General features: G+C 70.7%; 54 protein-coding genes, 1 pseudogene and 1 riboswitch (1 of these 56 running past the window's edge). Of the genes and pseudogenes, 36 read left to right on the forward strand and 19 right to left on the reverse strand.

The genetic code is table 11. The features are described 5' to 3' along the window. The 3 genes and pseudogenes from AB0E85_RS26515 to AB0E85_RS26525 all read left to right on the forward strand — a co-directional run. Positions 1-329, forward strand: a pseudogene (locus AB0E85_RS26515) (ABC transporter); the annotation flags it as partial. Then, complete coding sequence (locus AB0E85_RS26520; protein WP_361931891.1) at positions 326-1,117, forward strand: ABC transporter permease; 792 nt, start codon at positions 326-328, stop codon at positions 1,115-1,117. The pseudogene AB0E85_RS26515 and the gene AB0E85_RS26520, both read left to right, overlap by 4 nt. Before the next feature lie 234 nt (positions 1,118-1,351). After that, on the forward strand, positions 1,352-1,957 hold the full coding sequence (locus AB0E85_RS26525) for a TetR/AcrR family transcriptional regulator (protein ID WP_361931894.1): 606 nt from the start codon (positions 1,352-1,354) through the stop codon (positions 1,955-1,957). Between the two features lie 7 nt (positions 1,958-1,964). Here the strand turns inward: AB0E85_RS26525 and AB0E85_RS26530 are convergent, their stop codons facing one another. From AB0E85_RS26530 to AB0E85_RS26545, 4 genes are all read right to left on the reverse strand, one after another. Continuing rightward, positions 1,965-2,288 (reverse strand): multidrug efflux SMR transporter, encoded by a 324-nt coding sequence (locus AB0E85_RS26530; RefSeq protein ID WP_361931897.1) that lies wholly within the window; start codon positions 2,286-2,288, stop codon positions 1,965-1,967. A 138-nt stretch (positions 2,289-2,426) separates the two neighbouring features. Continuing rightward, a complete protein-coding gene (gene rsgA, locus AB0E85_RS26535) occupies positions 2,427-3,437 on the reverse strand; it encodes a ribosome small subunit-dependent GTPase A (RefSeq protein ID WP_361931900.1) in 1,011 nt (336 codons plus the stop codon). A 17-nt stretch (positions 3,438-3,454) separates the two neighbouring features. Then, positions 3,455-4,771: a 3-phosphoshikimate 1-carboxyvinyltransferase gene (gene aroA, locus AB0E85_RS26540; protein WP_361931903.1), complete on the reverse strand. Its 1,317-nt coding sequence runs from the start codon at positions 4,769-4,771 to the stop codon at positions 3,455-3,457. A gap of 155 nt (positions 4,772-4,926) precedes the next feature. Next, the gene (locus AB0E85_RS26545) at positions 4,927-5,649 is read right to left on the reverse strand and encodes a M50 family metallopeptidase (RefSeq protein WP_361931906.1); all 723 of its coding nucleotides are present in this window, start codon (positions 5,647-5,649) and stop codon (positions 4,927-4,929) included. A gap of 103 nt (positions 5,650-5,752) precedes the next feature. On the opposite strand from AB0E85_RS26545, the gene AB0E85_RS26550 reads away from it, so the two are divergent. The 10 genes from AB0E85_RS26550 to AB0E85_RS26595 all read left to right on the forward strand — a co-directional run bounded on the left by AB0E85_RS26550 (position 5,753) and on the right by AB0E85_RS26595 (position 15,889). Next, positions 5,753-6,568: an SOS response-associated peptidase gene (locus tag AB0E85_RS26550; protein WP_361931909.1), complete on the forward strand. Its 816-nt coding sequence runs from the start codon at positions 5,753-5,755 to the stop codon at positions 6,566-6,568. A gap of 10 nt (positions 6,569-6,578) precedes the next feature. Continuing rightward, positions 6,579-7,226 (forward strand): alpha/beta family hydrolase, encoded by a 648-nt coding sequence (locus AB0E85_RS26555; protein WP_361932041.1) that lies wholly within the window; start codon positions 6,579-6,581, stop codon positions 7,224-7,226. Between the two features lie 310 nt (positions 7,227-7,536). Further along, entirely contained in the window at positions 7,537-8,223 is a 687-nt protein-coding gene (sigR, locus tag AB0E85_RS26560; protein WP_361932044.1) for an RNA polymerase sigma factor SigR, read from the forward strand. Then, positions 8,220-8,531: a mycothiol system anti-sigma-R factor gene (rsrA, locus tag AB0E85_RS26565; protein WP_031132298.1), complete on the forward strand. Its 312-nt coding sequence runs from the start codon at positions 8,220-8,222 to the stop codon at positions 8,529-8,531. Before sigR ends, rsrA begins: the two co-directional genes overlap by 4 nt. Positions 8,532-8,684: 153 nt before the next feature. Further along, the gene (locus AB0E85_RS26570) at positions 8,685-10,022 is read left to right on the forward strand and encodes an HD-GYP domain-containing protein (protein ID WP_361931912.1); all 1,338 of its coding nucleotides are present in this window, start codon (positions 8,685-8,687) and stop codon (positions 10,020-10,022) included. Next, positions 10,019-11,266 (forward strand): HD domain-containing protein, encoded by a 1,248-nt coding sequence (locus AB0E85_RS26575; RefSeq protein ID WP_361931915.1) that lies wholly within the window; start codon positions 10,019-10,021, stop codon positions 11,264-11,266. The genes AB0E85_RS26570 and AB0E85_RS26575 overlap by 4 nt, the downstream gene beginning before the upstream one ends. Positions 11,267-11,383: 117 nt before the next feature. Continuing rightward, entirely contained in the window at positions 11,384-12,364 is a 981-nt protein-coding gene (locus AB0E85_RS26580) for a tetratricopeptide repeat domain-containing protein (protein ID WP_033314438.1), read from the forward strand. A gap of 126 nt (positions 12,365-12,490) precedes the next feature. Then, positions 12,491-13,141, forward strand: a complete 651-nt coding sequence (gene def, locus AB0E85_RS26585; RefSeq protein ID WP_361931918.1) for a peptide deformylase — start codon at positions 12,491-12,493, stop codon at positions 13,139-13,141. 295 nt (positions 13,142-13,436) lie between these two features. After that, positions 13,437-14,522, forward strand: a complete 1,086-nt coding sequence (gene cyc1, locus AB0E85_RS26590; RefSeq protein ID WP_361931921.1) for an epi-isozizaene synthase — start codon at positions 13,437-13,439, stop codon at positions 14,520-14,522. Continuing rightward, positions 14,519-15,889 carry a cytochrome P450 gene (locus AB0E85_RS26595; RefSeq protein ID WP_361931924.1) on the forward strand — a complete coding sequence of 457 codons (1,371 nt, stop codon included), beginning with the start codon at positions 14,519-14,521 and terminating at the stop codon, positions 15,887-15,889. Before cyc1 ends, AB0E85_RS26595 begins: the two co-directional genes overlap by 4 nt. Positions 15,890-15,910: 21 nt before the next feature. On the opposite strand, the gene AB0E85_RS26600 is transcribed toward AB0E85_RS26595, so the two are convergent. Then, entirely contained in the window at positions 15,911-16,873 is a 963-nt protein-coding gene (locus tag AB0E85_RS26600; RefSeq protein WP_361931927.1) for a helix-turn-helix domain-containing protein, read from the reverse strand. 93 nt (positions 16,874-16,966) lie between these two features. On the opposite strand from AB0E85_RS26600, the gene AB0E85_RS26605 reads away from it, so the two are divergent. Beyond that, on the forward strand, positions 16,967-17,209 hold the full coding sequence (locus AB0E85_RS26605; protein ID WP_361301806.1) for a hypothetical protein: 243 nt from the start codon (positions 16,967-16,969) through the stop codon (positions 17,207-17,209). Here the strand turns inward: AB0E85_RS26605 and AB0E85_RS26610 are convergent. From AB0E85_RS26610 to AB0E85_RS26630, 5 genes are all read right to left on the reverse strand, one after another. Further along, the gene (locus tag AB0E85_RS26610; RefSeq protein ID WP_361117981.1) at positions 17,122-18,129 is read right to left on the reverse strand and encodes a ribonucleotide-diphosphate reductase subunit beta; all 1,008 of its coding nucleotides are present in this window, start codon (positions 18,127-18,129) and stop codon (positions 17,122-17,124) included. The genes AB0E85_RS26605 and AB0E85_RS26610 overlap by 88 nt on opposite strands. After that, on the reverse strand, positions 18,129-20,486 hold the full coding sequence (locus AB0E85_RS26615) for a ribonucleoside-diphosphate reductase subunit alpha (protein WP_361931932.1): 2,358 nt from the start codon (positions 20,484-20,486) through the stop codon (positions 18,129-18,131). The genes AB0E85_RS26610 and AB0E85_RS26615 overlap by 1 nt, the downstream gene beginning before the upstream one ends. A gap of 123 nt (positions 20,487-20,609) precedes the next feature. After that, a riboswitch (cobalamin riboswitch) is annotated at positions 20,610-20,773 on the reverse strand. Between the two features lie 108 nt (positions 20,774-20,881). Beyond that, positions 20,882-22,510: a monocarboxylate uptake permease MctP gene (gene mctP / locus AB0E85_RS26620; protein ID WP_361931935.1), complete on the reverse strand. Its 1,629-nt coding sequence runs from the start codon at positions 22,508-22,510 to the stop codon at positions 20,882-20,884. After that, a complete protein-coding gene (locus AB0E85_RS26625; protein ID WP_107455520.1) occupies positions 22,507-22,773 on the reverse strand; it encodes a DUF3311 domain-containing protein in 267 nt (88 codons plus the stop codon). Before AB0E85_RS26625 ends, mctP begins: the two co-directional genes overlap by 4 nt. Before the next feature lie 143 nt (positions 22,774-22,916). Further along, positions 22,917-23,681: a GntR family transcriptional regulator gene (locus tag AB0E85_RS26630; protein ID WP_033313567.1), complete on the reverse strand. Its 765-nt coding sequence runs from the start codon at positions 23,679-23,681 to the stop codon at positions 22,917-22,919. 312 nt (positions 23,682-23,993) lie between these two features. On the opposite strand from AB0E85_RS26630, the gene AB0E85_RS26635 reads away from it, so the two are divergent. The 6 genes from AB0E85_RS26635 (at position 23,994) to AB0E85_RS26660 (ending at position 29,579) form a co-directional block, all read left to right on the forward strand. Continuing rightward, on the forward strand, positions 23,994-25,274 hold the full coding sequence (locus AB0E85_RS26635) for an extracellular solute-binding protein (protein ID WP_361931939.1): 1,281 nt from the start codon (positions 23,994-23,996) through the stop codon (positions 25,272-25,274). A gap of 71 nt (positions 25,275-25,345) precedes the next feature. Beyond that, a complete protein-coding gene (locus tag AB0E85_RS26640; protein ID WP_361931942.1) occupies positions 25,346-26,335 on the forward strand; it encodes a sugar ABC transporter permease in 990 nt (329 codons plus the stop codon). Beyond that, positions 26,332-27,174, forward strand: a complete 843-nt coding sequence (locus AB0E85_RS26645; protein ID WP_361931945.1) for a carbohydrate ABC transporter permease — start codon at positions 26,332-26,334, stop codon at positions 27,172-27,174. Before AB0E85_RS26640 ends, AB0E85_RS26645 begins: the two co-directional genes overlap by 4 nt. 9 nt (positions 27,175-27,183) lie before the next feature. After that, complete coding sequence (locus tag AB0E85_RS26650) at positions 27,184-28,722, forward strand: glycoside hydrolase family 3 protein (RefSeq protein ID WP_361931948.1); 1,539 nt, start codon at positions 27,184-27,186, stop codon at positions 28,720-28,722. A 66-nt stretch (positions 28,723-28,788) separates the two neighbouring features. Next, complete coding sequence (locus tag AB0E85_RS26655) at positions 28,789-29,037, forward strand: helix-turn-helix transcriptional regulator (RefSeq protein ID WP_062929004.1); 249 nt, start codon at positions 28,789-28,791, stop codon at positions 29,035-29,037. Next, the gene (locus tag AB0E85_RS26660; protein ID WP_361931952.1) at positions 29,034-29,579 is read left to right on the forward strand and encodes a hypothetical protein; all 546 of its coding nucleotides are present in this window, start codon (positions 29,034-29,036) and stop codon (positions 29,577-29,579) included. Before AB0E85_RS26655 ends, AB0E85_RS26660 begins: the two co-directional genes overlap by 4 nt. A 59-nt stretch (positions 29,580-29,638) precedes the next feature. Here the strand turns inward: AB0E85_RS26660 and nagB are convergent, their stop codons facing one another. Continuing rightward, complete coding sequence (nagB, locus tag AB0E85_RS26665) at positions 29,639-30,424, reverse strand: glucosamine-6-phosphate deaminase (protein ID WP_361931955.1); 786 nt, start codon at positions 30,422-30,424, stop codon at positions 29,639-29,641. A gap of 459 nt (positions 30,425-30,883) precedes the next feature. Between nagB and AB0E85_RS26670 the strand changes: the two genes are divergently transcribed. Then, positions 30,884-31,957, forward strand: coding sequence for an SIS domain-containing protein (locus tag AB0E85_RS26670; protein WP_361931958.1), 1,074 nt, complete (start codon positions 30,884-30,886; stop codon positions 31,955-31,957). Positions 31,958-32,214: 257 nt separating this feature from the next. Here the strand turns inward: AB0E85_RS26670 and AB0E85_RS26675 are convergent, their stop codons facing one another. Next, on the reverse strand, positions 32,215-32,967 hold the full coding sequence (locus AB0E85_RS26675; RefSeq protein WP_361931961.1) for an SDR family oxidoreductase: 753 nt from the start codon (positions 32,965-32,967) through the stop codon (positions 32,215-32,217). 97 nt (positions 32,968-33,064) lie between these two features. Between AB0E85_RS26675 and AB0E85_RS26680 the strand changes: the two genes are divergently transcribed. Then, a complete protein-coding gene (locus AB0E85_RS26680) occupies positions 33,065-33,754 on the forward strand; it encodes a TetR/AcrR family transcriptional regulator (protein ID WP_361931964.1) in 690 nt (229 codons plus the stop codon). A gap of 352 nt (positions 33,755-34,106) precedes the next feature. After that, a complete protein-coding gene (locus AB0E85_RS26685) occupies positions 34,107-35,573 on the forward strand; it encodes a PAS domain-containing sensor histidine kinase (protein WP_361932047.1) in 1,467 nt (488 codons plus the stop codon). A gap of 209 nt (positions 35,574-35,782) precedes the next feature. Here the strand turns inward: AB0E85_RS26685 and AB0E85_RS26690 are convergent, their stop codons facing one another. Further along, positions 35,783-36,040: a WhiB family transcriptional regulator gene (locus AB0E85_RS26690; RefSeq protein ID WP_003992873.1), complete on the reverse strand. Its 258-nt coding sequence runs from the start codon at positions 36,038-36,040 to the stop codon at positions 35,783-35,785. Between the two features lie 315 nt (positions 36,041-36,355). Next, entirely contained in the window at positions 36,356-37,324 is a 969-nt protein-coding gene (locus tag AB0E85_RS26695; RefSeq protein WP_107455509.1) for a diacylglycerol kinase family protein, read from the reverse strand. A 116-nt stretch (positions 37,325-37,440) separates the two neighbouring features. On the opposite strand from AB0E85_RS26695, the gene AB0E85_RS26700 reads away from it, so the two are divergent. Further along, positions 37,441-37,890, forward strand: coding sequence for a hypothetical protein (locus AB0E85_RS26700; protein ID WP_361931969.1), 450 nt, complete (start codon positions 37,441-37,443; stop codon positions 37,888-37,890). Position 37,891: 1 nt separating this feature from the next. Here the strand turns inward: AB0E85_RS26700 and AB0E85_RS26705 are convergent, their stop codons facing one another. From AB0E85_RS26705 to AB0E85_RS26715, 3 genes are all read right to left on the reverse strand, one after another. After that, on the reverse strand, positions 37,892-39,028 hold the full coding sequence (locus AB0E85_RS26705) for an RNA polymerase sigma factor SigF (RefSeq protein WP_361931972.1): 1,137 nt from the start codon (positions 39,026-39,028) through the stop codon (positions 37,892-37,894). Between the two features lie 17 nt (positions 39,029-39,045). Next, positions 39,046-39,459: a hypothetical protein gene (locus AB0E85_RS26710; RefSeq protein ID WP_003992877.1), complete on the reverse strand. Its 414-nt coding sequence runs from the start codon at positions 39,457-39,459 to the stop codon at positions 39,046-39,048. A 260-nt stretch (positions 39,460-39,719) separates the two neighbouring features. After that, on the reverse strand, positions 39,720-39,980 hold the full coding sequence (locus tag AB0E85_RS26715; protein WP_053672413.1) for a UBP-type zinc finger domain-containing protein: 261 nt from the start codon (positions 39,978-39,980) through the stop codon (positions 39,720-39,722). A 62-nt stretch (positions 39,981-40,042) separates the two neighbouring features. Here AB0E85_RS26715 and AB0E85_RS26720 point away from each other — a divergent pair, with 62 nt between their 5' ends. Continuing rightward, complete coding sequence (locus AB0E85_RS26720) at positions 40,043-41,641, forward strand: Na+/H+ antiporter (RefSeq protein ID WP_361931977.1); 1,599 nt, start codon at positions 40,043-40,045, stop codon at positions 41,639-41,641. Positions 41,642-41,695: 54 nt separating this feature from the next. On the opposite strand, the gene AB0E85_RS26725 is transcribed toward AB0E85_RS26720, so the two are convergent. Next, entirely contained in the window at positions 41,696-42,604 is a 909-nt protein-coding gene (locus tag AB0E85_RS26725; protein WP_361931980.1) for a pyridoxal-phosphate dependent enzyme, read from the reverse strand. A gap of 259 nt (positions 42,605-42,863) precedes the next feature. On the opposite strand from AB0E85_RS26725, the gene AB0E85_RS26730 reads away from it, so the two are divergent. The 7 genes from AB0E85_RS26730 to AB0E85_RS26760 all read left to right on the forward strand — a co-directional run bounded on the left by AB0E85_RS26730 (position 42,864) and on the right by AB0E85_RS26760 (position 49,178). Then, positions 42,864-44,270, forward strand: coding sequence for a family 2B encapsulin nanocompartment shell protein (locus AB0E85_RS26730; RefSeq protein ID WP_361931983.1), 1,407 nt, complete (start codon positions 42,864-42,866; stop codon positions 44,268-44,270). 111 nt (positions 44,271-44,381) lie between these two features. Continuing rightward, a complete protein-coding gene (locus AB0E85_RS26735; protein ID WP_361931986.1) occupies positions 44,382-45,551 on the forward strand; it encodes a family 2 encapsulin nanocompartment cargo protein polyprenyl transferase in 1,170 nt (389 codons plus the stop codon). Between the two features lie 322 nt (positions 45,552-45,873). Beyond that, positions 45,874-46,494, forward strand: coding sequence for a GNAT family N-acetyltransferase (locus AB0E85_RS26740; RefSeq protein WP_361931989.1), 621 nt, complete (start codon positions 45,874-45,876; stop codon positions 46,492-46,494). A gap of 410 nt (positions 46,495-46,904) precedes the next feature. After that, positions 46,905-47,180, forward strand: coding sequence for a hypothetical protein (locus AB0E85_RS26745; protein ID WP_361932049.1), 276 nt, complete (start codon positions 46,905-46,907; stop codon positions 47,178-47,180). Between the two features lie 84 nt (positions 47,181-47,264). Beyond that, on the forward strand, positions 47,265-47,678 hold the full coding sequence (locus AB0E85_RS26750) for a YciI family protein (protein ID WP_107455498.1): 414 nt from the start codon (positions 47,265-47,267) through the stop codon (positions 47,676-47,678). A 29-nt stretch (positions 47,679-47,707) separates the two neighbouring features. Next, on the forward strand, positions 47,708-48,928 hold the full coding sequence (locus AB0E85_RS26755; RefSeq protein ID WP_361931992.1) for a sigma-70 family RNA polymerase sigma factor: 1,221 nt from the start codon (positions 47,708-47,710) through the stop codon (positions 48,926-48,928). A 10-nt stretch (positions 48,929-48,938) separates the two neighbouring features. Further along, on the forward strand, positions 48,939-49,178 hold the full coding sequence (locus AB0E85_RS26760; protein ID WP_361931995.1) for a hypothetical protein: 240 nt from the start codon (positions 48,939-48,941) through the stop codon (positions 49,176-49,178). A 603-nt stretch (positions 49,179-49,781) separates the two neighbouring features. On the opposite strand, the gene AB0E85_RS26765 is transcribed toward AB0E85_RS26760, so the two are convergent. After that, on the reverse strand, positions 49,782-50,513 hold the full coding sequence (locus AB0E85_RS26765) for a VOC family protein (protein WP_361931998.1): 732 nt from the start codon (positions 50,511-50,513) through the stop codon (positions 49,782-49,784). Between the two features lie 104 nt (positions 50,514-50,617). On the opposite strand from AB0E85_RS26765, the gene AB0E85_RS26770 reads away from it, so the two are divergent. The 4 genes from AB0E85_RS26770 to AB0E85_RS26785 form a co-directional block, all read left to right on the forward strand. Next, positions 50,618-51,772 carry an inorganic phosphate transporter gene (locus AB0E85_RS26770; protein ID WP_361932001.1) on the forward strand — a complete coding sequence of 385 codons (1,155 nt, stop codon included), beginning with the start codon at positions 50,618-50,620 and terminating at the stop codon, positions 51,770-51,772. An 18-nt stretch (positions 51,773-51,790) separates the two neighbouring features. Then, positions 51,791-52,024 carry a hypothetical protein gene (locus AB0E85_RS26775; protein ID WP_033313544.1) on the forward strand — a complete coding sequence of 78 codons (234 nt, stop codon included), beginning with the start codon at positions 51,791-51,793 and terminating at the stop codon, positions 52,022-52,024. 410 nt (positions 52,025-52,434) lie between these two features. Next, the gene (locus AB0E85_RS26780; RefSeq protein ID WP_361932004.1) at positions 52,435-52,959 is read left to right on the forward strand and encodes a hypothetical protein; all 525 of its coding nucleotides are present in this window, start codon (positions 52,435-52,437) and stop codon (positions 52,957-52,959) included. A gap of 148 nt (positions 52,960-53,107) precedes the next feature. Further along, on the forward strand, positions 53,108-55,778 hold the 5' portion of the coding sequence (locus tag AB0E85_RS26785) for an RHS repeat-associated core domain-containing protein (RefSeq protein WP_361932007.1). Its footprint extends 671 nt past the window's final position; 2,671 of the gene's 3,342 nt are visible here — the first part of the coding sequence; the start codon lies at positions 53,108-53,110; its stop codon lies beyond the right edge, outside the window.

Here is a 55,778-nt window from a genome sequence, read left to right on the forward strand (position 1 = left end):
ACGACGGCACCATCGCCGCCGAAGGCAGCGCCGACGAACTGAAGCGGCTCATCCCCGGCGGACACGTCCGGCTCCGCTTCACCGACCCGGCCGCCCACCGGCACGCCGCCGCCACCCTGCGCGGAGTCACCCCGGACGACGAAGCCCTCGCCCTGCGGATCCCCAGCGACGGCAGCCAGCGCGAACTGCGCTCCATCCTCGACCGGCTCGACGCCGCCGGTATCGAAGCCGACGAACTCACCGTCCACACGCCCGACCTCGACGACGTGTTCTTCGCCCTGACCGGCCCGGCCGCCGTCACCGACCAGCCCAAGGAGACCACCCGATGAGTTCCCTCGGCCTCGCCCTGCGCGACTCCTCCACCATGCTGCGCCGCAACCTCCTGCACGCCCGGCGCTACCCGTCCCTCACCCTGAACCTGCTGCTCACCCCGATCATGCTGTTGCTGCTGTTCGTCTACATCTTCGGCGACACCATGAGCGCCGGCATCGGGGGCGGCGGCCCGGACCGGTCCGCGTACATCGCCTTCGTCGTGCCGGGCCTGCTGCTGATGACCATCGGCAGCACCACGATCGGCACCGCGGTCTCCGTCTCCAACGACATGACCGAGGGCATCATCGCCCGCTTCCGCACCATGGCGATCCACCGCGGGTCGGTGCTCGTCGGGCACGTCATCGGCAGCGTGCTCCAGGCGGTCATCAGCGTGGTGCTCGTCGGCGCCGTCGGCGTCGCCATCGGCTTCCGCTCCTCCGGCGCCGGCGTCCTGGAGTGGCTCGCGGCCTTCGGGCTGCTCGTGCTCTTCGCCACCGCGCTCACCTGGATCGCGGTCGGCATGGGCCTGGTCAGCCCGAACGCCGAGGCCGCCGGCAACAACGCGATGCCCCTGATCCTGCTGCCCCTGCTGTCCAGCACCTTCGTCCCGCTCGACGCGATGCCGGGCTGGTTCCGGCCGATCGCCGAGTACCAGCCGTTCACCCCGGCCATCGAGACCCTGCGCGGCCTGCTCCTCGGCACCGGGATCGGCCACAACGGCTGGCTCGCCCTCGCCTGGTGCCTCGGCCTCGCGGTGCTCGGCTACTTCTGGTCGACCTCGAAGTTCAACGGCGACCCGAGGTAACCGCCGTGGCCACGCGGGGCACCTCCCGCGAACGCCCCACCCCAGGGCGGCGTACACCGGCATCCCGCCGGAGTGCGCCGCCTGTTCGTCTGCCCGGGGCGCCCCCCGGCACCGGGCCGACACACCGCGCGACGAGGCCGAAACGCGCCCCCGCGCGCACTCGCGAACCCTTGACAGTGCTTCCCCGCGCGTCAAACCTGGGCGCAGAGCCGCTCGCCCCAAGGGGAGGCGAAGATGCCTGCAGCGCGCGAATCCTTACTGGACGCCGCCTACACGGCGCTGGTGCGCCGGCCGTGGTCCGCCGTGCGGATGGTCGACGTGGCCGCGGCGGCCGGTGTGTCCCGCCAGACGCTGTACAACGAGTTCGGCAGCAAGGACGGCCTGGCCAGGGCGCTCGTGAGGCGGGAGGCCGACGGATATCTCGCCGGGGTCGACCGCGCTCTCGCCGGGTACAGCGACCCCCGCGACCGGCTCACCGCCACCGCCGAGTGGATCGCCTCGGCGGCCCGGGACAACGCCCTCGTCCGCGCCATGCTCACCGGCTGCTGGAGTGAGCGGCTGCCCGCCCCGGCCCTGACGGCCGTGCCGTCCACCTCCGCCGTACCGGCCCAGCGCCGCGCCGACGGGCCCCTTCCCTCACCCGGCGATTTCGTCGCCCTCGTCCGGGACCGGGCCGTCACCTTCCTGGCCGCGCCCGGCACACCCAAGTCCGACACCGCCGACCTGGCCCGCTCCTGCGAACTCGCCGTCCGGCTCGCCCTGTCGTGCGTGGCCGCGCCGCCCGGCGAGGGTGGCGTCGCCGGCCTGGTCCGCGGCGCCCTTCAGGGACAGGCGGACTGACAGGACGTCAGTGCGCCGACCCCGACAACTGCAACCCGACCACGCCGATGATGACGAGACTGATCGACACGATCTTCAGCGTCGACACCAGGTCCCCCAGGAACACCATGCCGTAGATCGCCGTCCCCGCCGCTCCGATGCCGGTCCACACCGCGTACGCGGGACCCACGTCGAGCCGTCTCAGCGCCAGGGTCAGCAGGCCGAAGCTGCCGAGGGCGAAGACGCAGAACGCGATCGTCGGCCAGAGCCGGCTGAAGCCGTGGGACAGCTTCAGACACACCGCGAAGCCGGTCTCGAGCAACCCGGCCACGATGACCAGCAGCCACGCCATGAGTCGTCCTCCCGTATCCCACGTTCAGTGACCGCTCAGTCAGTTTCGTCGCGCTCGTCAGGCTTTGGCCAGGATTGCAGCCGGCTTGCGTGCGATTATGCACTTACCGTCCGTGCACCGGCACAAACAACGCGGAGGTCAGTCGCCTTCCTTGCGCTCGCGCGTGGCCAGCAGCCGGCGCAGCGAGTACAGCCGCGCGGGATCCGCGTGTCCCTCGGCCACCCAGGCGTCCAGCGCGCAGTCCGGCTCGTCGTGACTGCACGCCCGCGGGCAGCCCTCGGTGCCCCGCTCCAGGTCGGGGAAGGCGTGGATGACCCGGGACGGGTCGACGTGGTTGAGTCCGAAGGACCGCACGCCCGGAGTGTCGATGACCCAGCCGTCGCTGTCCGACAGCGGCAGCGCCAGCGCAGAGGTGGTGGTGTGCCGGCCGCGGCCCGTCACCGCGTTCACATGCCCGGTCGAACGCCGCCGCTCCTGCGGCACCAGTGCGTTGACCAGGGTCGTCTTGCCGACACCGGAGTGCCCGACGAAGGCGGTGATCTTGCCGTCGAGCTGCTCGCGCACCCGGGCGACGGCGACCCCGCTCTCCAGTTCCGCGCGGCTGGTGACGACATAGGGGATGTCGAGGTCGCCGTACAGCTCCAGCAGCTTCTCCGGTGGGGCGAGGTCCGACTTGGTCAGCACGAGCAGCGGGTCCAGGCCACCGTCGTAGGCCGCGACCAGGCAGCGGTCGATCAGCCGGGGGCGGGGTTCGGGGTCGGCGAGGGCGGTGACGACGGCCAGCTGGTCGGCGTTGGCGACGACCACCCGCTCGAACGGATCGTCGTCGTCCGCCGTGCGCCGCAGGACCGAGGTCCGCTCCTCGATGCGCACGATCCTCGCGAGTGTGTCCTTCTTGCCCGTCAGGTCGCCCACGAGGGCCACGCGGTCGCCGACCACCGCCGCCTTGCGGCCCAGCTCGCGGGCCTTCATGGCCATGACCACACGGTCCTCGACGAGGCAGGTCAGGCGGCCCCGGTCGACGGTGAGGACGAGGCCCTCGGCGGCGTCCTCGTGCTTGGGCCGGATGTTCGTCCGGGGCCGGGTGTTGCGGCGGCCCGGACGGGTGCGGATGTCGTCCTCGTCGGTGTGCTTGCCGTAGCGGCGCATGACGTGATCCCTGCGTCCTACGCCCCGAGCATCCCGGTCCACAGGTCGGGGAAGTCGGGCAGGGTCTTGGCCGTCGTCGCCACGTTCTCGATCTGCACGCCCTCCACCGCCAGGCCGATGATCGCGCCGGCCGTGGCCATGCGGTGGTCGTCGTAGGTGTGGAAGATCCCGCCGTGCAGCCGGCGCGGGCGGATGTGCAGGCCGTCGGCGGTCTCCGTGACGTCGCCGCCGAGTTCGTTGATCTCCTTGGTGAGCGCGGCCAGCCGGTCCGTCTCGTGCAGCCGCAGGTGGGCCACGCCGCGCAGGGTCGACGGGGAGTCCGCGAGGGCCGCGACCGCCGCGATGCCCGGCGTCAACTCGCCGACCTCGCCCAGGTCGACGTCGATACCGTGCACCGCGCCGGAGCCGGTGAACACCAGCCCGTACTCGGTCAGTTCGCAGGAGCCGCCCATCTCGGTGAAGATCTCGCGCAGCCGGTCACCGGGCTGCGTGGTGCGGGCGGGCCAGTCCGGGACGACGACCTTGCCGCCGGTCACCAGCGCCGCCGCCAGGAACGGCTGGGCGTTCGACAGGTCCGGCTCGATGACCAGGTCCCGGCCGAGCAGGGCGCCCGGCGAGACCCGCCAGACGTTCGGCTCGCCGCCCGACTCGGGCGTGTCCACCTGGGCGCCGACCGCGCGCAGCATGTCGACGGTCATGCGGATGTGCGGCATGGAGGGCAGCGTGGCGCCGGTGTGGCGGACCTCGACACCCTGGTTGAAGCGCGGCCCGGACAGCAGCAGGGCGCTCACGAACTGCGACGAGGAGGAGGCATCGATGGCGACGGTGCCGCCGTCCAGGGCGCCGCTGCCGTGCACGGTCAACGGCAGGGCGCCGCGGCCGTCGTCGTCGATCCGGGCGCCGAGCTGACGCAGCGCGTCGATGACGCCGGTCAGGGGACGCTCGTAGGAACGGGGGTCGCCGTCGAAGCGGACGGGGCCGTCGGCGAGCGCGGCCACCGGCGGCAGGAACCGCATCACCGTGCCGGCGTTGCCGACGTCGACCTGGGCCGGTCCGCGCAGGCCGGTGGGGAGCACACGCCAGGCCTCGCCGGTGCCGTCGGGACCCACGCCCTCCTCGATCTCGATGCCCATGGCGCGCAGCGCGCCGGCCATCAGCAGGGTGTCGCGGGAGCGCAGGGGGCGGCGCAGCCAGCCCGGCTCGGAGGCGAGGGAGGCGAGGACCAGGGCGCGGTTGGTGACCGACTTGGACCCGGGCACGTGGACCGTCGCGTCGACGGCTCCGCTCGCGTGCGGGGCGGGCCAGAGGGCGGTGTCTGGGGTGTTCGGGGCCATGGCCCCACTTTATAAGCAGGCCGTCGTCCGAGTGCGGCGCCGTGGGGCCGGTCGCACCCGCGTGGTGGAGCCGCGCGGCGGTGGCCCCGGGCCTCCTCGGGGTGGCCGTCACATCTCCAGCAGCCGGCGCCCCCGCCGACCAGCCGGGGTGGCCGTCACATCTCCAGCAGCCAGCGCCCCCCACCGATCAGCGAGCACAGCGACACCGCGTGGAACAGGAAGAACCAGAGGCCCGCCGGGACGTGCGTCAGCCGCGACAACTGGTCGGCGTCCGAGTCCCCGGCCCCGCCCCGGGCCCGCTTCGCCTGGAGTTCGAAGGCCGGACGGACCCCGCCGATCAGCAGGAACCACACCACCGCGTACGCGAACGCCGCCTGGACCTGAGGACCCGCCAGCCAGGACACCAGCACGAACAGGCCGCCGGTGACCAGCATGGTCAGGGCGCCGTAGGCGTTGCGGATCATCACGAGCATGGTGAGCAACAGGGCCGTGGCCAGCCACAGCAGGAGCGTGATCCGGCCGGAGCCCAGCAGGGAGGCCCCGCCCAGGCCCAGCAGGGGCGGGGCCGTGTAACCGGCGGCCGCGGTGAGGATCATGCCGATGCCGTGCGGCTTGCCGCGGCTGACCGTCAGGCCGCTGGTGTCCGAGTGCAGGCGTATGCCCGTGAGGGTGCGGCCGGTGAGCAGCGCCACGAGGCCGTGGCCGCCCTCGTGGGCGATGGTGATGGCGTTGCGGGAGATGCGCCACAGGCCGTGCGGGATCACCACGGCGAGCGCGGCGCCCAGGGTCGCGAGCACCACCCACAGGTCGGGATCGGGCTGCGTGCCGGACACCTCGTCCCAGAGGGAGGCGAGCGAGGCGGTTGCGGTGCTGTCCATGTGCGGCGTTGGCTCCCTGTGGTCGCATTGAGAAGGGGCGGCGCGAAGCGCCTCGTGGAGGGGTGGTGGTCGGGAGACGGGTGGGCCTGGCAGTGTGGCACGTATGTGCGGACGGTATTCAGCGAGTCGTAGGCCAGAGGATCTCGCAGGAATCTTTGAGATCGAGAAGTGGGAGCCCGAGGAGACCCTCGCGCCGGACTACAACGTGGCACCCACCAAAGAGGTCTACGCGGTCCTGGACCGCCCCCTGAAAGACGCTGACGACCCGCGGCCGGTTCGGCAGCTGCGCACGCTGAAGTGGGGGCTCGTCCCGTCCTGGTCGAAGACCCCCGAGGGCGGCGCCCGGATGATCAACGCCCGCGCGGAGACCGTCCACGAGAAGCCGTCCTACCGCCGTGCCTTCACCTCCCGGCGCTGCATCCTGCCCGCCGACGGCTACTACGAGTGGGTCACCGGCACCCAGGAGCGCGAGCTGGAGGTCGAGGGCAAGAAGAAGCGGCCCCGCAAGCAGCCGTACTTCGTGACCCCGGCCGACGGGTCGGTCTTCGCCATGGCCGGGCTCTACGAGTTCTGGCGGGACAAGACGCTGCCCGACGACCACCCGCAGGCCTGGTGGGTGACGTGCTCGGTGATCACCACCGAGGCCGAGCAGAGCCCGCTGGCGGTGTCCCCGGCCGACGGGCCGCGTGCGCTCGCCGAGATCCACCCCCGGATGCCCCTGATGCTGACACCCGACCGCTGGGACGCCTGGCTGGACCCCTCCAGCACGGACCCCGACGGCCTGCGCGAGCTGCTCGCTCCGCCACCCGCCGGACTGATGCGGGCCTACCCGGTCGCCACCGCCGTCAGCAACGTCCGCAACAACGGGCCGGAGCTGCTCAAGGAGCTGGAAGGGCCCGAAGAGGGCACACTCTTCTGACGTGACGCATGTGACGAAGACCGCCGGCACCGCCACCGAGACCGTCGAGACCGATGCCGGAACCGCCCGTATCACCTGGCACGAGGCGAAGAAGGCCCGGCTGGTCCTCGCCGTCGGCCACGGCGCGGGCGGCGGCATCGAGGCCCGCGACCTGACCGCCCTGGCCGAGGTCCTGCCCGCCCACGGCGTGACCGTCGCCCGGGTGGAGCAGCCCTGGCGGGTGGCCGGGAAGAAGCTGGCACCCGCGCCCAAGACCCTGGACGCCGGCTGGCGCGGCATCTGGCCCGCGCTGGCGAGGCCCGGTCTGCCGGTGATCTCCGGCGGGCGCAGCGCCGGGGCCCGGGTCGCCTGCCGGACCGCGACCGAACTGGGCGCCCACGCCGTGCTCGCGCTGAGCTTCCCGCTGCACCCGCCGGGCAAGCCGGAGAAGTCCCGCGCCGACGAGCTGCTGGACTCCGGGGTGCCCACCCTGGTCGTGCAGGGCGGCAACGACCCGTTCGGGAAGCCGGCGGAGTTCCCGGAGGGGACGTACGCGCTCGTGGAGATCCCGTACGGGGATCACGGCTTCGCTGTGCCGAAACGTGCGGACATCTCGCAGGACGAGGCCGTGTCCCTCATCACGGACGCGGTCGTGGAGTGGACCGGGTCACTCGGGTAAAGCTTCGGGAATGCCGGGGCGGCGGTCACTGTTGTGCGGGACGTACGTGCTGGAGACCAGCACCGACGTCGTAGGAGAGGGAGTCCGCCGCATGGGTTCGACCATCTGCCCGCCCGTCACCCGCCACCGCCCCGTGGACGGGCTGCGCCCGGCAGAATCTGATTCGACCCGCGGCAGCCGCGCCGACCTGGACTGGACGGTGCTGCACGCGGGCAAGACCGCCCCTATTCGGGCGGCGGGCGGACCGGATCGTCGTCTATCCTCCGATTCGGGTGAGACCGGCCTCGGTCTCACGAGAGCATTCGAGGAGGTGGGTCCGGTCACTGGGACCGACGCAGGGACCGACAACGGCCAGGCGGAGCAGCCCGAGGGCCAGGGCGGCGCGGGCGCGGAGACGGCCGCGGAGCGCAGCGCGCGCTTCGAGCGGGACGCGCTGGAGTTCCTAGACCAGATGTACTCGGCCGGACTGCGCATGACGCGCAACCCGGCCGACGCCGAGGATCTGGTGCAGGAGACGTATGCCAAGGCGTACGCGTCCTTCCACCAGTTCCGCGAGGGCACCAACCTCAAGGCGTGGCTGTACCGGATCCTCACCAACACCTTCATCAACTCGTACCGCAAGAAGCAGCGCGAACCTCAGCGCTCCGCGGCCGAGGAGATCGAGGACTGGCAGCTCGCCCGCGCCGAGTCGCACATGTCGACGGGCTTGCGCTCCGCGGAGTCGCAGGCGCTCGACCACCTGCCCGACTCGGACGTGAAGGAGGCGCTCCAGGCGATCCCCGAGGAGTTCCGCATCGCGGTCTACCTCGCGGACGTCGAAGGGTTTGCCTACAAGGAGATCGCCGACATCATGGGGACACCCATCGGTACGGTGATGTCCCGGCTGCACCGGGGCCGCCGTCAGCTGCGCGGCATGCTGGAGGACTACGCCCGTGACCGCGGGATGGTCCCGGCCGGTGCCGGAGAGTCGAACGAAGCGAAAGGCTCGGGGTCATGAGCTGCGGAGAGCCGCACGAGACGGATTGCAGCGAAATCCTCGATCATCTCTACGAGTTCCTCGACCGTGAGATGCCGGACTCGGACTGCGTGAAGTTCGAGCACCACTTCGAGGAGTGCTCGCCCTGCCTCGAGAAGTACGGGCTCGAGCAGGCCGTGAAGAAGCTCGTCAAGCGCTGCTGCGGGCACGACGACGTGCCGGGCGACCTGCGGGACAAGGTCATGGGGCGGATCGAGCTGATCCGCTCCGGCCAGGCCGTCCCCGAACAGGACGTCACGGCCTCGCCCGCCACGTCCCAAGAGTCCTGACACTCCTGCGCTTTTCAACTACCCCCTCCCTCAACGGGTAGTCACCCTCGAACACGTCACTCGAACGTGCGAATCCGCGGGTTATCGGCCCGCGGACCCCCCTGCCGCCGCCCTAGGCTCCGGGCCTGACGGACGTGGCCGGGGGAGGGGCTCATGGAAGCGGTACCGGCACGGGCACGTGCCTACATCGCCTGTGTCGCCATGGCCGCGCTGCTCTGCCTGCTGCCGCCGCCGGGCGTCCGCACGCCCTGGTGGGCCGTCGCGCTCCTCGCCTCGCTGTACGCCGGCTGCGAGCGCGTCGCCCGGTCCCGGTTCGTCGGGATCTCCCATCCGGCCGGCACCTTCTACCCCGTGCTGCTCGCCGGTGCCTTCCTGCTGCCGGCGCCCGCCGCGGCGCTGGTGGTCGTGCCCGGCGCGCTGCTCTCGCAGGTCGGGCAGCAGCCCGTGGCGCTGCGGCGCATCTGGCGGGCCGCCCAGCTCGTCCTCGGCGTGTGGGCCGCCGCCACGGTGCACCGGCTGTTCGGCGGGCGGGACGCGGTGGCGGCGGCCGACGTCCCGTACGCGCTCGGTCCGGCCGCGGCGGCCGTGCTGGCGTTCTGCCTGGTGCTCGCGCTGCTCGACGGCGGCATCCTGGCCGTGGCGGAGCGGGTGCCGGCGCGGCGGGCCTGGCGGGGTCTGGTGGCGCGCTCGCTCGCGCCGATCGCCGTGCACGGCCTCGCCGGTCTGATGATGGCCGTCCTGTGGCGCAGCCCCTACGGCCCGGTCGCCGCGCTGCTCGTGCTGCTGCCCATGTGCGTCTCGTGGTGGACGTTCGCCCAGTACCACCGGGAACGCGCCGCCCACCAAGCGACCATCCGGGCGCTGGTCCAGGCCGTCGACATCAAGGACGGGTACACCCGCGGGCACAGCGAGCGCGTCGGGCAGGCCTCCATGATGATCGCGCGCGAGCTGGGCATGGCCGACGAGCGCGTGGAAGTGCTCCGCTTCGCCGGGATCCTGCACGACGTGGGCAAGCTGGGTGTGCCCACCCGGCTGCTCAGGAAGGACGGGCCGCTGACGCCCGAGGAGCGGCGCGTCATCGAGCTGCACCCCGAGTACGGGCACGAGATGGTGCGCGGCATCGGCTTTCTCGGCGAGGCCCGCGCCGCCGTGCTGCACCACCACGAGCGGCTGGACGGCAGTGGCTACCCGTACGGGCTGGTGGGCCGTCAGATCCCCGAGTCCGCACGGGTCGTGGCGGTCGCGGACGCCTTCGACGCCATGACCTCCACCCGCAGCTACAGCAGGGCCCGACCCGTCGCCGTGGCCCTGGCGGAGCTGGAGCGGTGCGCGGGCAGCCAGTTCGACCCGGTGATGGTCGCGGCGCTCGTCGAAGCCGTCGGGCGGACGGGGTGGCACCCCGCGGTGACCGCCGACGACGAGGAGAGCCGCCCGCCCCGGGTGCCCCCGCCCGGCACACCCCTGTCCAGCCGCCCGGGAGCACACCGATGAGCGCGTACCGGCCGCCACCGCTCCTCACCCTCGTCCACGCCTGCGCCGCCCTGCTCGCCGCCGGCTCCCTCGCCGTCACCCTCCACGACGGCCTGGAGGAACGCCGGGTCGCCCTCGCCTTCGGCGTCCTCGTCACCGTCGGCGAGCTCACCCGGCGCAACGGCGCGCAGATCCGGGAGCCGGCTCCGCTCGGGGCCGCCGCCGCGCTCTCCTACGCCCTGCTCGGCGAGGCCGGCGGACGGGCCACCCACCACGGCCCCGCCCAGGTCGTCGCCGTGGTGCTGGCCGCCTCGCTGCTCGGCAGCGTCCCGCACGTCGCACGCGGGCAGGGGCCCACCCTCGACCACCTGGCGCGCCGCGTGCTCACCGTCGGGTTCGTCGCCGTGTGCTTCCAGCCCCCGTACAACCGGGGCATGTTCGACGACTGGGGCGGCCCCGCCTACGCGCTGCTGCTGCTCGCGCTGCTGTCGCTCACCGCGCTGTGCGACGCGGTGCTCGCCGCCGCCCTGGCCCACACCCGGACCGGATGGCCGTTCGGGCCGGTGCTGCGGGACGAGCTGCGGGCCGTGTGCGGGATCGGCTCCGCCGTCATCGCCACCGGGGCGGTGATGGCGCTGGCGGTCGCCGTGGTGGGCCTGTGGGCGCTGCCGGTCTTCTCCGTGCCGTTGCTGCTCGCCCAGATGTCGTTCCGCCGCTATGCCGCCGTCCGGGCGACCTACCGGCAGACCATCGCCTCCCTCGCCCGGGCCACGGAGGTCGCCGGCTACACCCCCTGCGGGCACGCCCGGCGGGTCGCCGCGGTCAGCCAGGCGGTGGGGCGTGACCTGGGGCTGACCGAGCCCGAGCTGGCCGTGCTGGAGTACGCCGCGCTCATGCACGACATCGGCCAGCTGAGCCTCGTCGACCCGGTGCCGGCGGGCGCCACCGCCGCGCTGCCCGCCGCGGAGCAACGGCGGATCGCCCTGCTCGGCGGAGCCGTCGTCCGGCAGACGGGTGTCGACGAGGCGGTGGCCGTCGTCGTGGAGCGGCAGGCCGACCCCTACGCCGAGCAGCCGCTCGCCGCGCGAATCGTCCGGGCCGTGAACGCGTACGAGGAGAAGTCCCGGGAAGGAGGGCCCGGCGGGCCGCTGACGGCGCTGGAGGAACTCCGGCTCGCCACCGCCGGGACGTACGCCCCGGAGGTGGTGGAATCACTGGCCCGTGTACTGGCAAGGGGCGGTCTGACCCTGCCCGTGGCTGGGTAACCCATGGGTAATGAGCGCCCTTGAGGCCGTACGTGGTTGGATGCCAAGAAGAAGGTGTCCGGGGGCTCGAAACACAGCTACGGCCAGCCCACCGCACGGAACTGGCAGGCGGGAATCGTGAGGATCTTCGGCAAGGGACGGCACCGGCCCTCCGCCTCCTGGCGGCAGGCCACAGACCGGGCGTTCACCCTCATCGGCGACGGCCGTTATGAGGACGCGGGCGCCCTGCTGACACGTGCCGCCGATCTGGAGCCCTGGCTTTCCGAGTCCTGGTTCAACCTCGCGCTGCTGCACAAGTTCCGGCACGACTGGGAGCAGGCGCGGGCGGCCGGACTCAGGGCCGTGGCGCTGCTCGACCGGGACACCGGCGCGCCCGACTGGTGGAACGTCGGCATCGCCGCGACCGCGCTCCAGGACTGGCCGCTGGCCCGGCGCGCCTGGCAGGCCTACGGGCTGCGGGTGCCGGGGGCGGCCAACGACTCCGGTGAGCCCCTCGGCATGGACCTCGGCAGCGCGGCCGTACGGCTGTCCCCGGAGGGGGAGGCCGAGGTCGTCTGGGGGCGGCGGCTGGATCCCGCGCGGATCGAGGTGCTGTCCATCCCCCTGCCGTCGTCCGGGCGGCGCTGGGGCGAGGTCGTGCTGCACGACGGTGTGCCGCACGGGGAGCGGACGACGGCCGCCGGGCACACCTACCCGGTGTTCGACGAGATCGAGCTGTGGGCGCCGTCGCCCGTGCCGACCTGGGTGGTGCTGCTGGAGGCGGCGACGGAGGCGGACCGGGACGCGCTGGAGCAGCTGGCGGCCGACGCCGGGTTCGCCGCGGAGGACTGGTCCTCTTCGGTGCGGTTGCTGTGCCGGATGTGCTCGGAGTCGCGCATGCCGTCGGACGAGGGCGACGGGGAGCATCTCGATCCGCACGATCACAGTGAGCCGGGGCATCCCGGGCCGCTGGGGCACCGGACGGACGGGCAGCTGTGGGTGCCGGAGCGGGAGTGCGGGCTGGCCGCGCCGGCTTCGCTGGTTCGGGGGTTGCTGGACGGGTGGGTTGCCGACAGTCCGGATTCTCGGGATTGGCGGGATTTGGAAGAGGTTTGTTAGCGCCGTCGCCGGGTGCGGGTGCGTCGTGGTTGTTCGCGCAGTTCCCCGCGCCCCTGACGGGGCGCCTTCCCCGTACCCTGTATCAGCATCCCGGGTTGGATTTGTTCAGGAAGGCGTACGGACGTCATGGCTCAGCAGGACACCGATCAGCAGCACGCGGGCGTGCTCCCCGTCGATGACGAGGGATACGTGATCGACACGGAGGGCTGCGAGGAGCGCGAGGCGGCCTGGCGGGAGCGGGGGACCTCGCGGCCGATCACGGTGGTCGGGAACCCGGTGCTGCACAAGGAGTGCAAGGACGTCACCGACTTCGGCGACGACTTCCAGCAGCTCGTCGCGGACATGTTCGCCAGCCAGCGCACCGCCGAGGGCGTGGGCCTGGCCGCCAACCAGATCGGCGTCGACGCGAAGGTCTTCGTCTACGACTGCCCGGACGACGAGGGCGTCCGGCACACCGGTGTCGTCTGCAACCCCAGGCTCGTCGAACTGCCCGCCGAGAAGCGCCGCCTGGACGACAGCAACGAGGGCTGCCTGTCGGTGCCCACCGCGTACGCGCCGCTCGCCCGGCCCGACTACGCCGAGGTGACCGGGCAGGACGAGAAGGGCAACCCGATCAAGGTGCGCGGCACCGGATACTTCGCACGGTGTTTGCAGCACGAGACCGACCACCTCTACGGGTACCTGTACATCGACCGGCTCTCCAAGCGCGAGCGCAAGGACGCGCTGCGGCAGATGGCCGAGAACGAGCCCCGCTACCCCGTGGTGGCCAACGACTGAGGTCTCAGCCGCACCAGGCGCACGGCGTCTGTTCGGGTTCACCACCCTGAACAGGCGCCGTTCCTCTGTGTCGTTCGCCTGTCCGTCGCACGTTCGATCGCTTCTGCTCTCCTGGCGATCCGCCGGTAGTCACACAACGGGAGGTTCCCGGCACTGTGGGGTAGTGAATGAAGCAAATGCGTTCCCAGAACGGTCAGTTGTAGTGCTGAATGGGATGAGCGGGGTATGCAACGGCGCACGCCCGGCACGAAGGGAGGGGCGCCCGCGCCAACTGGCGGCTGAGAGGGGTTAGTTCGTGCATGCTTTGTCACACGGCACCACAAGGGCACCGGCCACGATCGCAGTTCCACCGTCGCTCTCTCTCCCGGTGATCGAGGCGGCGTTTCCCCGGCGACTCCACCCGTATTGGCCGAAGTGCCAGGAGAAGACGCGGGCCTGGCTGCTCGAAAAGCGGCTCATGCCGGCGGACAAGGTGGAGGAATATGCCGACGGACTTTGCTACACCGACCTCATGGCCGGGTACTACCTCGGCGCGTCCGACGAGGTCATACAGGCGATAGCCGACTACAGCGCGTGGTTCTTCGTCTGGGACGACCGTCACGACCGCGACATCGTGCACGGCCGTCCGCTCGCCTGGCGGCTGCTGCGGGACCGGCTGCACTCGGCCCTCGACTCCCCCGGGGAGCACCTGCACCACGAGGACCCACTGGTCGCCGGGTTCGCGGACAGCGTGCTGCGGTTGTACGCGTTCCTGCCCCAGACGTGGAACCTCCGTTTCGCCCGGCACTTCCACGCGGTGATCGACGCGTACGACCAGGAGTTCCACAATCGCACCGAGGGAATCGTCCCGACGGTCGAGGAGTACCTCCGGTTGCGCCGGCTCACCTTCGCGCACTGGATCTGGACGGACCTGCTGGAGCCGGCCGCCGGATGTGAACTCCCCGATGCCGTGAGGAAACAACCGGCATATCGGAGAGCGGCGCTGCTGAGCCAGGAATTCGCCGCCTGGTACAACGATCTGTGCTCGCTGCCGAAAGAGATAGCGGGCGACGAGGTCCACAATCTCGGAATCAGTCTCATCACCCATGAGGGGATGACTCTGGAACAGGCGGTCGCGGAAGTAAGGCGTCGTGTCGAGGAATGCATCACCGAATTCCTGCGGGTCGAGCGTGACGCCTTGCGGTTCGCCGAGGATCTCGACGACGGCTCCGTGCGGGGAAAGGAAATCAGCACCGCCGTGCGGGGCTGCCTGAGCAATATGCGGAACTGGTTCAGTTCCGTGTACTGGTTCCATCACGAGTCCGGCCGTTACATGGTCGACAGCTGGGACGACCGGTCCACGCCCCCGTACGTCAACAACGAAGCGGCAGGTGAGAAATGACCCTCGACTCCGTGAAGCCCGAGACCCCACCGGCCGTGGAACTGCGGGAGCCGCCACGGGCGGGGGGCGGGGTCCCCGTCCTCGGGCACGGCTGGAAGCTCGCACGCGACCCGCTGGCGTTCATGTCCGGGCTGCGCGATCACGGCGACGTCGTACGGCTGAAGATTGGGCCGAAGACGGTGTACGCGGTCACCACCCCGGCCCTGACCGGCGCGCTGGCGCTGAGCAACGACTTCATCATCGCCGGCCCGTTGTGGGAGTCCCTGGAGGGCCTGCTCGGCAAGCAGGGCGTGGCCACGGCGAACGGCCCGGTCCACCGGCGCCAGCGGCGTACCATCCAGCCCGCCTTCCGGCTCGACGCCATCCCCGCCTACGGCCCGATCATGGAGGAGGAGGCCCATGCGCTGACCGAGCGCTGGAAGCCCCGCGAGACGATCGACTGCACCTCGGAGTCCTTCCGGGTGGCCGTGCGCATCGCGGCGCGCTGCCTGCTGCGCGGCGATTACATGGACGAGCGGGCGGAACGGCTGTGCGTCGCCCTGGCCACCGTCTTCCGGGGGATGTACCGGCGGATGGTGGTCCCGCTCGGACCGCTCTACAACCTGCCGCTCCCGGCCAACCGGCAATTCAACCGGGCATTGGCCGATTTGCATCTCCTCGTCGACGAGATCGTCGCCGAGCGCCGCGCATCCGGTCAAAAGCCGGACGATTTGCTGACGGCATTGCTGGAGGCTACGGACGAGAATGGAGACCCGATCGGGGAACAGGAGATCCACGATCAGGTCGTCGCGATCCTCACCCCCGGCAGCGAGACCATCGCCTCCACGATCATGTGGCTGTTGCATATGCTCGCGGAGCACCCCGAACACGCCGACCGGGTACGGGACGAAGTGCTGGACGTCACCGGTGGGAGGCCGGTGGCATTCGCAGACGTCCGAGCACTCAGGCACACCAACAATGTCGTCGTCGAGTCCATGCGTTTGAGCCCTGCCGTCTGGATTCTGACGCGCCGGGCGGTGCGGGAGACGGAACTCGGTGGATACCGTATTCCGTCCGGGGCGGACATCATCTACAGCCCGTACGCGATCCAGCGCGACCCGAAGTCGTACGAGCGGAACCTGGAGTTCGACCCCGACCGCTGGCTTCCGGATCGCGTCAAGGACATCCCGAAGCACGCCATGAGCCCGTTCAGCGTGGGCAACCGCAAGTGCCCGAGCGATCACTTCTCGATGGCTCAGCTGACGCTGGTCACCGCGGCAATGGCCACCAGGTACCGGTTCGAGCAGGTCCCGGGATCCAAGGACGCCACCCGGGTCGGCATCACACTCCGGCCGCACGACCTGCGGGTGCGGCCGGTGCCGAGGTGACGGAGGGGGCTTCAGGCGGCCTCAGGCCGCTTCGGGGCCCCTGAACGTCCGCCGGTAGGAGTTCGGCGTGGTGCCGATCGCCCGGACGAAGTGGTGGCGCAGCGTGGCCGCGTTGCCGAACCCCGTTCGACCGGCGATCGCGTCCATCGTCTCGTCCGTCGCCTCCAGCAGCCGCTGGGCCAGCAGCACGCGCTGGCGCAGGATCCAGCGGTAGGGAGTGGTCCCGGTCTCCTGCTGGAAGCGGCGGGCGAAGGTGCGCGGGGACATGTGGGCGTGGGCGGCGAGCTGCTCGACGGTGACCTCCTCGTCGAGGTGGCGCTCCATCCAGGCCAGCACGTCGACGATCGTGTCGCCCTCGGGGTGGGGGAGCGGGCGCTCGATGTACTGGGCCTGGCCGCCGTCGCGGTGCGGCGGCACCACCATCCGCCGGGCGATCTTGTTGGCGACCTCGGAGCCCTGCTCCTTGCGCACCAGGTGCAGGCAGGCGTCGATCCCGGCGGCCGTGCCGGCGGAGGTGATCACCGGGTCCTCGTCGACGTAGAGGACGTCCGGCTCGACGATCACCCGGGGGTACTGCCGGGCGAGGTCCTTGGCGTGCTTCCAGTGCGTGGCGCAGCGGCGGCCGTCCAGCAGCCCGGCCGCGGCCAGCACGAAGACGCCCGAGCACACGCTCAGCACCCGGGCACCGCGGTCGACCGCGCGACGCAGGGAGTCCAGCAGCTCCGGGGGAAAATCCCGGGACGCGTAGGTGTGGCCGGCCGGCACGGCGATCAGGTCCGCCGCCTCCAGCCGCTCCAGGCCGTGCTCGGTCCGGAGCGAAAAGCCCGAGTTCATGCGCAGCACCGGGCCCTCGGCCGAGGCGACGGCGAAGTCGTAGACCGGGAGACCTTCGTCGCTCCGGTCGGTGCCGAAGACCTCGCACACCACACCCAGTTCGAAGGGGTTCACGCCGTCGAGCAGGGCGACGGCCACGTTCTTCAGCATGCCTCCAGTGTGCCTCGCCCTTGGCAGTAATTCGAGGGTCTACGGCAGTACTGCCACTGACGGTAAGGAGCAATCGGCGCGACAGTGGTGTCCATGAACACGAACCAGATCGAAGCACTCATCGGACTGACCGCCACGCTGGGGATCCTGGTCCTCCTGATCCTCCCGTCCGTGATCGGCCTGGTGCGCGAGCGGCGCATCGACCGTCAGATCAGGGAGGCTCAGGAGACCCGGGAAGGAGTACCGGCTCAGAAGTCCTCGTCGAGGTCGACGGTGCCCTCCACCGCCACCTGGTACGCCGAGGGCCGCCGCTCGAAGAAGTTGGTCAGCTCCTGAACCCCTTGGAGCTCCATGAAGGAGAAGGGGTTCTCGGAGCCGTACACCGGAGCGAAGCCGAGGCGGGTCAGCCGCTGGTCCGCCACACACTCCAGGTACTGCCGCATCGACTCGGTGTTCATGCCCGGGAGGCCGTCCCCGCACAGGTCGCGCGCGAACTGCAGCTCGGCCTCGACGGCCTCCCGGAGCATGTCCGTCACCTCCTGCTGGAGCCGGTCGTCGAAGAGCTCCGGCTCCTCCTTGCGGACGGTGTCGACCACGTCGAAGGCGAAGGACATGTGCATCGTCTCGTCACGGAACACCCAGTTGGTGCCGGTGGCCAGGCCGTGCAGCAGGCCCCGGCTGCGGAACCAGTACACGTACGCGAAGGCGCCGTAGAAGAACAGGCCCTCGATGCACGCGGCGAAGCAGATCAGGTTGAGCAGGAAGCGACGCCGGTCCGCCTGGGACTCCAGGCGCTCCAGCTTCTCGACCTCGTTGATCCACTTGAAGCAGAACCCGGCCTTCTCGCGGATGGACGGGATGTTCTCCACGGCCGCGAAGGCCGCAGCGCGGTCCTCCGGGTCGGGCAGATAGGTGTCGAGCAGCGTCAGGTAGAACTGGACGTGCACGGCCTCCTCGAAGAGCTGACGGCTCAGGTACAGCCGCGCCTCGGGGGAGTTGATGTGCTTGTACAGCGTCAGCACCAGGTTGTTCGCGACGATCGAGTCGCCCGTCGCGAAGAACGCGACCAGCCGGCCGATGAGGTGCTGCTCCGCCGGTGACAGCTTGGCTAGGTCGGCGACGTCCGAGTGGAGGTCGACCTCCTCCACGGTCCAGGTGTTCTTGATGGCGTCCCGGTAGCGCTCGTAGAAGTCCGGGTAGCGCATGGGGCGCAGGGTGAGCTCGAAGCCGGGGTCGAGAAGGTTCTGGGTGCTCATTACTGGCAGGCCTCGCAGGACTCGGGGTTTTCCAGGGAGCAGGCGACCGCTTCGGGGTCCGGGGTGGCCTGCACGGGGACGGTGGCCCGGGCGGCGCGGGCGATGCGGGTCGCCGGGCGCGAGCGCAGGTAGTACGTGGTCTTCAGCCCGGACTTCCAGGCGTAGGCGTACATCGAGGAGAGCTTGCCGATCGTCGGCGTCTCAAGGAACAGGTTCAGGGACTGCGACTGGTCCAGGAACGGGGTCCTGGCCGCCGCCATGTCGATCAGGCCGCGCTGCGGGATCTCCCACGCCGTGCGGTAGAGGGCCCGCACGTCCTCGGGGATCCAGGCGAAGTCCTGCACCGAGCCGCTGGCCTCGCGCAGGGCCTCCCGGGTGCGGGCGTCCCACACGCCCAGCCGCTTCAGTTCGTCCACCAGGTAGGAGTTGACCTGGAGGAACTCGCCCGACAGCGTCTCGCGCTTGAACAGGTTGGACACCTGCGGCTCGATGCACTCGTAGACGCCCGCGATGGAGGCGATCGTGGCGGTGGGGGCGATCGCGAGGAGCAGGGAGTTGCGCATGCCGGTCGTGGCGACGCGCTCGCGCAGGGCCGCCCAGCGCTCCGGCCAGGTGAGCTCCGTGTCGTAGTGGTCGGGGTGCAGTACGCCCCGGGCCGTGCGGGTCTTGTCCCAGGCGGGAAGAGGCCCGTTGCGCTCGGCGAGGTCGGCGGAGGCCTCGTACGCGGCGAGCATGATCCGCTCGGCGATCCGGGTGGACAGGGCCTTGGCCTCGGGCGAGTCGAAGGGCAGGCGCAGCTTGAAGAAGACGTCCTGGAGGCCCATGGCGCCGAGGCCGACCGGGCGCCAGCGGGCGTTGGAGCGGCCCGCCTGCTCGGTCGGGTAGAAGTTGATGTCCACGACCCGGTCGAGGAAGGTCACGGCCGTGCGGACGGTCTCGTCCAGCCGCTCCCAGTCGATATCCCGGGTCGATGTGTCGACAAAGGAACCCAGGTTGACCGAGCCCAGGTTGCAGACCGCCGTCTCCCCGTCGCTGGTGACCTCCAGGATCTCCGTGCAGAGGTTGGAGGAGTGGACGACGTGGCCCGGCTCGGCCGTCTGGTTGGCGGTGCGGTTGGCGGCGTCCTTGAAGGTCATCCAGCCGTTGCCGGTCTGCGCGAGGGTGCGCATCATGCGGCCGTACAGCTCACGGGCGGGCAGCGTCTTCTTCGCGAGGCCCTTCGCCTCGGCCGCCCGGTACGCGGCGTCGAACTCCTCGCCCCACAGGTCGACCAGCTCGGGAACGTCCGCGGGGGAGAACAGCGACCACTGCGCGTCGGCGTTCACCCGGCGCATGAACTCGTCCGGCACCCAGTGCGCCAGGTTCAGGTTGTGCGTACGGCGGGCGTCCTCACCGGTGTTGTCGCGCAGCTCCAGGAACTCCTCGATGTCGGAGTGCCAGGTCTCCAGGTAGACCGCGGCGGCGCCCTTGCGGCGGCCGCCCTGGTTCACGGCGGCGACCGAGGCGTCGAGGGTCTTCAGGAACGGGACGATGCCGTTGGAGTGGCCGTTGGTGCCGCGGATCAGGGAACCGCGGGCACGGATGCGGGAGTACGCGAGTCCGATGCCGCCGGCGTGCTTCGACAGCCGGGCCACCTGGTGGTACCGGTCGTAGATGGAGTCCAGTTCGTCCATGGGGGAGTCGAGGAGGTAGCAGGACGACATCTGCGGGTGCCGGGTGCCCGAGTTGAAGAGGGTGGGGGAGGAGGGGAGGTAGTCGAGGCGGCTCATGAGCCCGTAGAGCGCGGCGACTTCGTCGACGGAGCGGCGGGTGTCGTCCTCGGCGAGACCGGCGGCGACGCGCAGCATGAAGTGCTGGGGCGTCTCGACGACCTTGCGGGTGAGCGGGTGGCGCAGCAGATAGCGGCTGTGCAGGGTGCGCAGGCCGAAGTAGCCGAAGCGGTCGTCGGCGCCGGTGTCGACGAGCGCGTCGAGCCGGGCCGCGTGCAGCCGGACGAACTCGGCGGTGCGGTCGGCGACGAGGCCCTCGCGGTGGCCCACCGCCACCGACTCGGTGAAGGACGTGACGCCCTGCGATGCGGCCTCTTCACGGATGCCGGTGGTCAGCAGCCGGGCGGCCAGCCGCGAGTAGGCCGGGTCCTCGGAGATCAGACCGGCCGCGGCTTCCGTGGCCAGCTCCCGCAACTCGCTCTCGTCCGCCCGCGCGGAGCGGCCGCGCAGCGCGGCGGCGGCGACCCGGCCGGGCTCGGCGTCGGGGAGGTCGGCGGTCAGCTCGGTCAGGGTCCGCAGCAGCGCGGCACCGGGGGCGTCGTGCTCCTCTTCGCTGGCTGAGACCGGTTCGGCTGGCGCGATGGTCACGTGGGGCTCTCCCTCGCTCGGCACGGGGGCCTCGTCGAGGGCAGGGGGCAGCACGCGAGCGCACGCGGCGTCGCGTCCACCGGCCCATTCCACGAGGCCCGGACGTCGGGGCACACCGGCCGGGTGGCCGGGTGCGCTGTCGGCAGGTCCTCGGACTGACGCTTGTGCACGAAACATGCACAAGTACACCGTTGCGGGACAGTTCCGGATTCGCACCGGATTCCCCTGCGGCGGCAGCGAGCATGAGCATACATCTTGTGCTGGCTTCCGACGGCACCCCCAGATGTTGTGTCGTGGTGGTGTCAGAGTGTCAGCTTTACGTGACAGCGGGCCGCCGTGACGCTTGGTCACGGCGGCCCGCTGCGGGGTGTTCGTGGCGGGCCGGGGCCCTGGGATCAGTGCGCGGAACCGGCGGTCGCAGGCGGGAGTTCCACCTGGACCCCGGGGTCGCCCGCGTCGGCCGTGTAGTCCTCCGGCTTGGTCTCGTCGATGCCGTCGGGGGCCTTCAGGGCCTTCAGGACGAAGGTCAGGACCACCGTCACCACCACGTTCAGGACGAACGCCGTGAGGCCGATGTAGCCGATCTCCCCGATGCCCGGGATCTCCTTCGCGGAGCCGCCGAAGTGCTTCTGGGTCGGGGAGGCCACGCCGTACGCGGCGACCGTGCCGTAGACCATGCCGACCGCCCAGCCCGCGAGCAGGGCCCAGCGGTGGAACCAGCGGGTGAACAGGCCGCCGACCAGGGCCGGGAAGGTCTGAAGGATCCAGATGCCGCCCAGCAGCTGGAAGTTGATGGCGACGGTCTTGTCCATGGTGAGGACGAAGGCCAGGGCGCCGACCTTCACCAGCAGCGAGACCAGCTTGGAGACCTTGGTCTCCTGCGCGGGCGTCGCGTCGGGCTTGATGAAGTCCTTGTAGATGTTGCGGGTGAAGAGGTTCGCGGCCGCGATGGACATGATGGCCGCGGGCACCAGCGCGCCGATGCCGATCGCCGCGAACGCCACGCCCGCGAACCAGTCCGGGAACATCGTCTCGAACAGCTGCGGGATCGCCAGCTGCCCGTTCTGCACCTTGATCCCGGCCGCGATCGCCATGAACCCGAGCAGCGCCAGCAGACCCAGCATCAGCGAGTACAGCGGCAGGATCGTGGTGTTGCGCCGGATCACCTCACGGCTCTTCGAGGACAGCGTCGCCGTGATCGAGTGCGGGTACATGAAGAGCGCCAGGGCGGAGCCCAACGCCAGGGTGGCGTACGTCCACTGACCCGGCTCGGCCGGTGTCAGCGCACCGCGTGGCGCACCCGTCGCCGGGTTGGTCTGGCTGTACGCCTCACCGGCCTTGGCGAAGATGTCGTCGAACCCGCCCAGCTTGATCGGGATGTAGATGATCGCCACCGCGATGACGATGTAGATCAGCGTGTCCTTCACGAACGCGATGAGCGCGGGGGCCCGCAGACCCGACGAGTAGGTGTACGCGGCCAGCACGCCGAACGCGATCAGCAGCGGCAGGTCCTTGATGAACCAGTTGGTGTTCTCGCCGCCGCCGACGCCCATCACGTCCAGCACGGCCTGGATGCCGACCAGTTGGAGCGCGATGTACGGCATGGTCGCGAGGATGCCGGTGAGGGCCACGGCCAGCGACAGGCCCTTGGAGCCGAAGCGGCCGCGCACGAAGTCGGAGGTCGTGACGTAGCCGTGCTTGTGGGACACCGACCACAGGCGGGGGAGGAAGGTGAAGATCAGCGGGTACACCAGGATCGTGTACGGCACCGCGAAGAACCCGGCCGCGCCCGCCGCGTAGATCGCCGCCGGCACGGCGACGAAGGTGTACGCCGTGTACAGGTCGCCGCCGAGCAGGAACCAGGTGACCCAGGTGCCGAACGAGCGGCCGCCCAGGCCCCATTCGTCCAGGCTGTGCTCGTTCTCGGCCTTGCGCCAGCGCGCTGCCATGAAGCCCATGACCGTGACGGCCAGGAAGAAGAAGATGAAGACGCCGAGCGCGACGCCGTTCACGCCGTCCTTCACTGCGATGCACCGCCCTTCGCGGCCGAGCGGGCGCGCTGGTCACGCTGCCAGAGCTTGTACGCGATCATCGTCAGGACGGTGGAGATGAGCACCCACGCCATCTGGTACCAGTAGAAGAACGGGATCCCGATGAAGGCCGGGTCGGTCTTGGCGTACGAGCCGACCCACAGCATGGCCACGAACGGCGCTATGAGGCAGACGGCGATGACGACGCGCATGGGCGTCACCACCGGCCCTCTGCTGACTTCCGGTGCTTGCGACATCAGGCGGCTCCGTCCCCTTGGTGATCACCTGTAGTGCGCAGGCAATCTAGGTCAGGGTGCGGCGACAGCGGAACCCCTCGTCCGCAATGCGGTACCCAACCGAAGCCAGGCCCCCAGCAGCGCCGGAGCGCTGTGCGCCGCCGCTAGTCGACCGGGCGCTTCAGGCGGGCCACGAACTTGTAGCGGTCCCCCCGGTAGACCGACCGCACCCACTCCACCGGCTGGCCGTCCCGGTCGAGGGAGTGACGGGAGAGCATCAGCATCGGCAGGCCGACGTCCGTGCCGAGCAGGCCGGCCTCGCGCGGGGTGGCCAGCGACGTCTCGATGGTCTCCTCGGCCTCCGCGAGGTGGACGTCGTAGACCTCGGCCAGCGCCGTGTAGAGGGACGTGTACTTCACCAGCGAGCGCCGCAGCGCCGGGAAGCGCTTCGCGCTCAGGTGGGTGGTCTCGATGGCCATCGGCTCGCCGTTGGCCATGCGCAGCCGCTCGATGCGCAGCACGCGTCCGCCGGGGGTGATGTCGAGCAGCCCGGCCAGGCGGTCGTCGGCGGTGATGTAGCCGATGTCCAGCAGTTGCGAGGTGGGTTCGAGGCCCTGGGCGCGCATGTCCTCGGTGTACGAGGTCAGTTGCAGCGCCTGCGAGACCTTCGGCTTGGCGACGAAGGTGCCCTTGCCCTGAATCCGTTCCAGCCGGCCCTCGACGACCAGTTCCTGGAGCGCCTGGCGCACGGTCGTGCGCGAGGTGTCGAACTCGGCCGCCAGTGTGCGCTCGGGCGGGACCGGCGTGCCCGGCGCCTGCGTCTCCGTCATGTCGAGCAGGTGCTTCTTCAGGCGGTAGTACTTGGGCACGCGTGCGGTACGGACGGGCACCCCGTTCTCGTTCTCCGCACTGCTGACGTCGGTGCTCATGCTCCGCCTTCCCGGCTCGGTCTGCCGACACGATCCCACTTGTATACCGTCGGCGCCTCTTTTGGTCTAGTCCACCATTCCCTGTGGTCTACCCGCAGTATGCCGTGCCCGCCGGGGTTTTCGCTGGCTTCTTACTTAAAGGTTCCTGCATATGTAGGTCGCATAACGGCTGGTCAGGGCTGTATCGGGAGCCTTGACAGGCGTCGTGGTCCGGTCCAAGCTCTGCGTACTGGTCTACACCATTGGTCCAGGCCCGGCCCCACGCCCACTGCGGGGAGCCAGGGGGGTTGTGGGATCCCTGAGGAGGGTGGCGTGAAGCGCAAGCTGATATCCGCGATCGGTATCGCGGGCATGATGGTCTCCATCGCGGCGTGCGGGGGCGAGGGTGACGGGGGTTCCGACAAGGGCGCGGACGCCAAGGAGCTGACCGTCTGGCTCACGGTCGACGCCCAGAACAACTGGCCCGAGCTGGTGAAGGCCGCCGACGCCGCGGTGAAGAAGAAGCACCCCGGCCTCAAGATCAACCACGAGTACTACGGCTGGCCCGACAAGAACGCCAAGCTCGACGCCGTCCTCGCCACGGACAAGGCCCCCGACGTGGTCGAGATGGGCAACACCGAGATGCTCGGCTACATGGTCAAGGGCGCCTTCGCCCCCCTCGACCAGGCGAAGTTCGACAACTCCGACGCCTGGCTGGACGGCCTCAAGGCCTCGGTGACCTACGAGGGCAAGACCTACGGCGTGCCGTACTACGCCGGCGGCCGCGTCGCCAACTGGCGCAAGGACGTCGCCGCGTCGGTCGGGGTGAAGTCGGCACCCAAGACGTACAAGGAGCTCACCGCCGCCCTGGACAAGATCCAGAAGAAGCAGGGCGACAAGTTCAGCGCCTGGTACCAGCCCACCCGCGACTGGTACGCGGCCATGTCCTTCGTCTACGACGCCGGCGGCGCCATCGCCACCGAGTCGGGCGGCCAGTGGAAGGCCTCCCTCTCCTCGCCCGAGTCCCTCAAGGGCCTGAAGGAGTTCAAGAACGTCGTCGACTCGTACATGCACGGCGACAAGACCAAGGACGAGTCCGACCGCTACATCGTCTACGGCCAGGGCAAGTCCTCCATGATCTTCGCCGCCGCCTGGGAGGGCGCCACCGCCGAGGACCCGAAGAACGACAAGACCGGCAAGCTCAAGGGCAACCTCGAGAACTTCGTGATGCCCGGCCCGTCCGGCAAGAACATGCCCGTCTTCCTGGGCGGCTCCGACCTCGCCGTGCCGGTGAAGTCCGACGCGCAGGCCCTGGCCGCCGAGTGGATCAACGCGTTCACCGGCTCCTCCGGGCAGAAGGGCCTGATGGCCAAGGGCAACCTGCCCAACAACAAGACGGACCTCGCCACGCTCAAGAACGACCCGAAGACGGCCGTCCCCGCCACCGCGGCCGAGTCCAACTGGTTCGTCCCGATGGCCCCCGGCTGGGGCCAGGTCGAGAAGGCGCAGATCCTTCAGACCATGCTGCAGAGCATCGGCACCGGCAAGAAGTCCGTCGAGGCCGCCGCCAAGGAGGCGGACGCCGCGATCGACAAGGTCATCAACACCAAGTGACCTTCGGGCGGGGCCCCACCGGGTGGGGCCCCGCCGTCGTCAAGACCTGAGGGACCGCCGAGGAGCGTGCGATGAGCGCCGCAGACACCCACATCCCCGCCAAAGTGCCGCCACCGCGGCAGGCACCCCCGCCACCCCCCGACGACCGGCGGCCCCGCGGGCAGCGCACGTCGGGCGGGGCCGCGGTCCCCTGGCTGCTGCTCGCCCCCTGCCTGCTGATCCTCGCCCTCGTCATGGGCTATCCGCTGGCCCGCCTGGTCACCCTGTCCTTCCAGAAGTTCGGACAGTCCCAGCTGTGGGGCTTCCAGCCGGCCGAGTCGGTCGGCTTCGACAACTTCGCCAAGGTGCTGGGCGACAGCGAGTTCTGGGCCGTCGTCCTGCGCACGATCGTCTTCGCCGCCGGCGCCGTCGTCTTCACGATGGTGATCGGCATGGCCCTCGCCCTGCTGCTCCAGCGGGTCTCCGGCTGGCTGAAGATGCTCATCAACATCGTGCTGGTGGCCAGCTGGGGCATGCCGGTGATCGTGGCGACCACGGTCTTCAAGTGGCTCTTCGACTCCGACTACGGCGTCTTCAACGCGCTGCTGAGCAAGCTGCCCGGTGTCGACATGGTCGGGCACAACTGGTTCGCCAGCGGACCCGAGGGCCTGGCCGTGATCATGCTGCTGGTGATCTGGGGAGCCGTGCCGTTCGTGGTCATCACGCTCAGCGCGGGTCTCACCCAGGTCCCGAAGGAGCTGGAGGAGGCCGCCCGCCTGGACGGCGCCGGCTCCTGGGGCGTCTTCCGCTATGTCACCCTGCCCGTCCTCAAGCCGATCATCGTGATGCTCACGACGCTGTCGGTCATCTGGGACATGGGCGTCTTCCCTCAGGTGTTCGTCATGCGCAACGGCCACCCCGAGCCGGAGTTCCAGGTCCTCAACACCTACTCCTACGACCGGGCCTTCGTCGTCAACGACTACGCCCAGGGCTCGGCCATCGCGCTGATCACCGTCCTGCTGCTGCTCGGCGTGGTCGCCGTCTACATGCGGCAGATGCTGAAGATCGGAGAGGTCGAATGAGCACGCTCGCCGGAGCCGGCCGCCGGAAGTCGCGGCTGGGCTGGAACCTGCTCGGTCTCCTCGTCTTCCTCACCGCCGGCTTCCCGCTCTACTGGATGCTCAACACCGCGTTCAAGCCCGCCAAGGACGCCATCGACCCGGACCCGAGCCTGCTGCCGACCGGCATCACCCTCGACAACTTCACCCGGGCGCTGGACATCGCCGACTTCTGGGGCCCGGTCGGCCGCAGCATGGTGGTGTCGCTGGCGGTGGTCGTCATCGGCATGGTGGTCGGGCTGCTGGCCGCGCTCGCCATCTCCCGGTTCGCCTTCCGCGGCCGCAAGATCGTGATCGTGGGCATCCTCGCGGTCCAGATGGTCCCGCTGGTCGCCATGATCATCCCCGTGTTCCTGCTGCTCAACGACCTGGGCCAGTACGACCGGCTGACCGGCCTCATCATCACGTACCTGACGTTCATCCTCCCGTTCACCGTGTGGACGCTGAGGGGCTTCATCGTCAACATCCCGAAGGAACTGGAGGAAGCGGCCATGGTCGACGGCTGCTCCCGCACCGGCGCCTTCCTCCGGGTCGTCTTCCCGCTCCTGGCCCCCGGCATGGTCGCCACCTCGGTCTACGGTTTCATCCAGGCCTGGAACGAATACCTGTACGCCCTGATGCTGCTCAGCCAGAAGAACCAGACCGCGACCGTCTGGCTCGGCAACTTCACCACCAAGCACGGCACCGAATACGCCCCGATGATGGCCGGAGCCACGATGATGGCCGTGCCGATCGTCGCCCTCTTCCTCCTCGTCCAGCGCAAGATGGCCGCGGGCCTGACCGCGGGCGCCGTGAAGGGATGACCTCACCCGATGACGACACTCGCCAGCGGCACCGACACACTCACCCGCGACGCCCTGACGGTCCTCCAGCCCGGCTTCACCGGCACCACCGCCCCCGACTGGCTGCTGCGCCGCCTCGGTGAGGGCCTCGCCTCCGTCGGACTGTTCGGCCGCAACATCGCCTCCCCCGGCCAACTGGCCGCCCTCACCGCCCAGCTGCGGGCCGAGCGCGACGACGTCCTCGTCGCCATCGACGAGGAGGGCGGCGACGTGACCCGTCTGGAGGTGCGCAACGGCTCCTCCTTCCCGGGCAACCACGCGCTCGGCGCGGTCGACGACGTGGAGCTGACCCAGCAGGTCGCCCACGAACTGGGCCGCCGCCTCGCCACCTGCGGCGTCAATCTCAACTGGGCCCCGTCCGCCGACGTCAACTCCGACCCGCGCAACCCGGTCATCGGTGTCCGCTCCTTCGGTTCCGACACCGGCCTCGCCGCCCGGCACACCGCCGCCTATGTGACCGGCCTTCAGTCCGCCGGGGTCGCCGCCTGCACCAAGCACTTCCCGGGCCACGGCGACACGGCGGTCGACTCCCACCACGCCCTGCCGCGCATCGACGTCTCCGCCGAGGTGCTGGCCGAGCGCGAACTGGCACCCTTCCGCGCCGCCATCGCCGCCGGCACCCGGGCCGTCATGAGCGCCCACATCCTGGTCCCCGCCCTGGACCCGGACCGCCCGGCCACCCTCTCCCGCCGCATCCTCACCGGCCTGCTCCGCGACCAACTCGGCTACGACGGCCTCATCGTCACCGACGGCATGGAGATGCGCGCGATCGCCGGCACGTACGGCATCGAACGCGGCAGCGTCCTCGCCATCGCCGCGGGCGCCGACGCGATCTGCGTGGGCGGCGGCCTCGCCGACGACGCGACCGTTCTGCGGCTGCGGGACGCCCTCGTCTCGGCCGTGCGCGCGGGCGAACTCCCGGAGGAACGCCTCGCCGAGGCCGCCGACCGCGTAAGGGCACTGGCCCGCTGGGCCGGCACAGCGGGCCACGCGGCCGAGGACACCCACAGCACCGAGATCGGCCTGCACGCCGCCCGCCGCGCCCTCACCCTGACCACCGCGCCCGGCCTCGGCGACCCCGCGACCTTCAAGCCCCTCACCGAACCGCCCTACGTCGCCGCCCTCACCCCCGTCGCCAACATCGCCGTCGGCGACGAGACGCCGTGGGGCGTGGCCGCCGAGCTCGTCCACCTCCTGCCCGGCACGGTGACCGGCAGCTTCTCCGCCGGGGACGGCCAGGAGAGCGAGGCCGGGGAGAACGCCGGCCGAGCGGCCCTCCAGGCCGCCGGAACGCGCCGCATCGTGGCCGTCGTCCGCGACGAACACCGACACCCGTGGATGGCCTCCGCCCTCGACATCCTGCTGGCCGCCCGCCCCGACACCGTCGTCGTCGAGATGGGCGTTCCGCAGGCCGCCCCGCGCGGTGCCCTGCACATCGCCACCCACGGCGCGGCCCGCGTCTGCGGCCGGGCGGCGGCCGAGGTGATCGCGGGAGCCATCGGCTGCTGAACCCGGCCGAACCCTCTTCGATGAATTTGGTTGTAAGCCTGCGACCACATGTAGTACTTCTTATACATGAGCGAGCAGGTGCACAACAGGTTGGCCGTGGTGCGCGCCGAGCACAAGGTGTCGCGCCAGAGCCTGGCCGAGGCAGTGGGAGCCCACTACCAGACCATCGGCTACATCGAGCGGGGGCAGTACAACCCGAGCCTCGACCTGGCGCTGAAGATCGCGAAGTTCTTCGGTCTGCCGGTCGAGGCCCTGTTCTCCCTCGAACCGTTCCGGCCGCTCACGGACGAGGTCTACGGGAGGAAACAGCCATGACGACGACACGCCTGACCCGCTACGACCGGAGCATGCTGCGGCTGATGAACGACCGCCGCGCAGCGGCCTGGTACGCCACGGCAGCACGCCGCCGCGGGGCCGTCGCCGCCCATGTCGCCCTCACTCTGGCCATCGGCGGTCTGATGACCCACATGTTCCTCGCCGAGGGCGAGCCGCTGTGGACCGTGGCCGTGATGGCGGTGCTGCTGTTGCCCTGGATGGTCGCGACCGGTGTGATCAACCACGCCACCCGGGGGCTGCTGGAACTGCGGGAACACGTCCTGGACGAACGCCAGTCGGCAGAACGCAGCCGCGTCCTGGCCCGGGCCCACCGCGTGACGACGCTGCTCCTCGCGGCAACCGCGGTCACCCTGCTGATCACGGGAGGGGTCGCCGGAGACGCCCCGAAGGCCTATGCGGCACCCCTGCTCATCGCCGTCCTCGTCGTCCACTGGGTGATGCCCCTGTGGGTGGCAGGCTGGCGCGCCCAGGACGAGCCGGCCGACGACGACGTACTGGAGCCCGGGGCCCTGGGCCGCTAGTACCCGTCGCTCGGCTCGGCAGAGGGGAGTGCCGGTGCTGCCCGGGTGGACCGGAGGCCTCAGATCCCCTGCCACGCCGGCTTGTTGGCGTAGGTGTGCCGGAAGTAGTCCGCCAGCTTCAGTTTCGACGCGGCGGCCTCGTCCACGACGACGGTCGCATGCGGGTGGAGCTGGAGCGCGGACGCGGGGCACACCGCGGCGACCGGCCCTTCCACCGTCGCCGCCACCGCGTCGGCCTTGCCCTCGCCGGTGGCGAGCAGCACCAGATGCCGGGCCTCCAGGATGGTGCCGATGCCCTGCGTGATCACGTGGTGCGGCACCTGGTCGATGTCACCGTCGAAGAAGCGCGCGTTGTCGATCCGGGTCTGCTCGGTCAGCGTCTTGATCCGCGTCCGCGAAGCCAGCGACGAGCACGGCTCGTTGAACCCTATGTGCCCGTCGGTCCCGATCCCGAGCAGCTGGAGGTCCACACCCCCGGCGTCCGACAGCGCCTTGTCGTACGCCTCGCACGCCCCCTGCACGTCCTCCGCCGCGCCGTCCGGGCCCGTGAACTGCTCCATCCCGATCCCGAGCGGCTCCAGCACCTCGCGCCGCAGCACCGAGCGGTACGACTCCGGATGATCGGCGGGCAGCCCTACGTACTCGTCGAGCTGCGCGATCCGCGCCTTCCCGACGTCCACGGCACCGGAGCGGACCTTCGCCGCCAGCGCCTCGTACACGGGCAGGGGCGTCGAGCCGGTGGCCACGCCGAGCAGGGCGCCGGGCTTGCGGCCAAGCAGCTTGGCCATGGCCTCGGCGATGAGCTCGCCGCCCGCCTTGGCGTCCGGAACGATGACAACTTCCACGCTGGCCTGCCGATCTGAGAGGAGTGCTCACCTGGGACCGGACCCGGAAGGGGGCGCTGGGGCCGGACCCGGAAGGGTCGCTGGGACCGGACCCGGAAGGGGTCGTGTGGTTTAGACCAATCTAACAGAGCAGTCCCGTCTCTCCCAGGGTGCGCACCATCGCTCCCGCACGGGCAGGGCGGGCGAGCCGCCCGGGCCGCCGAGGGGAGAACTCGACCGCTTCAGGGAGGTGTGGGCAGGGGGCAGCGGGCAGGGGGGCCAGGGGTCAGGGGGGTCGGGGGCCAGGGGGTGCCCCTGCGGCTCCGCGCCAGGTGCGGGCAGTGGGCCAGCGGGTGTACCCGCCGCTCCGCGCAGGGTGCGGGATATGGGTTAGAGGCCCCCTGGTGAGCGCTGCCCGGGCCGGGGGAGTGGAATGGGGTCTGCAAGCAGCCCGGCCCGCCCGCCCTGGAAGGACCCGCCATGACCCTCGCCTCCACACCGGACCCCCTCAGCGAGCTCCCGGGCCGGACCATGGCCCGTGAGATGGCGGAACAGCCCGCTGTCCTGCGCCGGATCCTGTCCGAGGGTGCCCCCGCCATCCAGGATGTCGCCCGGCGGATCGCCGCCCGCGCGCCCCGCTTCGTGCTGCTCACCGCCCGCGGCACCTCCGACAACGCCGCCCTGTACGCCAAGTACCTCCTGGAGATCCGGCTCGGCCTGCCCTGCGGACTCACCTCGATGTCCACCACTACGGCCTACGGCGCCCGGCCCGACCTCACCGACGTCCTGGTCGTCACCGTCAGCCAGTCCGGCGGCTCCCCGGACCTCGTCGCCTCCACCCGGGCCGCTCGCGAGGCCGGCGCGATCACGCTGGCCGTCACCAACAACCCGGACTCACCGCTGGCCGGCGTCTCCGAGTACCACATCGACATCATGGCCGGGCCGGAGAAGGCGCTCCCCGCGACCAAGACCTACACCGCCTCCCTTCTCGCTCTCTACCTCTTCGTCGAAGGCCTGCGCGGCGGGGACGGCGCGCCTGCGCGGATGCTTCCGGAGCTCGCCGAGCAGCTGCTCGCCCGGCAGGACGAGGTGCGCACCCTCGCCGCCCGCTACCGCTTCGCCGAGCGCATGGTGATCACGTCCCGCGGCTACGGCTACCCCACGGCCAAGGAGGCCGCCCTCAAGCTGATGGAGACCAGCTACATCCCCGCCCTCTCCTACTCCGGTGCGGACCTGCTGCACGGACCGCTCGCCATGGTCGACAACGTCTCCCCGGTCATCGCCGTGGTCACCGACGGCAAGGGCGGCGAAGCGCTCCAGCCCGTCCTGGACCGGTTGCGCGGCCGCGGTGCCGACCTGGTCGTCATCGGTCCCGGGCATCAGGTCGCGCAGGCATCGGCCGGCTTCGTCCTGCCCACGGAGGGCGTGGCCGAGGAGGTCCAGCCTCTGCTGGAGATCATCCCGCTCCAGCTCCTGGCCTACGAGGTCACCATCGCCCGCGGCCAGGACCCGGACGCGCCCCGGGCTCTGGCGAAGGTGACGGAGACTCGCTGAGGGCGGGAGCCTCGGCCGTCGCCGGGCCGTCGCCGGGCCGTCGCCGGGCCGTCGCCGGGCCGTCGCCGGGCCGTCGCCGGGCCGTCGTCCTGGGCGTCCCCGGGCGTCCCCCCCCCCGGGGGGGCGTCGCCAGGCCGTAGCCGCGGGTGAGGGCCAGGCATAAGGGGCACTGCGGCTGAGGCACCACGGCCGCTGCGGCATCGGACGGTTCGTCGCCGGCGGCACCGGCTTCTCAGCCACCGCTGCCCTGCAAGCGGCTATGTGAGCGAACCCCCCGTCACATCCACCCAACTGCCCGTCACCCACCGCCCCCCGTCCGACACCAGGAACGCCACCACGTCGGCGACCTCGGCGGGTTCGCCCACGCCGCCCAGGGCCGATATCGCCGCGGCCTTCGCCCAGCCGTCGGGGCTGCCGTGCAGCAGGGCCGCCGTGTTGTCGGTGTCGATGATCCCCGGGGCCACCGAGTTCACCGTGATGCCCCGACTCCCCAGCACCTTGGACAGGTCGCGCGAGAAGACGTCCAGCGCGCCCTTCGTCATCGCGTACGCCATGTTGTCCGGCATCACGGCCGTCCGGGCCAGCCCCGACGAGATGTTGACGACCCGGCCGCCGTCCCGCAGACGCGTCATACCGTGCTTGAGGATGAAGAACGGCGCCTTCACGTTCACCGCGAAGACCTCGTCGTACTCCCGCTCCTCCAGCTCCCGGATCGGCTGCGTGTTGCCGATCGCCGCGTTGTTCACCAGGATGTCCAGCCCGTCCGCATGCCGGTCGAACTCCTCCCACAGCGCCTGGGCGTCCCCCGGAACCCCCAGCTCCACGCCCAGTGTGAATGCCGAGCCCCCGGCCCGTTCGATCGCCGCGACCGTCTCCTTCGCCGCCGTCTCGTTCCTGCCGTAGTGCACCGCGACCCGGGCATCGTCGCGCCCCAGCCGCTCGGCGATTCCTCGCCCGATGCCCCTGCTCGCCCCCGTGACGAGTGCCGTCCTGCCCGTGAGCACGCCCATGGCGGCGCCCCCTTCTCATTTTTCTAGTGGTCGCTACAGAAATGACCGTACAGCAGCCCTTCGTAATTTCTCTAGTGCCCGCTATAAAATGCATCCCATGGTGAACGACGACGGAACCGCGAAGGCCCGGCAAGGGTCGGAAGCCGCGCGTGCGGAAGCCGCCGGAGGTGGCAGGGTGAGGACCAAGTCCCGCGGCCGCCCCCGCTCCTTCGATCGCGAGACCGCGCTGGAGAAAGCCCTCCTCGCCTTCTGGGAACACGGCTACGAGGCCACGTCCGTCTCCGACCTCACCCGCGTCATGGACATCGGGGCCCCCAGCCTGTACGCGGCCTTCGGCGACAAGCGGTCCCTCTTCGAAGAGGTCGTCCGCATGTACGGCACGAGGTACGGATCCTTCACCGACCGCGCCCTCGCCGAGGAGTCCACCGCGCGGGCCGCCGTGGAGCGCGCCCTGCGCGAGGCCGCCACCGCGTACACGGAACCCGGCCACCCGCACGGCTGTCTCGTCGTCCACGCCGCCACCAACTGCTCGACCCCCGAGGTGGAGGAGTCCCTGCGCCGGCGCCGCAACGCCAACATCACCGCGTTCGAGAGCCGCATCAAGGCCGATGTCGTCGCCGGCGTGCTGCCGCCGACGACCGACGCCGCCGCCCTGGCCCGGCACACCGGGGCGATGATCCAGGGCATGTCACAACAGGCGCGCGACGGGGCGAGCCGGGAGGAACTGGAGGCGGTCGCGGAAATTGCCCTGTCCATCTGGCCCCGCACAGGAACCCACACGGGTTAGGCTGCCTGCTGGACGGCAGTCCGTCCGACGCCGTCGCGGAATTGACAACAACGAACAGCCTCCAACGCATGGACACCCGTAAGTGGTCTAGTCCACAATGCGTAACGAGAGCGCGTGTGCAACGCGCACCAGCCTCCGTCTTCCCCGCACAGGAAGGCGGACCGAGGAACCGAGGCTCTCTGCCCTGACTGCCCCGGCTCCTCATCCTCGGCCGACCGGGACCGCACACCCCACGGCCGATGCTGCTCCGGGCTGCGGTGCCGGGAGGGTTGAGGGTCCCTCTCAGGCGCCGCGGCCCGCGGGTGTTTCAGGGCCGTACGAACCCCCGGGTACGCTCGCACACGTGCCCTCCATGAACGAACTCGTACGCCAGCACACCGCCCTCGACGACACCGATCTCGAGTGGCTGCACCTGCTGGTCTCGGAGTGGCAGCTGCTCTCCGACCTCTCCTTCGCCGACCTGGTCCTGTGGGTCCCCACCAGCGACGGCACCCGGTACGTCTCGGTCGCCCAGATGCGCCCCAACACCGGCCCGACCTCGTACCAGGACGACATGGTGGGCCATCTCGTCCCGCGTGGCCGCCGGCCGATGCTGGACGCCGCCCTCGACGAAGGCCGCATCGTGCGCGAGGGTGACCCGGAGTGGCGCGAGGAGGTCCCCGTCCGGGTCGAGTCGATCCCCGTACGGCGGGAGGGCCGCGTCCTGGGGGTCATCGCGCGCAACACCAACCTCCTCACCGTGCGTACCCCGAGCCGCCTGGAACTCACGTATCTGCAGAGCGCCTCCGACCTCGCGCAGATGATCGCGGCCGGGTCCTTCCCGTTCGCGAACCAGCAGCTCGACATGGACGCCTCGCCCCGCGTGGGCGACGGCCTGATCCGGCTCGACGCCGACGCCATCGTCCAGTACGCCTCCCCGAACGCCCTGTCCGCCTACCACCGGCTCGGCCTCGCCTCCGACCTCGTCGGCCAGCACCTGGGCAGGACCACCGCCGAACTCGCCCCGACCCGGGGCCCGGTGGACGAGGCGCTCGCCAAGGTCGCCAGCGGCTGGGCGCCGCGCGAGTTCGAGATCGAGGCCAGTGACGGGGTCATTCAGTTCCGTGCGATCCCGCTCAAACCGAAGGGCACCCGCATCGGTTCCCTCGTCCTGCTCCGCGACGTCACCGAACTGCGCCGGCGAGAGCGTGAGTTGATCACCAAGGACGCGACGATCCGGGAGATCCACCACCGCGTCAAGAACAACCTCCAGACGGTGGCGGCGCTCCTCCGTCTCCAGGCCCGGCGCATCGAGTCCGACCGCGGGCGTGAGGCCCTCGAAGAGGCGGTGCGGCGCGTCGGATCGATTGCGATCGTGCACGAGACGCTCTCCCAGAACCTGGACGAGCGGGTGGAGTTCGACGACATCGCCGACCGTGTCCTGGCCATGGTCGCGGAGATCTCCCCGGGCAAGGTCGCCGGCCGGCGCACCGGACGCTTCGGCATCCTGGACGCCGAGGTCGCGACGCCGCTGTCGATGGTGCTGACCGAGGTGCTGCAGAACGCGCTGGAGCACGGTTTCCGGGAGGGCGACACCGGCACGGTCGAGGTCTCGGCGGTCCGTGGTGGCACGAGCAAGGAGGCCCGGCTGCTGGTCACGGTCCAGGACGACGGGGTCGGCCTGCCGGAAGGATTCGATCCGCACACCGCCGGCAATCTCGGCCTGCAGATCGTGCGGACGCTGGTGGAGGGGGAGTTGGGCGGCACCTTCGACATGGTCCCGGCCCCGCAGCGTGGCACCCGCGTGATCCTCGACATCCCGGTGCGGTCCCAGAAGTAGCGGCACCCGAGCCTCGGAACGGGGCCGGAAAAGCAATGAGCCCCGGGCCACCAAGTGGCCCGGGGCTAAAGCTCGTTGCTGCTTAACTAAGCGCATCGGGGGAACTGCGCGCTGCGGCTCGGGGGCGGGAGATGCGTACGCGCTGTCTACGGAGTAATGCCGTGAGGCACACGCGCCGCCAAGCTCAGGCTGTCAGCAGGGGTGGGTTGTCAGGCGGAAGCCTGACGAGCCCGGTTGCGGGCGGCGCGGCGCTTCATGGCACGGCGCTCGTCCTCGCTGAGACCACCCCAGACGCCGGAGTCCTGGCCGGACTCGAGCGCCCACTGCAGACACTGCTCGATCACCGGGCAGCGACGGCAGACGGCCTTGGCTTCCTCGATCTGCAGCAGCGCAGGACCGGTGTTGCCGATGGGGAAGAAGAGCTCGGGGTCTTCCTCGCGGCAAACGGCGTTGTGACGCCAGTCCATGGCTGCTACCTCTCCTTGGTATTACGGGTGCTTGTGAATGTGAACGCTTTCACGAATCCCTCAACAAGTGAAGGGCCGACCGTCAGGTTCCCTGACGAAGGTCCTGTGAGTTGGAGAGGGGTTCTGGTGATCAGTGGAGGCCGGTCTTGCGGGCCGTCCCGATCGCCACGTAGAGACTCGCAAACCTCAGCGGCGGATACAACCCCTTCTGGAAAGTTTTTTTTGATTCTTCGGTGTCGACTAGGTCACAGCCGTACTTCCATGGGGTGGATCCTGGCCTAAACGTTCGAGTGAAAGGACTTTAGCCAGTTCTGCTCACACAATCACACGCAGTGCACGGCGTACGCCTGTGAACGTCACGCTGGTCCGCAGCCCCAGGTGGTCACCGTCCATCTGGAGGGGGAGCGGGACCTTCGAATGCAAGGTGAACTCTGTCAAGTCATGCAGAGAGGTGGCGTGCTTGCCATGGGGCCCACGCTCGGGGGACGAAGTGAGCAACTGGGTGCCATACCGGGCAACAGCCGCGGTGGAGAGGCGGCTGAGACCGAAGAGATCGAGACCGGTATCGAACGAGGCTTTAGGCGCCGCGTAGATCGGGCGATTCCCCAGAAACGTCCATGGCGAGGTGTTCGAGACTATGGACAGCACCAGATCGGTGACCGGATCCTCGCCGGCCCGCTCCAGCGTGATCGTCCCGTTGCGGCGGTTCGGTTCGCCGAGGAGCTGGCGCACGACCTGGCGCACGTAAAGAGCGTGTGTGGATTTCCGGCCGCGCTCGCGATGCTGCTCCACACGACCCACCACACCGGCGTCGAAGCCGAGCCCCGCGTTGAAGGTGAACCAGCGGGAGGGCACCGCCTCGTCCTCCGTACCCGGCGTGCCCGACGTCAGTCCGAGACCGACGGTCCGTTCGCTGCCGTCGCGCAGGGCGTCCAGCAGGGCACCGGTGGCCTCCACGGCGTCGTTGGGCAGGCCCAGGGCGCGGGCGAAGACATTGGTGGAGCCACCGGGGACCACGGCGAGTCCGGGCAGCTGCTCCGGGGCCGGGCCGGCGTGCAGGAGACCGTTGACCACTTCGTTGACCGTGCCGTCGCCGCCGAGGGCCACCACCAGGTCGATGTCGTCGCTGTCCGCCGCCTGCCGCCCCAGGTCGCGCGCGTGACCGCGGTACTCGGTGGTGACCGCCTCCAGCTTCATCTCGCTGGCGAGCGCATGGATCAGTACGTCGCGTGTGCGCGCACTCGTAGTGGTTGCCGCCGGATTGACCACGAGAAGTGCACGCATGACTGGCAGCGTACCTACTGGGTGGTACCGGGCCCATACCGAGGTAGGGATCAGGTAAGAGACGGGAGGTGAACGGCCCCACAGGGGGCGTGTACGACGGGGGCTACTCTTCAGGGGTGAGCAGTGAGCAGACCCCCACCACCGAGGAAACCACCGGCCCCCGCCCCCGGCGTCTGACGTACGCCGCGCTGCTGGCCGCGTTGGAGGGGCTCGCGCTGGTTGTCGGAGGCGTCTGGATCCTCGTCCTCGGCCTCACGGGCCATCCGGACGACCGGCAGCAGGCCGTGACCGGAGGTATCACGCTGGTCGTGCTCGCGCTGCTGCCCCTGCTCGCCGCGCGCGGGCTGCTCGGCCGCCGCAGCTGGAGCCGCGGCCCGGCCGTCATCACCCAGCTCATGGCGCTGCCGGTGGCCTACAACCTGCTGCAGGCCGACAGCATGGCCATTCCGGCCGGGATCGCCCTCGCTGTCGTGGCCGTTGCGTCACTCGTCCTGCTGGTGAACCCCGAGACGACCCGGGCCCTCGGGATCCGCGGGCCCGGCAACCCCGGCAACCTGGAGAAGTAGGTCACTCCTCGACGAGCAGCTTCTCCCGCAGCTGCGCCAGCGTGCGCGCCAGCAGCCGGGAGACGTGCATCTGTGAGATGCCGACCTCCTGCGCGATCTGCGACTGGGTCATGTTGCCGAAGAACCGCAGCAGCAGAATCCGCTTCTCACGAGGCGGGAGATCCTCCAGCAGCGGCTTGAGGGACTCCCGGTACTCCACTCCCTCCAGCGCCTCGTCCTCGGCGCCGAGGGTGTCCGCGACGGCCGGGGACTCGTCGTCGGTGTCGGGGACGTCCAGGGACAGCGTGGAGTACGCGTTGGCGGACTCCAGGCCCTCCAGGACCTCCTCCTCCGAGATCGCGAGCTTCTCGGCGAGTTCGTGGACCGTGGGAGAGCGGCCGTGCAGCTGTGAGAGCTCGGCCGTGGCCGTGGTCAGCGCCAGCCGCAGCTCCTGGAGCCGGCGTGGGACGCGCACCGCCCAGCCCTTGTCACGGAAGTGCCGCTTGATCTCACCGACGACCGTCGGGGTCGCGTATGTGGAGAACTCCACGCCGCGGTCCGGGTCGAATCGGTCGACCGACTTGATGAGGCCGATGGTGGCGACCTGGGTGAGGTCGTCCAGCGGTTCCCCGCGGTTGCGGAAGCGGCGCGCGAGATGCTCCACCAGCGGCAGATGCATCCGCACCAGCTGGTTGCGCAGCTCCGCGTACTCGGGACTACCGCTGCTCAGGGTGCGCAGTTTGAGGAACATCTCGCGCGCGCCGCTGCGGTCCGGAGAGCCGTGCTGCGCACCTGATGTGTGGTGTGCGCGCGGCGCCTGGTTCTCGGAGTCCCGCTCGTGCTCGCTCATCGTCCCGCCCGTCGCCCTTCCCCGAGCCCTCGCCTCCTCCGCCACTCTCGACTCCTCGCGAGTGGGGGGACCCCCCTGGGCCGGGGATGCGGCGATCCCCGCGCCCGGAGGCGCGCTCCGCACGACACCGTCCCGGTCCGGCCGCCCGCCGCCCGGGAGGACGGCCTCCGTGGAGTCGTCCTCGGGATGCGGGCGGGCCTGCTCGGGGATGCCGTCGATGCCGTCCGCCATGCGCCGGGCGCCGCTCGGGCCGCTCGTGCCCGTGCCCCCGGCCGGCAGCTCTCGTGTGCCGCGTTCTTCGTCCCGCACCGGCCCGTCCTCGCTCCTCACGCCGGCCCGGGTCCCGCGCCGCGCTGTTTGTAGAGGCTGATCGAAACGGTTTTGTCCTTGTCCACGGCAGAGGAGACCTTGCCCGCGAGGGCGGACAGGACCGTCCAGGCGAAGGTGTCCCGCGACGGGGCATGGCCATCCGTGGTGGGTGCCGAGACGGTGACCTCGAGTGAGTCGTCGACGAGGCGGAAGACACAGCTGAGCACCGAGCCGGGCACGGCCTGCTGAAGCAGGATCGCGCAGGCCTCGTCCACCGCGATGCGCAAGTCCTCGATCTCGTCGAGGGTGAAGTCCAAACGGGCCGCGAGACCGGCCGTGGCCGTACGCAGCACCGACAGGTAGGCACCCGCGGCCGGCAGCCGGACTTCCACGAAGTCCTGGGTCGCGGGCTCGCCTGCGATCTGGGACACCCTCACCTCCATGGTGGTACAAGCGTTTCAGGGCCGAGGGTCGCCCCCCGGGGTAACGCGATACGTGGTTCAGCGGTGACGCTATCGCGCTCTTGACGGTCCTGTCCCCGGGACCCCAACCCCTTGTCGTCACTCACAGTAAACCTGTGGATACGCTCCGTGTCTAGGGGTTGGGCGGGCCCAAATGGGAAGAGCGCGCGCCGGGTTGACGTACCCAGACGTCAGACGGTCGAACCGTCCGGCGCCGGGGTCCTGCGACGTCACACCAGGACATGGTCGACGAAGCACCAACGCCAGGTCTCCCCGGGTTCGTGGGTCCGCATCACAGGGTGACCGGACTCCTTATGATGCTCCGCCGCGTGCCGTCCCGGCGAGGAGTCGCAGCAGCCGACGTGACCGCAGCTGAGGCACAGCCGTAGTTGCACCGGATCCATGCCCTCCGCCAGGCACTCCGGACACGTCTCGCTGAGCGGGCCGGGTTCGGGGTGCGGCAGCGCGTCGGCGTGCGTGCACTGTTTCATGATTGCCAGGTTACGACGGTCGGGCGGAAGACCGCGTCGAAAAACGAGGGCGGGCGAGAACGATGGACGTGATGCCACTGCTGCTGCTCGTGGCGGGCAGTGCCGCGATCGCCGCGGCGGCACGGCGCACCCCGGTGCCGGCGCCGCTGCTGCTGGTGGCGGTGGGGCTGGCGGTCAGTTACGTCCCGGGGGTGCCCGAGTACACGCTGGACCCGCACATCGTGCTGCCGCTCATCCTGCCCCCGCTGTTGCACACGGCCGCCACCGAGAGTTCCTACCTCGACCTGCGGGCGCAGCTGCGGCCGGTCGCCATGCTGTCCGTCGGGTACGTGCTGTTCGCGACCTTCGTGGTCGGCTGGGCCCTCTACGTGATCGTGCCGGACATGCCGCTGACCGCGGCCCTGGTCTTCGGCGCGGTGGTGGCGCCCCCGGACGCGGTCGCGGCCACGGCGGTGGCCCGGCGGGTGGGGCTGCCGTCGCGGATCACGACGATCCTCCAGGGCGAGTCGCTGCTGAACGACGCGACCGCGATCACCGCCTACCGGGTGGCCCTGGCCGCCGCCGTCGGCGAGGGCGCGACCTGGGCCGGGGGCATCGGCGAGTTCCTGCTCGCGGCGATCGGCGGCGTCGCGGTGGGCCTGCTGCTGATGGCACCGATCCACTGGCTGCGCACGCACGTGAAGGAGGCGCTGCTGCAGAACACGCTCTCCCTGCTGATCCCCTTCGTCGCGTACGCCGTCGCCGAGCAGGTGCACGCCTCCGGAGTCCTCGCGGTCGTGGTCGTGGCGCTCTACCTGGGGCACCGCGCGTGGGAGGTCGACTTCGCCACGCGCCTACAGGAGGAGGCGGTCTGGAAGATGGTCGCCTTCGTCCTGGAGTCGGCGGTGTTCGCGCTGATCGGACTCCAGCTTCCGGTGGTTCTCAAGGGCCTGGGGGAGTACGAGGGCGTCGAGGCGGCCTGGTACGCGGTCGCTGTCTTCCTGGTCGTCGTCGCGGCCCGGTTCGTCTGGGTGTACCCGGCCACCTTCCTGCCGCGGCTGCTGTCGGCACGGGTGCGGGAACGGGAGCAGAGCCCGACCTGGAAGGGTCCGTTCGTCATCGCGTGGGCCGGGATGCGGGGCGTGGTCTCGCTGGCCATCGCCTTCTCGATCCCGCTCACCCTGCACGACGGAGAGGAGCCCTTCCCGCAGCGCAACCTCATCCTCTTCCTGACGTTCACCACGGTCATCGGGACCCTGGTCGTGCAAGGTCTGACGCTCCCCCCGCTCATCCGGCTGCTGAAATTCCCCGGGCGGGACGCGCAGACCGAGACGCTCGCCGAGGCCAACGCCCAGGCGCAGGCCTCCCGGGCCGCCGAACGGCGCCTGGACGAGCTCCTCACCGACGAGCGCAATACGCTGCCCGCCCCGCTCGCCGACCGGCTGCGCATCGTCCTGGAGCGCCGCCGCAATGCCGTCTGGGAGCGGCTCGGGCAGGCCAACCCGGTCACCGGGGAGTCCGTCGACGACACCTACCGACGGCTGGCGCGCGAGATGATCAGCACCGAGCGCGAGGTGTTCGTCAAGCTCCGGGACGCCCGCTACATCGACGACGAGATGCTGCGGACCCTGCTGCGCAGACTGGACCTGGAGGAAGCGGCGGCCTTCCGGGAGGCGGCGTGAGGCCGGAAGCGGTACCTCAGGGGAGAAGTACCTCAGGGGGAACGGCGCGGCACCTCAGGAGAAGGGGCGGCCGGTGACCACGGCCGCCACCCTCGTCCCGCGCGGAAAGGCGCCCTCACCGGCCAGGGCGACCAGCCCGTACAGCAGCTTGGCGACGTAAAGCCGTTCGACGGGCAGGCCGTGCCGCTGCTCGAAGTCCGCCGCGAAGGTGTCGAGCTCGGCGGGCACGCGCGCGTAGCCGCCGCAATGGAAACGGTCGTCCAGGCTCCAGGTGCCGCGCCGGCCACCGAAGGCCGCACGCTGGAGGGCTTCCGTCTCGGCGGTCAGGAAGCCGCCCCTGAGCACCGGCACGCCCAGGGCGCGCTGGCCGGGAGCGAGACCGGCGGCCAGCCCCGCGAGCGTGCCGCCGGTGCCGCAGGCCACCGCGACGGCCTCGGCGCGACCGCGCAGCTCGGCGCCGAGCGCCCGGCAGCCCCGCACCGCCTCGGCGTTGCTGCCGCCCTCGGGGACGACGTAGGCCTCCCTGGCGTCCGCCGCGCGCAGGATGCCGGCCAGAGTGGGCGGCTCGGCCTTGCGGCGGTACGTCGCCCTGTCGACGAAGTGCAGCCGCATGCCGTCGGCCGTGCAGCGGGCCAGCGAGGGGTTGAGAGGCCGGTCGGCCAGTTCGTCACCGCGAACGACACCGACCGTGGGAATGCCGAGCAGCCGGCCTGCCGCGGCTGTGGCGCGCAGATGGTTGGACCAGGCTCCGCCGAAGGTGACGACGGTCCGGCCGGCCGCCGCGGTCAGGTTCGGCGCGAGCTTGCGCCACTTGTTGCCGATCAGCTCCGGATGGATCAGATCGTCCCGCTTCAGCAGCAGCCGCACGCCCCGGCGCTCGAACCGGCCGTCCACGACCTCCTGCAACGGCGAGGGGAGCCGGGGGCGCAGCGCGGCGAGTCCGGTGGTGTCGGGGCTGGTCACCGGGCCATTGTCACCCGGGAGTGTGGAAGAGGGAGCTCGGGGACTGACGGGAGGCTCAGGGGCCGGACACCCCTCACCCCCGGTCGCGGACGCGGGCCGTCTTCTCACGCCGTGACCGGCCCCCTCTGCCCAGCTCCGCAAAGATCCATTCCCGCTCTTTCGTGTAATAGCACCGCGGCGTTGAGTGAGGGAGGCTTGCTCGTGCACATCGATGCCCGGGGCGTATGGGCGTCGGTCACAACCGGGAGGGCAGTTCTCTATGTCGGTAGGCGAAGAGGTCCGCACGGAGCAGACCAAGCCGCAGCAGAGTCTCGGCACGGCGGCCGCGCGGAACCTGGCCACCACGACCAAGTCCGTGCCACAGATGCAGGAGATCAGCTCCCGCTGGCTGCTGCGGATGCTGCCGTGGGTCGACATCCAGGGTGGTACGTACCGGGTGAACCGGCGGCTGACGTTCGCCGTGGGCGACGGCCGGCTGACGTTCGTGAAGACCGGCGACCGCGTCGAGATCATCCCCGCCGAGCTGGGCGAACTGCCGGCACTGCGGTCGTACGACGACGAGGAGGTGCTCTTCGAGGTCGCCCGTCGCTGCGAGCAGCGGGAGATCCCGGCGGGCGAGGTCATCGCCTCGTTCGGAAGCCCGTCCGACGAGGTGTACCTCCTGGCGCACGGCAGGGTGGAGAAGGTCGGTACGGGACCGTACGGGGAGGACGAGTCCCTCGGAGTCCTCGCCGACGGCGCCTACTTCGGTGACGACGCGCTGCTCAACGAGGACGCGATCTGGGAGTACACCGCCCGCGCCCTCACCGCGTGCACCGTGCTCGTGCTGCCCCGCCAGGAGTTCGAGCAGATCGCGGAGCGCTCGGACACCCTGCGCGAACACCTCCAGCAGCGCCGCTCCATCCCCTCGCAGCGTTCCAACAAATACGGCGAGAAGGAGATCGACCTCTCCTCCGGCCACTCCGGAGAGCCGGACATCCCGCACACCTTCGTCGACTACGAGGCCCGGCCCCGCGAGTACGAACTGAGCGTCGCCCAGACCGTGCTGCGTATCCACACGCGCGTGGCCGACCTCTACAACCAGCCCATGAACCAGACCGAGCAGCAGATCCGGCTGACGGTCGAGGCGCTGAAGGAGCGCCAGGAGCACGAGCTGATCAACAACCGCGACTTCGGTCTCCTGCACAACTGCGAGTACGACCAGCGGATCCAGCCGCACGACGGCGTGCCCGGCCCTGACGACCTCGACGAGCTGCTCAGCCGGCGCCGCGGCACCAAGATGCTCCTCGCCCACCCGCGCGCCATCGCCGCGTTCGGCCGCGAGCTCAACAAGCGCGGGCTGGTCCCCGAGACCATCGACATGGCCGGCAACCGCATCCCGACCTGGCGCGGTGTGCCGATCTTCCCGTGCAACAAGATCCCGGTCTCGGACGCCCGTACGACGTCCATCATCGCCCTGCGTACCGGCGAGGCGGACCAGGGCGTGATCGGTCTGCGTGCCTCCGGCATCCCCGACGAGATCGAGCCGAGCCTGTCGGTCCGCTTCATGGGCATCAACGAACAGGCCATCATCAAATACCTGGTCACGGCCTACTACTCGGCAGCGGTGCTGGTACCGGACGCGCTCGGCGTCCTGGAGAACGTCGAGATCGGCCGCTGGCGGTGACGCTGTCGGCGCGCCGGCCGTGTCCCCGCCCGCACGGGCGGGTACATCCTCGGAGTACGAGCCCAGCGGCAGCGGAAGCGCCACCGTCCGTTCATTCTCCGAGGCGGTCCCATGGGTGAGTCCCTCACAAAGTCCAGGAGGGGGACGACGCTGCCCGCCCGCGGTGGGCGGCGCGGCGCCGAACCCCGGCCGTCGGCCGGGGCTCCGGAAAGGCAGGGGGGCATCGGGACACAGAGGGACGGCGGGCCGGAAGGGGCCGAGGGGCACGAGGCGGTCATGCTGCTGGAGCGGGCCCGGGCGGAGGTCGACCCGGTGCTGCGGGCCGCGCTCGGCTCGCTGCCCGGGCCGATGCGCCGGGTCGCGCTCCACCACTTCGGCTGGGAGCAGGCTGACGGCACCTCGGCGGACGGGGGCTCCGGCAAGGCGATCCGGCCCGCGCTGGTCCTCGCCGCGGCGGCGGCCCTCGGCGGGCCCGAGGCGCGGGCGGGGGCGGCTCGGGCAGCCGCCGCGGTGGAGCTGGTGCACAACTTCACGTTGCTGCACGACGACGTGATGGACCGGGACACCACCCGCCGCCACCGCCCCACCGCGTGGACCGTGTTCGGCGACGCCGACGCCATCCTCGCCGGGGACACCTTGCAGGCGCTGGCCCTGCGGCTGCTCGCCCAGGATCCGCACCCGGCGTCCCCGGCCGCCGCCGCCCGGCTCGCGGACTGCGTGGTGGAACTGTGCGCGGGCCAGCACGCGGACACGGCCATGGAGCGGTGCGCCATCGGCGAGGTGACGCTCGACGAGGTGCTCGCCATGGCGGAGGCCAAGACGGGTGCCCTGATCGGAAGCGCGTGCGCGATCGGCGGGCTGTACGCGGGTGCCTCGGCGGAGGCAGTGGCGGCGCTGGACGCGTTCGGCAGGGAGGCCGGGCTCGCCTTCCAGCTCATCGACGACGTCATCGGCATATGGGGCGACCCGCGCCGCACGGGCAAGCCCGCCGGTGCCGATCTGGCCGCCCGGAAGAAGTCGCTGCCGGTGGTGGCTGCCTTCGCTTCCGGCACACCGGCGGCGGCCGAACTCGCCGCACTGTACGCACGAACCAGCGAGAAGGAGGACGTGGACGACATCGCCCTGACCGTGGAGCGTGCGGGCGGCCGTGACTGGGCGCAGGGCCAGGCGGCCGACCGGATGGCCCGGGCGATGCAGCAGCTGGCCCGGGCGGTGCCGGACCCGGAGGCGGCGGGCGGCCTGCTCGCCTTGGCCGAGTTCGTGACACGGCGCAGCAGTTGACGGGCCGAAAGGATGACCGGGCGCGACGATTGACGGCTCGTCGGTGAGGACCGGCCGACCCGCACCAGCAACGCCCCTTCGGGTGTCCGAAGGGCCGAGCCCCGGACCGCCGGGGCCGTGCGGCTCCTGACCCCGCACGGCCGTCGGCATCCGGTCGGCGGGTCCCGCACTGCCCCACGGTGTGCGGGGCCCGCCACCTCCGCGCATCCGTCGAGTTTGGGCAAACGTTCGATCGGATCCCGCCAAGATCCTGCTCGCACGCCTCCGCGAGGGCCAACCCCCCTACGATCAACGCCCGTCGGGACGAGCGAAGGGACGCGGCATGGGTGTGGCCATCCGGACGGCGGGCGTGGGGGACAGGGAGCTGATCGTCCGGCTTCTGGACGAGGCGTTCCAGGACGATCCCGTGAGCGGCTGGGTCTTCCCCGGCGTGGAGGACCGCCGTGCCAAGCACCCCCGGCTCATGGCCGCCTTCACCGACATCGTGCTCGCGGCCGGTCGCATAGACGTCACGGAAGACGGCTCGGCCTGCGCGCTGTGGCTCTCCATGCCCGCCGACGAAGGCCACGACGACACGGAGGACGAAGGGCCGGCCCAGGTGAGGGAGGCCGTCGACCCGGACAACGAGCGTGTGGAGAGCATCGGCCGGCTGATGGCAGCCGTCCATCCCACCGGGCGGGCCCACGAGTACCTGTGGATGATCGGCGTGGCCCCCGGCCGCCAGGACGAGGGCCTGGGCACCGCCCTCATCGAGGCCGTCCTCGACCGCTGCGACCGCGAGGGACTGCCCGCCTACCTGGAGGCCAGCAACGCCCGCAGTCGCCACCTGTACGAGCGTCTGGGCTTCGAGCCGGCCGGCCCGGCCCTCGACCTGCCGGACGGTCCGTCGATGTGGCCGATGTGGCGGGAGCCCAGGCCCCACCGGACCGCCCAGGCTTCATAGGGCGAGAGCGGCACCGGACGGGCGCCGCCGACCAGCTGTTTCCTCCGGTGCTCCGGCCGGTGTTTCCTCCGGTCGAACGACGCGACCTCGCGTACGCCCCTCCCGGATCTCGGCGGTCCCGCTCCCCGTGCCGGCCGCGTGCGGCTATGAGCAGCGCCCCCGGCACCTACCTGTGCGGCGCCTCGAAGGCGGCCGCCGAGCTGTTCGGCCGGACCGGCGAGCTGTGCGGCCGGACCAGCGAGTCCGCCATCCAGACCTGCCCACTCGTGCACGGCTCGGGCACGCCGATGTCCGCCTCCGGATTCGCGATCTCGGAGTTCGCACCGGAGTCGGTGCACACGTTCGGCAGCGGCGCTGGTGCGCACGTACAGCGGGAAGCGCTGAGTGCACGACCGGCCTACTCTGAGGACATGGGCAGCGAAGAACACGTCTGTCCCGACTGCGGACAGCCAGTGGAAACGGTCGTCCGGCGTCACAAGACGCTGGGCACCTGGGTCCCGCGCTGGGTGGCGGGACCGTGCCGCAACCTCGAGTGCGGGGCCCACGAGGCGGAGGGCGCCGAGAGCGGCCACACCGCCGGACGCCCCCGGCCCGGGCCGGTCCCCGCGCCCCCTGGCGAAACCGCCCCTCCCGCCACGATCCCGCCCGAACCGGCTCCCGGAGACACCGCTGCCAGAAATCCCTGAGCCCGTGTCGAGATACGCGGCCCGGCTCCGACGTCCCCTGTGAAGAGCCGCCCACCGGGCGGTGAGAGCCGAAGGAGCGGACTGATGAAGTACCTGGTCATGGTGCAGGGCACACAGGCGGACTACGAAGCCATGCGCGGCAAGGCGTCGGCGCACTCCCCGGCCTGGAGCGAGGAAGAGCTTCAGACGATGTTCGCCTACATGGGCGCCATCAACGACGATCTGGCCGAGACCGGCGAGCTCGTCGACGGGCAGGGCCTCGCCGAGCCGGCGCAGACCCGGCACGTCACCCTCGGCGACGACGGCAAGGCCGTGATCACCGACGGCCCGTACGGCGAGACCAAGGAGCTGCTGGCCGGCTACTGGGTCCTGGAGTGCGAGAGCCTGGAGCGGGTCACGGAGATCGCCGACCGCGTCGCCCGCTGCCCCCAGCCGGCCGGCGCCCCCGACTACCCCGTCGTGATCCGCCCGATCATGGACGGTTCCGGGGACATCTGACGAACCGGCCGACGCCGACAGGTACACGGGTGAGGAACCCACCGGAGATCGAGGACCTGCTGCGCCGCGACGCGCCGCAGGTCCTCGGTGCGCTGGTCAGACGGTACGGGCACTTCGACGCCGCCGAGGACGCCGTACAGGAGGCGCTGCTCGCGGCAGCCGGGCAGTGGCCTGTCGCGGGTGTGCCCGGCAATCCGCGCGGCTGGCTGATCAAGGTCGCCTCGCGGCGGCTCACCGACGCCCTGCGCGGTGATCAGGCCCGGCGGCGGCGCGAGGAACGGGCGGCCGCGCTCACGCCCCGGGACGCCTTCACGGCGCCGCCCCCGGGGGAGCGGGCGCCCCGTGAGGACGACACGCTCTCGCTGCTGTTCCTGTGCTGCCACCCGGAGCTGTCGCCGCCCGCGCAGATCGCGCTGACGCTGCGCGCCGTGGGCGGTCTGACCACGGCGGAGATCGCGCGGGCCTGCCTCGTCCCGGAGGCGACGATGGCCCAGCGCGTCAGCCGCGCCAAGCAGAAGGTGCGGGGTGTGCGCTTCGGCCGGCCGGACCGCTGGGAGCAGCGGCTGCCGTCCGTCCTTCAGACCCTCTACCTGATCTTCAACGAGGGCTACACCGCCACGTCCGGCGCCGCGCTCCAGCGCCGCGACCTCGCAGGCGAGGCCGTACGGCTGACCCGCACGGTCCACCGGCTGTTGCCCGGCGACTGCGAGGTGGCCGGGCTGCTCGCGCTGATGCTGCTGACCGACGCACGGCGCGACGCGCGCAGCGGTCCGCGCGGCGAGCTGATCCCCCTCGACGAGCAGGACCGCGGCCGCTGGGACCGGGCGGCGATCGAGGAGGGCGTCGCCCTGGTCACCCGGGCTCTGTCCCGGGGCCGCCCCGGGCCGTTCCAGCTGCGGGCCGCGATCGCCGCCGTGCACGACGAGGCGTCCTCGCCCGAGGCGACCGACTGGGCGGAGATCCTGGGCCTGTACGACGTCCTCGTCGGTCTGGTCCCCGGCCCGGTCGAACGCCTCAACCGCGCGGTCGCCGTCGCCATGGTCCACGGACCGCGTGCGGGCCTGACCGAAGTGGACGCCTTGGAGGGGGAGTTGAAAGGGCATCGCCTGGACGCCGTGCGCGGCCACCTGCTGGAGCGGGTGGGCGAGCCGGAAGCCGCTCGCGCCGCCTACGAGTCGGCGGCCGCACAGACCCTGAGCCTGCCCGAGCAGCGTTACCTCCTGGCCCGGGCGGCGCGGTTGAGCAACTAGCGTGTGCGGCATGGGCAGACCGGGGGAGCGGCCTCGCACGGCGTGGCGCGGCATGGTGATCGGGTGGGCGCTGGCCGTGGCCGTCGCGGGCGGGCTGACGCTGTGGATGCAGGACTCGGCCGAGCCCGCGGGGCCGTACGTCTGGGAGCAGACCAATCCCGACGAGCCGCCGGACCTGCCGCCTTGCCCGACGCCCGAGGACGCCGGAACCGCGGCCTGCGCGTACGGGACGTATACCGAGCGCGACTGACGGACCGTCGCAGCGGGCCCGCCCGCACCCGCCACCGCACCGGGCGCAGCCGCACCGCCCCGGGCGCAGCCGTACCGCCCCGGGCGGTCGCAGCGGGCCCGCCCGCACCCGCCACTGCACTGGCCGCACTCCTACCGCACCGGGCGGTCGCAGCGGCCCGCCCGCACCCGCCACCGCCCCGGCCGCACTCGTACTGCACCGGGCGGTCGCAGCGGGCCCGCCCGCACCCGCCACTGCACTGGCCGCACTCGTACCGCAGCGGGCTGCCCGCACCCGCCACTGCACCGGGTAGCACCCGGACCGAGCCGGGCGGCCACAGCGGGCCCGCTCGCCCCTCTCTCTCGCACCGGGCGCACGCGGCGCCCCGCACGAACGCGTACCGAACGGGGCGCCCGCAGCGCCCTGCCCCCGCACCGGGCGCACGCGGCGCCCCGCACGAACGCGTACCGAACGGGGCGCCCACAGCGCCCTGCCCCCGCACCGGGCGCCCGCAGCGCCCTGCCCCCGCACCGGGTGCACGCAGCGCCCCGCACGCACCCGCACCGCACCAGGCGCCCGCACCGAACGGCGTTCCTTCTTCGGCCGACGTCCGTCAGGCGACCCCTAGCGCAGTCCGCCCGTCACCGGATCCCGGGTCGTCAGGCAGTACGTGCCGCCCGCCGGGTCGCGCATCACCGTCCAGCCGGAGAAGCCGGCCACGAAGACGGCCCCGAGCGCCTCGTGCCGCGTCCGGGTCGCCGCGACGTCCGCGCAGGCGAGGTCGAGGTGGGCGGATGCCGGACGCTCCTCACCGAGGCGTTGCAGGAGCAGACGGACCGGCAGGCCGGGCGGCGGCTTGACCACGTGAAACTCCGGGAGGGCGCCCGGCCGCGACTCCCAGCCGTCGAGCAGGGCGCTCCAGAAGGCGACTTCCGTGTCGTAGGCCGAGGGCGGGACGTCCAGGCACACCTGGTCGAGCCGGCTTCCCCGCACCACGCCCGGGCGGGACGACTGCCCGCGCCAGGGGTCCGCGCAGAACGACTGCCCGCCGGGGGAACGCAGCACCACGAGCGACCCGAGGTCGGCCACCACATCAGCGCCGAGCCGCACGGCCACCGCGGCGAACTCCGGTACGTCGTCGACGCAGAAGTCGATGTGCGCGCCGCCCGGGCCCACACCCACGGCCTGCGCCTTCACGCACGCGTCTGCGCCGTCGGGGAGCAGGGTGACGAACTCGTCGTGCTCGCCGCGCAGTTCGGACAGACGGGTGTCCGTGGCCGCCGTCCAGAAGTCGCAGGCGGGGCCGAAGGCGTCCCGTGGGCGGTCGATGAAGGCGTACGTCCAGCTGATCCTCATGGGCGCGATCGTAGAGGGACGCACCGCCGCCACCTGCGTGAACCTTGACCAGCCTTTGCCGTACCGTTCCCCGTCCATTGGCCCGCGCTTGTTTGCATTCAGGAATGGACCACATCACGTTCCTCGTGGCGGTCGTCATCGTCACCGCACTCGCCTTCGACTTCACCAACGGTTTCCACGACACGGCGAACGCGATGGCCACGTCCATCGCCACCGGCGCGCTCGCTCCCCGTACGGCGGTCCTGATCAGCGGTGTCCTCAACGTCGTCGGCGCGTTCCTGTCCACCGAGGTCGCCAGGACCATCTCCGGCGGCATCGTGGACGACACCCTCGTCTCGCCGGGCATGATCTTCGCCGGGCTGGTCGGCGCGATCCTGTGGAACCTGCTGACCTGGCTGGTCGGTCTGCCGTCCAGCTCGTCGCACGCGCTGTTCGGCGGGCTGATCGGGGCCGTGTGGGTGGGTGCGGGCAGTCACGGCGTCGACTTCGGCAAGGTCGTGGAGAAGGTGCTGGTGCCGGCGGTGGCCTCACCGGTCGTGGCCGGTGTCGCCGCGCTGCTCGCCACCTACCTCGCCTACCGGCTCACCGACCGGGCCCGCAAGGACTCCGTCACCCGGGGCTTCCGCATCGGCCAGGTCGCCTCCGCCTCGCTCGTCTCGCTCGCCCACGGTACGAACGACGCGCAGAAGACCATGGGCGTCATCACCCTCACCCTGATCTCGGCCGGCGCGCTCGGCCACGACGCCGGTCCGCCCCTGTGGGTCATCGCGTCCGCGGGCCTCGCCATCGGCCTCGGCACGTATCTGGGGGGCTGGCGGATCATCCGCACGATGGGCAAGGGCCTCACCGAGATCCAGTCGCCGCAGGGGTTCGCCGCCGAGACCGCTTCGACGACCGTCATCCTGACCTCCGCCCACCTCGGCTTCGCCCTGTCCACCACGCAGGTGGCCTCGGGCAGCATCCTCGGCGCGGGGCTCGGCCGACGGCTCGCGGAGGTCCGCTGGGGCGTCGCGGGCCGGATGGCGATCGCCTGGGTGATCACCCTGCCCGCCGCCGCACTGGTCGGGGGGCTGGCCGCCGCGGTCGTGCAGAACGGCGGGGACCTCGGTACGGCGGTCGTCGCGCTGGTCGGCGCGGCCCTCGCGGCGGGCATGGTGGTCATCTCGCGCCGCAACCCGGTGCACGCGCACAACGTCAACGACGCACACGAAGTCAGCATCCGCACCGAGCCGCCGGCCAAGGTCGGCGCGGCCGCCTGAGCGACGGGGAACAACGACATGCATCTGGACTGGACCGCACTCGGACAGGTCGCCGCGGTGAGCGTCGGCGCGACCGTCGCCGTGGTCGTGGTCTTCGCCCTGGGCGTCCTCGGTCTCGCCCGCCTGGAAGGCGCCCGCGCCCTGCGGGGCGGCACCTTCGCCCTCGGCCTCACCCAGGCCCTCCTGTGCTTCCTCGCCTGCGCGGCCGTGGTGGCGTACGGGATCTACCTGATCGTCCCTCAGTTCCACTAACGCCCCTGGTTCGGCTGCCGTCGCCACGGAGTGCCTACAGCACCTGGAGCACCCGAGGCACCTGGAGCACATGCCGACAAACGACTACAGGTACCCGCTGATTCTTCTGGTATTGATGTGACGCAAGCCACTCGTGAGCGTCGGTTCGTTGATACACATGTGCGATCGGATGCAAGGCTGGATGGCTGCGGTGGGGTGGGGTGATGGCCTGTGTTCGCAAGGAGAACGCTTACTGAATCCGTGGGTTCACGCTGCGCTCCCTCCGGCACTCTCCGTTGAAGTGGCCGCGGAATTCACCGGTCCGGCGGGGATTCTGCAGAGAATGCGAAGGCGCACCGATCGGTGCGCCTTCGTTCGCGCATCCGCACCGATCGCTGTGGGGGTGCGCGCACTTCTGAGGGGATTCGCTCGTGAGACGTGCGCGGATGACGTTCGTGGCAGCGACGGCGGGGTTCTTGCTCTCCCTGACGGGTGGCGGCGTGGCGGCGGCGGGCACCGGTCCCGTGCCGGCTGCGGGTGGTGGTGCCGTGGGCACGGGCCCGAGCGAGGCCGGTAATCCGAGGAGCGCCCGTGCCGCGGCGGCGGGTGTGTGCTCGGACGCCTACCAGATCGGCACCACCTCGTACGCCTATCGCGGCACGGAGGAGATCGCCTCGGTCAAGCAGTTCTACTCGCCCACGTGCAAGGAGAACTACGGCTACGTCTGGGTGTGGAAGTCGTTCCTGGACAAGAAGATCGCCTTCGACCTCGCCGTCGGCGTGTGGTCCTACGAGCGCGAGTACCTGGTGGGGGCGCGGTACGAGTTCGGCACGCAGAACCAGGAGTTCTGGGGCAACGGTGCTGAGACCGTCGACGAGTGCACCTCCGGTGACGGTGCTCTGACCGTTCCGGGCGAGCAGGGCAGCTACACCGCTCGCACGTCCAAGCGCTGCTGACCGCCGTGGCGCATCCGCCCCGGCCGGCCGTCACCGGCGCCCGCCTGTGAACCTCCGGTGGCCCTGGCCCTGGCCCTGGCCCTGGCCCTGGCCCCTTCGCTCAGGCGGTTCCCGTCCTTCACATGACCTTTTTCGGGAGAGCACCGTCATGTTATCTGTCATGCGCACGTCATTATTTGGAGCTCGTCGTCCGACGGTCACCGCCGCCGCTCTTGCCGCTGTGACCAGCGCCGCGCTCCTGGCCGCCCTGGTCCCCGCCCAGCCGGCACTCGCCCAGCCGGGCGCACAGCCCGCCGGCAGACCGGCGCCGCCCACGCCCTCGCCCACCGGAGTGACCAAGGCACCGAAGAGCAATGCGATCGGCACCCCGGGCGAGGACCGGGCGCTGCTCACGGCCGGCATCCTGCAGTCCACGTTCCAGGGCCTGGGCATCGGTCAGGTGCCCTGGTCGGAGTTCCACGAGGAAACGCTCACCGACTCCCTCAGCGCGCAGGTCAACGTCGGCAACGGCAACCTGCTGGTCAGCCTGAACGCCTTCAAGATCGCCGACGCCGGCGCCGGCCTGTCCCTCGGGCACGCCTACAACGGCCTCAACACCAGCTGGAAGGCGACGACCGGCAGCGACTACCTGGTCCACGAGCCCAACTCGACGGCGGTGTACGTCCAGGGCCCGTCTTCCACGATCGCGGTCTTCGAGCGGGACGGGTCGAAATTCACCCCCGCGCCCGGGTACAAGCAGGACCTCACCGAGTCCTCCGACAAGAAGTCCTTCACCCTCACCTCCCGCAAGAACGGGCAGAAGACCACCTTCACCCGCTCCGGCACCACCGGGGACGCACGGGTGAGCAAGGTGGAGGACAGGAACGGCAACGCCACCACGGTCAGTTACTCCGGCTCGTTCACGTCGAAGATCAGTGCCGCGTCGGGGCGGACGCTGACGTTCACCAATGACGGCAAGCAGATCACCAGGGTCACCGACGACACCGGCCGCTTCGTGAGCTACACATGGGACGGCAACGACCTGTCGACGTTCACCGACACCGAGGGCAGGAAGACGACCTTCGGCTACGACTCGTCGCACCGGATGACCAAGGTCACCACCCCCGAGGGCCGCGAGACCGGCTTCACCTGGGACACCAACCGTCTCGCCTCGATCACCCGGGTCGTCGACAAGACAGCGGGGACCGGCGCCACCACCGCGTTCCGCTACATCCTGCCGCAGCCCGGCAGCGAGGCCGAAGGCGTCGTGCGCATCACCGACCCGCGTGGCAAGAACACGCAGAAGGCCGTGGACTCCCGCTGGCGCGTGCGCAAGACGACCGACCCTCTGGGTCACGAGCGTTCCAGGACGTGGGGCCCTGACAACAATGTGACCAGCGCGGTCGATGCCATGGGCGTGGGAGGCACGCCCGGCAACACCACCAAGTTCGAGTACGACGACTCGTTCAACCCCAAGACCGCCACCCAGCCCACCGGCGCCCAGGCGTCGATGGCCTGGACGCAGAAGGCCGGCGGTCACTACCCCGAGACCCTCACCTCGGCGAGCGACAACAAGGTCACCAACGCCTATGACACCTCGGGCAACATGACCTCGCAAACCGATGTGAGCACCGGCTCCGACGGCGCCAAGTGGACCTACGACTACAACCCCGAGAGTGGTGCCATGGACTGCGGCGGCCTGCCCGGCCAGCGCTGCGCCGCCACCGACCCGGAGGGCAACAAGACGTCCTTCACCTACGACACCAAGGGGAATCTGACCAAGACCGACCGCCCCTCCGCTCAGGGAGACCTGACCTACACCCACGACGACCTGGGGCGGGTGGCCACCGTCACCGACGGCCGCGGCGTGCGGACCACGCTGGGCTACGACAAGCGCGACCGGCTCAAGACCCAGACCGCCGAAGGCCGGACCGCCACCTTCACCTATGACGGCGACGGCAACATCACCCAGCGCACCGCGCCCGGTGGCACGAGCACCTACGTCTACGACGAGCAGAGCCGCGAGCGCATCCGCACCCTCCCGGCAGGGGGCACCACATCTGTCACCTACGACCCCGCCGGGAACGTGCTGACCTCCACCGACGCCGGCGGCACGGTCACCTACACCTACGACGACGCCAACCAGCTCAAGACCCTCACCCAGCCCGACGGCGCCGAGACGACCTACGAGTACGACGAGAACGGTGACCGCACCGACATCACGTACCCGGGCGGAACCGTCCAGACCACCGACTACGACAAGTCCAGCCGGATCCGGAAGATCGAGGTCAAGAACGGCAGCACCACGCTGTCCACGATCTCCTACGACTACGCCAAGTCCGGCAAGGACAGCGACAAGATCCACAAGCGCACCACCGACGGAGCCGCCCTCACCTACACCTACGACACCAAGGGGCGCCTGACCAAGGCCGTCGAGACCAGGAACGGCTCCACCACCGCCGGCTGGGCCTACTGTTACGACAAGGCCACCAACCTCGTCGGCCGCTCGACCGGCACGGCCCTGCCCGGCTGCGCCGACGCCGAATCCGTACGCGAGTACAACAACGCCAACGAACTCACCTCGCTCGACGGTAAGACCGGCTTCTCCTATGACGACGACGGCAACGAGCTCAGCGCCGCCTCACCCACCGGCACTCGCAGCGGCGCCGAATGGAACCCGTTCAGCCAGCTCTCCGAGCAGACCGCCGGCGGCACCGGTACTGCGTACACCTACGCCGGTATCGACCACAACGACCGTCTCACGCGCGGCAGTTCCACTTTCACCAACGCCGCTGTGGGGATGAGCCGCGAGAACACCACCGGTTTTGTACGCGAACCCT

It is taken from the genome of Streptomyces sp. NPDC029044 (assembly GCF_040637495.1).
Lineage (GTDB): Bacteria > Actinomycetota > Actinomycetes > Streptomycetales > Streptomycetaceae > Streptomyces.

What these genes read in the sequence shown, in the direction of transcription:
- AB0E85_RS26625 (WP_107455520.1), bottom strand. Translation starts at nt 22,773, where the DNA reads ATGTCGCAAGCACCGGAAGTCAGCAGAGGGCCGGTGGTGACGCCCATG.
- rsrA (WP_031132298.1), top strand. Translation starts at nt 8,220, where the DNA reads ATGAGCTGCGGAGAGCCGCACGAGACGGATTGCAGCGAAATCCTCGAT.
- AB0E85_RS26690 (WP_003992873.1), bottom strand. Translation starts at nt 36,040, where the DNA reads ATGGACTGGCGTCACAACGCCGTTTGCCGCGAGGAAGACCCCGAGCTC.
- AB0E85_RS26680 (WP_361931964.1), top strand. Translation starts at nt 33,065, where the DNA reads ATGGTGAACGACGACGGAACCGCGAAGGCCCGGCAAGGGTCGGAAGCC.
- AB0E85_RS26750 (WP_107455498.1), top strand. Translation starts at nt 47,265, where the DNA reads ATGAAGTACCTGGTCATGGTGCAGGGCACACAGGCGGACTACGAAGCC.
- AB0E85_RS26715 (WP_053672413.1), bottom strand. Translation starts at nt 39,980, where the DNA reads ATGAAACAGTGCACGCACGCCGACGCGCTGCCGCACCCCGAACCCGGC.
- AB0E85_RS26570 (WP_361931912.1), top strand. Translation starts at nt 8,685, where the DNA reads ATGGAAGCGGTACCGGCACGGGCACGTGCCTACATCGCCTGTGTCGCC.
- AB0E85_RS26605 (WP_361301806.1), top strand. Translation starts at nt 16,967, where the DNA reads ATGAACACGAACCAGATCGAAGCACTCATCGGACTGACCGCCACGCTG.
- AB0E85_RS26765 (WP_361931998.1), bottom strand. Translation starts at nt 50,513, where the DNA reads ATGAGGATCAGCTGGACGTACGCCTTCATCGACCGCCCACGGGACGCC.
- AB0E85_RS26575 (WP_361931915.1), top strand. Translation starts at nt 10,019, where the DNA reads ATGAGCGCGTACCGGCCGCCACCGCTCCTCACCCTCGTCCACGCCTGC.
- AB0E85_RS26695 (WP_107455509.1), bottom strand. Translation starts at nt 37,324, where the DNA reads ATGCGTGCACTTCTCGTGGTCAATCCGGCGGCAACCACTACGAGTGCG.
- AB0E85_RS26640 (WP_361931942.1), top strand. Translation starts at nt 25,346, where the DNA reads ATGAGCGCCGCAGACACCCACATCCCCGCCAAAGTGCCGCCACCGCGG.
- AB0E85_RS26760 (WP_361931995.1), top strand. Translation starts at nt 48,939, where the DNA reads ATGGGCAGACCGGGGGAGCGGCCTCGCACGGCGTGGCGCGGCATGGTG.
- def (WP_361931918.1), top strand. Translation starts at nt 12,491, where the DNA reads ATGGCTCAGCAGGACACCGATCAGCAGCACGCGGGCGTGCTCCCCGTC.
- AB0E85_RS26595 (WP_361931924.1), top strand. Translation starts at nt 14,519, where the DNA reads ATGACCCTCGACTCCGTGAAGCCCGAGACCCCACCGGCCGTGGAACTG.
- AB0E85_RS26520 (WP_361931891.1), top strand. Translation starts at nt 326, where the DNA reads ATGAGTTCCCTCGGCCTCGCCCTGCGCGACTCCTCCACCATGCTGCGC.
- AB0E85_RS26685 (WP_361932047.1), top strand. Translation starts at nt 34,107, where the DNA reads ATGAACGAACTCGTACGCCAGCACACCGCCCTCGACGACACCGATCTC.
- AB0E85_RS26645 (WP_361931945.1), top strand. Translation starts at nt 26,332, where the DNA reads ATGAGCACGCTCGCCGGAGCCGGCCGCCGGAAGTCGCGGCTGGGCTGG.
- AB0E85_RS26530 (WP_361931897.1), bottom strand. Translation starts at nt 2,288, where the DNA reads ATGGCGTGGCTGCTGGTCATCGTGGCCGGGTTGCTCGAGACCGGCTTC.
- AB0E85_RS26660 (WP_361931952.1), top strand. Translation starts at nt 29,034, where the DNA reads ATGACGACGACACGCCTGACCCGCTACGACCGGAGCATGCTGCGGCTG.
- AB0E85_RS26675 (WP_361931961.1), bottom strand. Translation starts at nt 32,967, where the DNA reads ATGGGCGTGCTCACGGGCAGGACGGCACTCGTCACGGGGGCGAGCAGG.
- AB0E85_RS26545 (WP_361931906.1), bottom strand. Translation starts at nt 5,649, where the DNA reads ATGGACAGCACCGCAACCGCCTCGCTCGCCTCCCTCTGGGACGAGGTG.
- AB0E85_RS26735 (WP_361931986.1), top strand. Translation starts at nt 44,382, where the DNA reads ATGGGTGAGTCCCTCACAAAGTCCAGGAGGGGGACGACGCTGCCCGCC.
- AB0E85_RS26670 (WP_361931958.1), top strand. Translation starts at nt 30,884, where the DNA reads ATGACCCTCGCCTCCACACCGGACCCCCTCAGCGAGCTCCCGGGCCGG.
- AB0E85_RS26600 (WP_361931927.1), bottom strand. Translation starts at nt 16,873, where the DNA reads ATGCTGAAGAACGTGGCCGTCGCCCTGCTCGACGGCGTGAACCCCTTC.
- AB0E85_RS26650 (WP_361931948.1), top strand. Translation starts at nt 27,184, where the DNA reads ATGACGACACTCGCCAGCGGCACCGACACACTCACCCGCGACGCCCTG.
- AB0E85_RS26655 (WP_062929004.1), top strand. Translation starts at nt 28,789, where the DNA reads ATGAGCGAGCAGGTGCACAACAGGTTGGCCGTGGTGCGCGCCGAGCAC.
- AB0E85_RS26775 (WP_033313544.1), top strand. Translation starts at nt 51,791, where the DNA reads ATGCATCTGGACTGGACCGCACTCGGACAGGTCGCCGCGGTGAGCGTC.
- AB0E85_RS26730 (WP_361931983.1), top strand. Translation starts at nt 42,864, where the DNA reads ATGTCGGTAGGCGAAGAGGTCCGCACGGAGCAGACCAAGCCGCAGCAG.
- AB0E85_RS26610 (WP_361117981.1), bottom strand. Translation starts at nt 18,129, where the DNA reads ATGAGCACCCAGAACCTTCTCGACCCCGGCTTCGAGCTCACCCTGCGC.
- AB0E85_RS26720 (WP_361931977.1), top strand. Translation starts at nt 40,043, where the DNA reads ATGGACGTGATGCCACTGCTGCTGCTCGTGGCGGGCAGTGCCGCGATC.
- AB0E85_RS26740 (WP_361931989.1), top strand. Translation starts at nt 45,874, where the DNA reads ATGGGTGTGGCCATCCGGACGGCGGGCGTGGGGGACAGGGAGCTGATC.
- AB0E85_RS26745 (WP_361932049.1), top strand. Translation starts at nt 46,905, where the DNA reads ATGGGCAGCGAAGAACACGTCTGTCCCGACTGCGGACAGCCAGTGGAA.
- AB0E85_RS26630 (WP_033313567.1), bottom strand. Translation starts at nt 23,681, where the DNA reads ATGAGCACCGACGTCAGCAGTGCGGAGAACGAGAACGGGGTGCCCGTC.
- aroA (WP_361931903.1), bottom strand. Translation starts at nt 4,771, where the DNA reads ATGGCCCCGAACACCCCAGACACCGCCCTCTGGCCCGCCCCGCACGCG.
- AB0E85_RS26525 (WP_361931894.1), top strand. Translation starts at nt 1,352, where the DNA reads ATGCCTGCAGCGCGCGAATCCTTACTGGACGCCGCCTACACGGCGCTG.
- AB0E85_RS26550 (WP_361931909.1), top strand. Translation starts at nt 5,753, where the DNA reads ATGTGCGGACGGTATTCAGCGAGTCGTAGGCCAGAGGATCTCGCAGGA.
- AB0E85_RS26770 (WP_361932001.1), top strand. Translation starts at nt 50,618, where the DNA reads ATGGACCACATCACGTTCCTCGTGGCGGTCGTCATCGTCACCGCACTC.
- rsgA (WP_361931900.1), bottom strand. Translation starts at nt 3,437, where the DNA reads ATGCGCCGCTACGGCAAGCACACCGACGAGGACGACATCCGCACCCGT.